The 57,212-nt window shown below is 64.6% G+C and carries 51 protein-coding genes and 1 tRNA gene (2 of these 52 cut by a window edge); 17 read left to right on the top strand and 35 right to left on the bottom strand.

Going from position 1 to position 57,212, the window contains the following annotated elements:
* The 6 genes from U0034_RS12110 to U0034_RS12135 form a co-directional block, all read right to left on the bottom strand.
* On the bottom strand, window positions 1-487 hold the 5' portion of the coding sequence (locus tag U0034_RS12110; RefSeq protein WP_085228102.1) for a 50S ribosomal protein L25/general stress protein Ctc. Its footprint begins 125 nt before the window's first position; 487 of the gene's 612 nt are visible here — the first part of the coding sequence; its start codon is at window positions 485-487; its stop codon lies off the left edge, out of view.
* A gap of 167 nt (window positions 488-654) precedes the next feature.
* Window positions 655-1,611, bottom strand: coding sequence for a ribose-phosphate pyrophosphokinase (locus tag U0034_RS12115; RefSeq protein ID WP_085228103.1), 957 nt, complete (start codon window positions 1,609-1,611; stop codon window positions 655-657).
* Between the two features lie 38 nt (window positions 1,612-1,649).
* Window positions 1,650-1,726 (bottom strand) — tRNA-Gln (locus U0034_RS12120).
* A gap of 54 nt (window positions 1,727-1,780) precedes the next feature.
* The gene (gene ispE / locus U0034_RS12125; RefSeq protein ID WP_085227850.1) at window positions 1,781-2,671 is read right to left on the bottom strand and encodes a 4-(cytidine 5'-diphospho)-2-C-methyl-D-erythritol kinase; all 891 of its coding nucleotides are present in this window, start codon (window positions 2,669-2,671) and stop codon (window positions 1,781-1,783) included.
* 33 nt (window positions 2,672-2,704) lie between these two features.
* Window positions 2,705-3,331 (bottom strand): lipoprotein insertase outer membrane protein LolB, encoded by a 627-nt coding sequence (gene lolB / locus U0034_RS12130; RefSeq protein WP_085227851.1) that lies wholly within the window; start codon window positions 3,329-3,331, stop codon window positions 2,705-2,707.
* Window positions 3,331-5,160 (bottom strand): tetratricopeptide repeat protein, encoded by a 1,830-nt coding sequence (locus U0034_RS12135; RefSeq protein ID WP_085227852.1) that lies wholly within the window; start codon window positions 5,158-5,160, stop codon window positions 3,331-3,333. The genes lolB and U0034_RS12135 overlap by 1 nt, the downstream gene beginning before the upstream one ends.
* 129 nt (window positions 5,161-5,289) lie before the next feature.
* Here U0034_RS12135 and mutM point away from each other — a divergent pair, with 129 nt between their 5' ends.
* Both mutM and mutY read left to right on the top strand, forming a co-directional pair.
* Entirely contained in the window at window positions 5,290-6,117 is an 828-nt protein-coding gene (gene mutM / locus U0034_RS12140; protein WP_085227853.1) for a bifunctional DNA-formamidopyrimidine glycosylase/DNA-(apurinic or apyrimidinic site) lyase, read from the top strand.
* 12 nt (window positions 6,118-6,129) lie between these two features.
* Window positions 6,130-7,278: an A/G-specific adenine glycosylase gene (mutY, locus tag U0034_RS12145; protein ID WP_085227854.1), complete on the top strand. Its 1,149-nt coding sequence runs from the start codon at window positions 6,130-6,132 to the stop codon at window positions 7,276-7,278.
* 28 nt (window positions 7,279-7,306) lie between these two features.
* Here mutY and U0034_RS12150 read toward each other — a convergent pair whose 3' ends face one another.
* From U0034_RS12150 to kdsD, 11 genes are all read right to left on the bottom strand, one after another.
* Window positions 7,307-7,942 carry an LON peptidase substrate-binding domain-containing protein gene (locus U0034_RS12150; protein ID WP_085227855.1) on the bottom strand — a complete coding sequence of 212 codons (636 nt, stop codon included), beginning with the start codon at window positions 7,940-7,942 and terminating at the stop codon, window positions 7,307-7,309.
* 54 nt (window positions 7,943-7,996) lie between these two features.
* Window positions 7,997-8,965 (bottom strand): RNase adapter RapZ, encoded by a 969-nt coding sequence (rapZ, locus tag U0034_RS12155; RefSeq protein WP_085227856.1) that lies wholly within the window; start codon window positions 8,963-8,965, stop codon window positions 7,997-7,999.
* 145 nt (window positions 8,966-9,110) lie between these two features.
* On the bottom strand, window positions 9,111-10,079 hold the full coding sequence (gene hprK, locus U0034_RS12160; RefSeq protein WP_085227857.1) for an HPr(Ser) kinase/phosphatase: 969 nt from the start codon (window positions 10,077-10,079) through the stop codon (window positions 9,111-9,113).
* Between the two features lie 151 nt (window positions 10,080-10,230).
* Entirely contained in the window at window positions 10,231-10,686 is a 456-nt protein-coding gene (ptsN, locus tag U0034_RS12165) for a PTS IIA-like nitrogen regulatory protein PtsN (RefSeq protein ID WP_085227858.1), read from the bottom strand.
* Window positions 10,687-10,976: 290 nt separating this feature from the next.
* Window positions 10,977-11,333, bottom strand: a complete 357-nt coding sequence (gene hpf / locus U0034_RS12170) for a ribosome hibernation-promoting factor, HPF/YfiA family (protein WP_085227859.1) — start codon at window positions 11,331-11,333, stop codon at window positions 10,977-10,979.
* Between the two features lie 172 nt (window positions 11,334-11,505).
* Window positions 11,506-13,008 carry an RNA polymerase factor sigma-54 gene (locus tag U0034_RS12175; protein WP_085227860.1) on the bottom strand — a complete coding sequence of 501 codons (1,503 nt, stop codon included), beginning with the start codon at window positions 13,006-13,008 and terminating at the stop codon, window positions 11,506-11,508.
* Window positions 13,009-13,149: 141 nt separating this feature from the next.
* Complete coding sequence (lptB, locus tag U0034_RS12180) at window positions 13,150-13,866, bottom strand: LPS export ABC transporter ATP-binding protein (RefSeq protein ID WP_085228104.1); 717 nt, start codon at window positions 13,864-13,866, stop codon at window positions 13,150-13,152.
* Between the two features lie 86 nt (window positions 13,867-13,952).
* Window positions 13,953-14,600, bottom strand: coding sequence for a lipopolysaccharide transport periplasmic protein LptA (gene lptA / locus U0034_RS12185; protein WP_085227861.1), 648 nt, complete (start codon window positions 14,598-14,600; stop codon window positions 13,953-13,955).
* 34 nt (window positions 14,601-14,634) lie between these two features.
* Window positions 14,635-15,234: an LPS export ABC transporter periplasmic protein LptC gene (lptC, locus tag U0034_RS12190; RefSeq protein ID WP_085227862.1), complete on the bottom strand. Its 600-nt coding sequence runs from the start codon at window positions 15,232-15,234 to the stop codon at window positions 14,635-14,637.
* A complete protein-coding gene (locus tag U0034_RS12195; protein WP_085227863.1) occupies window positions 15,231-15,779 on the bottom strand; it encodes a KdsC family phosphatase in 549 nt (182 codons plus the stop codon). Before U0034_RS12195 ends, lptC begins: the two co-directional genes overlap by 4 nt.
* Window positions 15,779-16,762 carry an arabinose 5-phosphate isomerase KdsD gene (gene kdsD / locus U0034_RS12200; RefSeq protein ID WP_085227864.1) on the bottom strand — a complete coding sequence of 328 codons (984 nt, stop codon included), beginning with the start codon at window positions 16,760-16,762 and terminating at the stop codon, window positions 15,779-15,781. The genes U0034_RS12195 and kdsD overlap by 1 nt, the downstream gene beginning before the upstream one ends.
* Before the next feature lie 161 nt (window positions 16,763-16,923).
* Between kdsD and U0034_RS12205 the strand changes: the two genes are divergently transcribed.
* The 5 genes from U0034_RS12205 (at window position 16,924) to purU (ending at window position 22,020) form a co-directional block, all read left to right on the top strand.
* Complete coding sequence (locus U0034_RS12205; protein ID WP_085228105.1) at window positions 16,924-18,927, top strand: monovalent cation:proton antiporter family protein; 2,004 nt, start codon at window positions 16,924-16,926, stop codon at window positions 18,925-18,927.
* 78 nt (window positions 18,928-19,005) lie between these two features.
* The gene (locus U0034_RS12210; protein ID WP_085227865.1) at window positions 19,006-19,572 is read left to right on the top strand and encodes an adenine phosphoribosyltransferase; all 567 of its coding nucleotides are present in this window, start codon (window positions 19,006-19,008) and stop codon (window positions 19,570-19,572) included.
* Window positions 19,573-19,598: 26 nt separating this feature from the next.
* Window positions 19,599-20,216, top strand: a complete 618-nt coding sequence (locus U0034_RS12215; protein ID WP_085227866.1) for a LysE family translocator — start codon at window positions 19,599-19,601, stop codon at window positions 20,214-20,216.
* A gap of 40 nt (window positions 20,217-20,256) precedes the next feature.
* A complete protein-coding gene (locus U0034_RS12220; protein WP_085227867.1) occupies window positions 20,257-21,129 on the top strand; it encodes an NUDIX hydrolase in 873 nt (290 codons plus the stop codon).
* Between the two features lie 21 nt (window positions 21,130-21,150).
* Entirely contained in the window at window positions 21,151-22,020 is an 870-nt protein-coding gene (gene purU, locus U0034_RS12225; RefSeq protein WP_085227868.1) for a formyltetrahydrofolate deformylase, read from the top strand.
* Between the two features lie 52 nt (window positions 22,021-22,072).
* Here the strand turns inward: purU and U0034_RS12230 are convergent, their stop codons facing one another.
* Together U0034_RS12230 and uvrA are read right to left on the bottom strand one after the other, a co-directional pair.
* Entirely contained in the window at window positions 22,073-23,158 is a 1,086-nt protein-coding gene (locus tag U0034_RS12230) for an AI-2E family transporter (RefSeq protein ID WP_085227869.1), read from the bottom strand.
* 70 nt (window positions 23,159-23,228) lie between these two features.
* Entirely contained in the window at window positions 23,229-26,090 is a 2,862-nt protein-coding gene (uvrA, locus tag U0034_RS12235; RefSeq protein ID WP_085227870.1) for an excinuclease ABC subunit UvrA, read from the bottom strand.
* Between the two features lie 145 nt (window positions 26,091-26,235).
* Between uvrA and U0034_RS12240 the strand changes: the two genes are divergently transcribed.
* Together U0034_RS12240 and U0034_RS12245 are read left to right on the top strand one after the other, a co-directional pair.
* Entirely contained in the window at window positions 26,236-27,420 is a 1,185-nt protein-coding gene (locus U0034_RS12240; RefSeq protein ID WP_102622979.1) for an MFS transporter, read from the top strand.
* Window positions 27,421-27,491: 71 nt separating this feature from the next.
* Complete coding sequence (locus U0034_RS12245) at window positions 27,492-28,019, top strand: single-stranded DNA-binding protein (protein WP_085227872.1); 528 nt, start codon at window positions 27,492-27,494, stop codon at window positions 28,017-28,019.
* Window positions 28,020-28,262: 243 nt separating this feature from the next.
* Here the strand turns inward: U0034_RS12245 and U0034_RS12250 are convergent, their stop codons facing one another.
* The 11 genes from U0034_RS12250 to U0034_RS12300 all read right to left on the bottom strand — a co-directional run bounded on the left by U0034_RS12250 (window position 28,263) and on the right by U0034_RS12300 (window position 42,199).
* On the bottom strand, window positions 28,263-30,341 hold the full coding sequence (locus U0034_RS12250; RefSeq protein WP_102622980.1) for a copper-transporting P-type ATPase: 2,079 nt from the start codon (window positions 30,339-30,341) through the stop codon (window positions 28,263-28,265).
* Between the two features lie 181 nt (window positions 30,342-30,522).
* Complete coding sequence (locus U0034_RS12255) at window positions 30,523-33,789, bottom strand: efflux RND transporter permease subunit (protein ID WP_085227874.1); 3,267 nt, start codon at window positions 33,787-33,789, stop codon at window positions 30,523-30,525.
* Complete coding sequence (locus U0034_RS12260; RefSeq protein WP_085228106.1) at window positions 33,786-35,324, bottom strand: efflux RND transporter periplasmic adaptor subunit; 1,539 nt, start codon at window positions 35,322-35,324, stop codon at window positions 33,786-33,788. The genes U0034_RS12255 and U0034_RS12260 overlap by 4 nt, the downstream gene beginning before the upstream one ends.
* Before the next feature lie 11 nt (window positions 35,325-35,335).
* The gene (locus U0034_RS12265) at window positions 35,336-36,628 is read right to left on the bottom strand and encodes a TolC family protein (protein WP_085227875.1); all 1,293 of its coding nucleotides are present in this window, start codon (window positions 36,626-36,628) and stop codon (window positions 35,336-35,338) included.
* A gap of 91 nt (window positions 36,629-36,719) precedes the next feature.
* Entirely contained in the window at window positions 36,720-37,094 is a 375-nt protein-coding gene (locus U0034_RS12270) for a hypothetical protein (protein ID WP_085228107.1), read from the bottom strand.
* A gap of 192 nt (window positions 37,095-37,286) precedes the next feature.
* Window positions 37,287-38,228 (bottom strand): copper resistance D family protein, encoded by a 942-nt coding sequence (locus U0034_RS12275; RefSeq protein ID WP_085227876.1) that lies wholly within the window; start codon window positions 38,226-38,228, stop codon window positions 37,287-37,289.
* Complete coding sequence (gene copC / locus U0034_RS12280; RefSeq protein ID WP_085227877.1) at window positions 38,229-38,603, bottom strand: copper homeostasis periplasmic binding protein CopC; 375 nt, start codon at window positions 38,601-38,603, stop codon at window positions 38,229-38,231. It abuts the gene before it with no gap.
* Window positions 38,604-38,662: 59 nt separating this feature from the next.
* Window positions 38,663-39,043, bottom strand: a complete 381-nt coding sequence (locus tag U0034_RS12285; protein WP_085227878.1) for a copper-binding protein — start codon at window positions 39,041-39,043, stop codon at window positions 38,663-38,665.
* 66 nt (window positions 39,044-39,109) lie between these two features.
* Entirely contained in the window at window positions 39,110-40,405 is a 1,296-nt protein-coding gene (locus U0034_RS12290) for a copper oxidase (RefSeq protein ID WP_085227879.1), read from the bottom strand.
* 1 nt (window position 40,406) lies between these two features.
* On the bottom strand, window positions 40,407-41,903 hold the full coding sequence (locus tag U0034_RS12295; RefSeq protein WP_085227880.1) for a TolC family protein: 1,497 nt from the start codon (window positions 41,901-41,903) through the stop codon (window positions 40,407-40,409).
* Window positions 41,900-42,199 carry a hypothetical protein gene (locus U0034_RS12300; RefSeq protein WP_085227881.1) on the bottom strand — a complete coding sequence of 100 codons (300 nt, stop codon included), beginning with the start codon at window positions 42,197-42,199 and terminating at the stop codon, window positions 41,900-41,902. The genes U0034_RS12295 and U0034_RS12300 overlap by 4 nt, the downstream gene beginning before the upstream one ends.
* 753 nt (window positions 42,200-42,952) lie before the next feature.
* On the opposite strand from U0034_RS12300, the gene U0034_RS12305 reads away from it, so the two are divergent.
* Both U0034_RS12305 and U0034_RS12310 read left to right on the top strand, forming a co-directional pair.
* Window positions 42,953-43,624, top strand: coding sequence for a heavy metal response regulator transcription factor (locus U0034_RS12305; protein ID WP_085227883.1), 672 nt, complete (start codon window positions 42,953-42,955; stop codon window positions 43,622-43,624).
* Window positions 43,621-45,021 (top strand): heavy metal sensor histidine kinase, encoded by a 1,401-nt coding sequence (locus U0034_RS12310; protein ID WP_085227884.1) that lies wholly within the window; start codon window positions 43,621-43,623, stop codon window positions 45,019-45,021. The genes U0034_RS12305 and U0034_RS12310 overlap by 4 nt, the downstream gene beginning before the upstream one ends.
* Before the next feature lie 8 nt (window positions 45,022-45,029).
* On the opposite strand, the gene U0034_RS12315 is transcribed toward U0034_RS12310, so the two are convergent.
* The 3 genes from U0034_RS12315 to U0034_RS12325 form a co-directional block, all read right to left on the bottom strand.
* A complete protein-coding gene (locus U0034_RS12315; protein ID WP_139831161.1) occupies window positions 45,030-47,162 on the bottom strand; it encodes a hypothetical protein in 2,133 nt (710 codons plus the stop codon).
* A gap of 127 nt (window positions 47,163-47,289) precedes the next feature.
* Complete coding sequence (locus tag U0034_RS12320; RefSeq protein WP_085227886.1) at window positions 47,290-47,544, bottom strand: GlsB/YeaQ/YmgE family stress response membrane protein; 255 nt, start codon at window positions 47,542-47,544, stop codon at window positions 47,290-47,292.
* A gap of 278 nt (window positions 47,545-47,822) precedes the next feature.
* On the bottom strand, window positions 47,823-48,794 hold the full coding sequence (locus U0034_RS12325; RefSeq protein ID WP_085227887.1) for a LysR family transcriptional regulator: 972 nt from the start codon (window positions 48,792-48,794) through the stop codon (window positions 47,823-47,825).
* A 99-nt stretch (window positions 48,795-48,893) separates the two neighbouring features.
* On the opposite strand from U0034_RS12325, the gene U0034_RS12330 reads away from it, so the two are divergent.
* From U0034_RS12330 to U0034_RS12355, 6 genes are all read left to right on the top strand, one after another.
* Window positions 48,894-49,970: an ABC transporter ATP-binding protein gene (locus tag U0034_RS12330; RefSeq protein WP_085227888.1), complete on the top strand. Its 1,077-nt coding sequence runs from the start codon at window positions 48,894-48,896 to the stop codon at window positions 49,968-49,970.
* A gap of 68 nt (window positions 49,971-50,038) precedes the next feature.
* Window positions 50,039-50,749, top strand: coding sequence for an HAD-IA family hydrolase (locus tag U0034_RS12335; protein ID WP_085228108.1), 711 nt, complete (start codon window positions 50,039-50,041; stop codon window positions 50,747-50,749).
* A 2-nt stretch (window positions 50,750-50,751) separates the two neighbouring features.
* Window positions 50,752-52,086, top strand: a complete 1,335-nt coding sequence (locus tag U0034_RS12340; RefSeq protein WP_085227889.1) for an NAD(P)/FAD-dependent oxidoreductase — start codon at window positions 50,752-50,754, stop codon at window positions 52,084-52,086.
* 38 nt (window positions 52,087-52,124) lie between these two features.
* Window positions 52,125-52,994 carry an ABC transporter permease gene (locus U0034_RS12345; protein ID WP_176072601.1) on the top strand — a complete coding sequence of 290 codons (870 nt, stop codon included), beginning with the start codon at window positions 52,125-52,127 and terminating at the stop codon, window positions 52,992-52,994.
* Complete coding sequence (locus U0034_RS12350) at window positions 52,991-53,797, top strand: ABC transporter permease (protein ID WP_085227891.1); 807 nt, start codon at window positions 52,991-52,993, stop codon at window positions 53,795-53,797. Before U0034_RS12345 ends, U0034_RS12350 begins: the two co-directional genes overlap by 4 nt.
* Entirely contained in the window at window positions 53,794-55,221 is a 1,428-nt protein-coding gene (locus tag U0034_RS12355; protein ID WP_085227892.1) for an aldehyde dehydrogenase family protein, read from the top strand. The genes U0034_RS12350 and U0034_RS12355 overlap by 4 nt, the downstream gene beginning before the upstream one ends.
* Window positions 55,222-55,289: 68 nt before the next feature.
* Here U0034_RS12355 and U0034_RS12360 read toward each other — a convergent pair whose 3' ends face one another.
* Together U0034_RS12360 and U0034_RS12365 are read right to left on the bottom strand one after the other, a co-directional pair.
* Window positions 55,290-56,975: a GMC family oxidoreductase gene (locus tag U0034_RS12360; RefSeq protein WP_085227893.1), complete on the bottom strand. Its 1,686-nt coding sequence runs from the start codon at window positions 56,973-56,975 to the stop codon at window positions 55,290-55,292.
* 95 nt (window positions 56,976-57,070) lie between these two features.
* Window positions 57,071-57,212: the 3' end of an ABC transporter substrate-binding protein gene (locus U0034_RS12365; protein ID WP_085227894.1), read on the bottom strand. Its footprint extends 893 nt past the window's final position; the window shows 142 of its 1,035 coding nt (coding positions 894-1,035); its start codon lies beyond the right edge, outside the window; it ends in the stop codon at window positions 57,071-57,073.

Genomic DNA, 57,212 nt, shown 5'->3' on the forward strand with positions numbered 1-57,212 from the left:
GCGCCAGGTCCTTCGCATGCAGCGACTGGCCGGCTTCGATCTTGGCGAGGTCGAGCTCGATGAACTCGGGTAGGTCGCCCGGCAGGCATTCGATTTCGACTTCGGTCACGACGTGCGAGATCACGGCACCGCCGAGCTTCACGGCCGGGTTCGTTTCCTGGTTCATGAAGTGCACGGGCACCTTCGTGTGCAGCTTCTTGTTCGGATCGACGCGCTGGAAGTCCACGTGCAGCACGATCTGACGGAACGGATGGTATTGCACGTCACGCAGCAGCACGGGCTGCGACTTGCCGGCCACTTCGAGATCGAGGATCGACGAGTGGAAGACTTCCTTCTTCAGGGCGTGCCAGAGGGCATTGTGATCGAGTTCGATCAATTGCGGCTCGACGTTGGCGCCATACACGATTCCGGGCGTCTTGCCGGAGTTGCGCAGGCGGCGGCTCGCACCCGTACCTTGCTTGTTGCGCTCGAAGGCGACGACTTTCATATTCATTCTCCATGGGCTGCCCGCGACCAGGCAGCGAAGCTGGGGGCCTGCCGCGCATGCTGCGCTTTCGGCCCCCTGAAAAACGACGCGCCTGCAGTGAAGCGCGCCCATTAAGCCGAAGGCGCCACATGCTGCGGCGCCTTCGGTGAAACTCTTTTTACTGCGGCTCAGCCTTCGGCGAAGAGCGACATCACGGAATCGCCGCGGCGGATGCGCGAGAAGGTCTCGGCAAGCAGGCCTGCGCACGACAGCGAGCGGATTGCCTTGCAGGCCCGCGCTTCCTCGCTGAGCGAGATCGTATCGGTGACGACGAGCTCGTCGAGCGCCGAGTTGGCAACGCGCTCACCGGCGCCGCCCGACAGCACCGGGTGCGTGGCGTACGCCACGACCTGCTTCGCACCGCGCTCTTTCAGTACTTGAGCCGCCTTGCAGAGCGTGCCGGCCGTATCGACCATGTCGTCCATGATCACGCAGGTACGGCCTTCGACTTCACCGATGATGTTCATCACCTCGGCGACGTTCGCCTTCGGACGACGCTTGTCGATGATCGCCAGATCGCAGTTGAGCTGCTTGGCCAGTGCGCGGGCGCGGACCACGCCGCCGACGTCGGGCGACACCACCAGCAGATTCTCGTAGTTCTGCTTGCGCAGATCGCCGAGCAGCACCGGTGTCGCATAGATGTTGTCGACGGGAATGTCGAAGAAGCCCTGGATCTGATCGGCGTGGAGATCCATCGTGATGATCCGCTCGACGCCGGCGATCTCCAGCATGTTTGCCACGACCTTGGCCGAAATCGCGACCCGCGCCGAGCGCGGGCGCCGATCCTGGCGGGCGTAGCCGAAGTAGGGGATGGCGGCGGTGATGCGGCCGGCCGAGGCGCGCTTGAGCGCGTCGACCATGATCATCAGCTCCATCAGATTGTCGTTCGTCGGCGCGCAGGTCGATTGGAGGACGAAGACGTCCTTGCCGCGCACATTTTCCTGAATCTCGACTTGGATCTCGCCGTCGGAAAAGCGGCTCACCATTGCTTTGCCGAGAGGAATGCCGAGGATTCTGACGACTTCCTGCGCAAGCGCCGGATTAGCGTTGCCAGTAAAAACCATCAGGCCGTCATGGCTGCTCATCATGCACCTGCTGCTGGAGGCGGGGACTGCGGGAATTTTGGCAGGGGAGGAAGGACTCGAACCCTCGCATGCCGGAATCAAAATCCGGTGCCTTGACCAACTTGGCGACTCCCCTACACTAACTTTGAGCTTCACAGGGTGTGCGGGACATACCCTGCGATGCGAAACCTCATGACGCGAAGCCGAAGAGAGGATGTGTATCCAGACTCGGTGCCACAGCGCTCGCCCAACCCTTACCCAGAACAGCGAGTTCGGATTGTGCCGCTTTCGCTTCGGCGACGCTGGAGAAGGCAGCAAATACGCTTGAACCCGACCCAGTCATCCGCGCCGGCGCGACATTTTCAAACCACTTCAGCACCTGCGCGACTTCCGCGTATTTTCCCACGACAACAGGCTGCATGTCATTCCGGCCGTAACTATCTGGCCATCTTGCGCTGCAACTTTGTTGTGCAAGAAAGTCCGTAATTGTGATGACTTTCGAGTCACGTGTCAACAGTTCGTCCGAAAAAATCTCGGCGGTCGGCACGTGCGCGTTCGGACACACCACGAGGAACGCCCGCGAAGGCAGCGCTACGGGCTGCAGCGCTTCGCCAACCCCCTCGGCGAACGCATTCTTGCCGAAAATGAAGAACGGCACATCGGCACCCAGCTGAAGCCCGAGCGCCTGTAGCTGCGCACGTGGCAGATCCAGCTTCCAGAGGCGATTGAGCGCGAGCAGCGTCGTGGCCGCATCCGAGCTGCCGCCGCCCAGGCCCGCGCCCATCGGCAGGCGCTTGTCGATCTCGATGTCGACGCCGAGCGTCGTGCCCGTATGCGCCTTGAGCAGGCACGCGGCCCGCACGACGAGGTCGGCCCGCTCGGGCACGCCCTGCACGTCGGTCTTGCGGTGCACCGCGCCGTCGTGGCGCACCGTGAAATGCAGCGTATCGCCCCAGTCGACGAGCTGGAACACCGTCTGCAGCATGTGATAGCCGTCGCTCCGGCGGCCGGTGATGTGCAGGAACAGGTTGAGTTTGGCTGGAGCGGGGCAATCCCGCAGCGTTTCGTTCGTTTCGGTCATGCTGGTGCGCCGCGCAGGCGGCTTGCCATCGGGTTATCGGTCGAGGACGAGCTTGATGTCGAGCGGCGGGTCGTAACGGGAGAGATCGACACGCTTCACCCCCGTTTGCGGGGCATCGGCATAGCTCTGGTACTGAATCTTCCAGCCATCCTGATCGATCTCCTTCAAGCGAGTTTCGATCTGCGGGTCGGGGATCGTCTTCGCGTGAGAGGTCGGCGCCGGCGAAGGTTGCAGCCAATAGCGCAGGCCTTCCACCGGCAGCGAAAAGCCGAGCGTGTTCTGCATCAGCGAGCCCACATCTCCGGCCGTGACAGGCTGGCGGTTGGGCAGCTCGAGCGAGGCTGCGGCGGGCGAGGACGTCACGATCGCAAGCGTCTGGCCCAGCGGGTCGAGCAGTTGCAGCGTGACCGTGTCACCCTGCTCCCGCCAGTCGAAATTGCCGTAGGCGTTGCGCGGCTGGCCTCGCACGTCCAGATACCGCACCGAGAAGCGCCCGTGATAGGCGCGCACCGTTTGCGTCGACAGCGCGGTGGCCGCGTTGGACGTGGATGGCCCGCGAGTGGGCGTGACCGAGCAGCCGGCGAGCGCGGCTGCGAGCGAAGCGGCAAGCGCCAGGCGGCCAAGCGCCAGGCGCGGCGTGAAAAATTGCGAAACTTGCATCAGAGATCGTTGGTGTTGACCTGGAAGCGCTTGAGCGTTTTCACGAGCGTTTCGTTATCGGGCTCGAGCTTGCGTGCGTCGCGCCACGCCGCGATCGCCTTGACCTGATCGCCGCTTTTCCAGAGCACTTCGCCCAGGTGCGCGCCGATCTCCGCGTTCGGTTGCAGGTCGTATGCCTTGCGCAGGACACGGGCCGCGTCGTTCGTGTCGCCGCGCCGGTACTTGACCCAGCCGAGGCTGTCCATGATGAAGGCGTCGTTCGGCGCGAGCGCGGATGCCTTTTCGATCAGTTTTTCGGCCTCGTCGAGGTGCTGGTTCCGGTCGGCCAGCGAGTAGCCGAGTGCGTTGTAGGCCTGCGGGTTGTCGGGCTGGTCCTTGATCAACTGGCGCAGTTTCGACTCCATCAGATCGAAATGGCCGTTCTTTTCGGCCGCCATCGCGTAATCGTAGAGAATCTCCGGATTGTCGGGATAGGCGTCATTGGCCGCGGAAAGCCGCGCTTCGGCCTCCGGGTAGCGCTTCGCGTCGAAGAGGATCGCGGCATCGGTGCGGGCGATCAGCGCGCCGGCGTGCGGGTCTGCGCTCTGCAGGCCGGCGAGCATCTTGCGCGCTTCGTCGAGCTTGCCGTTCTTCGCGAGCAACTGCGCCCGCGTCACGCGCGCGGCGACGTAGCGAGGGCTGTCGGGCGGTACCTTGTCGAGCCACTTGGCAGCCTGCCCTTCGTCCTTTTGCTCCAGGGCGAGCTGGGCGAGGAAGATGTACGCCTGGCCGGCGTCCGCGCCGGGGGTCCTCTCGGTCAGATCGGCATACTGTTTCAGATACTTCTGCGCCGCGTCGTACTGCTTTTGCTGGATCTTGATGAGACCGAGCGCCATGAGCGGCGTCGGATCGCGCGAATCGAGGCCGCGCAGCGCCTCGAACTGCTTTTGCGCGTCGTCGATGCGCTCGCTCGCGAGGTAAAGCTGTGCGAGCGCGAGCCGTGCATCGTGCGATTTCGGGTTTTGCTTCACATACGACTCGAACGATGCAATGGCGTCGTTGCGAGCGTCGGGCCCCATTTGGGCGAGTGCGAGCGCGGCCGGCAGGTAGTCGGGCTTGAGTTTGAGGGCCCGGTCGAACGATGCGCGCGCACCCGGTTGATCGTCGGCGAGCAGTTGCTGGCGGCCGATCGCGACCTGCGCTTCGGGCCGGTCCATGTCGTTCTTGAGCAGGTCCTGCAACACGTGCAACCCGCCGACCCGGTTGGGCCCGCGCGAGAGCAGCACTTGCAGCGCGAGGATCGAGTTGCCCCGCTCGTCGGCCGGCACCTTGGCGAGCTCGGCGGCGAGAAGCGGCGCCGCGTCCTCGGGTTTGCCCGAGAGCACGAGCAACGACGCATCGAGCTGCGCCGCGCGCTCGGAGCCGGGCGCGTACTGGCGCCAGAGCTGGGCCGCCGTGAGCGCGTCGGCCGGGCTTTGCGCCGCGATCGCGATTTCGGCGGCGCGCTGCGCCATGCGTGGATCGTGCGTATCGCGCGCAAGCGCGAGATAGGTCTGGTAAGCCGGCGCCGGCTGATTGCGCTGCAGCGCGATTTCGGCCGCGAGAACCTGGAAGACGATCTGGCTCGTCAACGCGATGTTGGGCAGGCCTTTCGTCTCCTCGGGAAGCGACGACGAGAAGGTATCGGCGGCCGAGGCATCGTCCGCCGATGCGGGATCCTGAGCCCACGCGGGGTTTGCCGCGAGCGTGAAGACGCAAAGGGCGGCGCCGACGAGCCGGCCCACGGGCGCGTGGCGGGCACGGGGCACGCCGGCCGCGCGCGTCAAAAGCTGCTTCAGGGACAAAATCATGGAAATCCGTTCAGGGGTTTCGGTCGATTGTAACGCGCTCGCTACAATACACGCAGTTTGCACCATGCAACTTACACACCCATTCGCCGCATGTAGCGGCGAAACGCGGGTCTTCGTCCGCCATTTGACATGCCTGAACTGCCAGAAGTTGAAGTTACGCGACGCGGTATCGAGCCGTACGTCCGCGGCCGCCGGGTCGAGCGCGTCGACGTGCGCACCGGCGCGCTGCGCTGGCCCGTTCCGCCCGAGCTGCCGCAAACCCTTGCACTCCAGAAAGTGCACGAGGTGGGCCGGCGCGGCAAGTATCTGCTGTTCGAGACGGACGCGGGCTGGTTCATCGTCCATCTCGGGATGACGGGCACGCTGCGGGTTCTGCCGCAGGAAAGCGCGCCGGCACCCGCCAAGCACGATCACATCGACTGGATCTTCGACGATTTCCTGCTGCGCTTTCGCGACCCGCGCCGTTTCGGCGCCGTACTCTGGCACCCGCGCGCGGCCGGCGAGCCGGAGGCTCATCCGCTGCTGGCGAAGCTCGGTGTCGAACCGTTTTCTCCGCCCTTCACGGGCGAGCTCATCCATCGACGCACGCGGGGCAGAACGGCTTCGATCAAACAGGCACTGCTCGCAGGCGATATCGTCGTTGGCGTGGGCAACATTTATGCGTCCGAAAGCCTTTTTCGTGCCGGCATTCGACCGACGACCGCGGCCGGACGGCTGTCGCCCGCGCGCTGCGAGCGGCTGGCCGATGCCGTGCGCGCGACGCTTGCGGCCGCGATCGAGCGCGGCGGCAGCACGTTGCGCGATTTCGTCGGCAGCAACGGCGAGTCCGGGTACTTTCAACTCGACTGCTTCGTGTACGATCGCGCCGGCCTGCCTTGCCGCGTTTGCGGCACACCCGTCCGCCAGCTCGTCCAGGGCCAGCGGTCCACCTATTTCTGCCCGCACTGCCAGCGCTGAGCGCCTGATTTCATGCCCGAGACCGACGTCGAGCCCGTTGCCGAGTTCATCCCGCCCCCGAACGAATCGGTGCCTGCCGCCTCGCCCGCATCCTCTGCGTCGTTCTTCGCGCCGAGGCTGATCGACTGGCAGCGCCGCCACGGGCGCCACGACCTGCCCTGGCAGAACACGCGCGATCCGTATCGGATCTGGCTTTCCGAGATCATGCTGCAGCAGACGCAAGTCTCGACGGTGATCCCCTACTACGCCCGGTTTCTCGAGCGCTTCCCCGATGTGGGCGCGCTCGCCGCGGCCCCGATCGACGAGGTGATGGCGCTTTGGGCAGGCCTTGGCTACTACTCGCGCGCGCGCAATCTGCATCGCTGCGCGCAGGCGGTCGTCGAATTGCATGGCGGCGTGTTCCCGGCCTCGCCGGAGGCCCTGGCCGACCTGCCCGGCATCGGCCGCTCGACAGCGGCCGCGATCGCGTCGTTCGCGTTCGGCGCGCGTGCGACCATCCTCGACGGCAACGTGAAGCGGGTGCTCGCACGCGTATTCGGCATCGAGGGTTTTCCGGGTGAAAAGCGCGTGGAGAATGCGATGTGGGCACTGGCGGAGTCGTTGCTGCCGAGCGGCGCAAACGATGACGACGTGAGTGCTTACACGCAAGGCCTCATGGACCTTGGTGCCACGCTTTGCGTGCGCAGCCGGCCCGAATGCCCGCGCTGCCCGTTCGCGGCCGACTGCGTGGCCAATGCAACGGGCCGCCAGCGCGAATTGCCGGGCGCCCGCCCCAGGAAAACCGTCCCCACGCGCCGCACGTGGATGCTCGTGCTGCGTAACGCGGATGCCGTGCTGCTCGAGCGGCGGCCGCCAGCGGGCATCTGGGGCGGATTATGGAGCTTGCCGGAGGCGGCCGACGAAGATGCGCTCGCCGCCTGCGCGAACGCATTGGGGGCGGCCGGCGTGCCCAGCCGCCTCGCACCGCTCACGCATACGTTCACGCACTTTCGGCTCGACATCGAACCCCGGCTCGCCGAATTCGGCGGCGCGCCGCCGAGCCCGGCCGGCGAACTGCGCGACGAGGCGAGCGCCTGGGTGCCGCTCGCGCAAATCGAGGCTTACGGCGTGCCTGCGCCCGTACGCAAACTGCTCGACGCGCTCAAGGGCTCGCTGCTGTAACGCCTGCGCAGCTGACGGGCACCGCCGATCAAAGCAACTGATGCTGCTGCATGTAGTGGTGAACGCAGTCGATCCGCGCGCCGGCATCGTCGAGTGCCATGAGTTGCTGCCTCGCGCGCAGCGGGATCTGCAGGATTTCGGAGAGCCGATTCGATACCCAGCTCGGATCGTCGAAGCGCAACGGCTCGGCGAACGGCACGCTCTCCGGGTCGCGCTCACGGATGGTTTCGATGATGCGCTCGAGCACTTCGGCGCAGGCTCCGAACTTCGCGAGTGCCTCGGAGCCTTCCAGCGGGATGTCTTCCGGCAGCGGCTCGGCCTCTCCGACGAGCAGCCCGCTCTGCTCGACGCGGTGCGTGCGCAGCTTGAAACGGCTCGTGCCTCGCGCCTTGACGAGCAGCATGCCGTATTGATCGACATCGCACTGCTCGATGACCGCGAGGCAACCGATCGATTCGGGCACTGCCGGCTCGTCGGGCTGAGCCACTTCGGCCCCGCTTTTGAGCATGCACACACCGAACGGCGTGTTTTCGCGCAGGCAGTTGCGCGCCATGTCGAGATAGCGCGCTTCGAAGATCTTCAGCGGGAGCAGGCCGTCGGGAAACAGGACGGCATGCAGGGGAAAGAGCGGCAAATCGGCGTAGACGACAGGATGAGAGGACATGGCGCAACGTTTCCGATATGCCGCGCACTTTCGCGCGGCGTAAATGAGCTGAGGCTAAGCCACGAGTCTCGACGAATCGCCGGGGGCGACCGGCGCGTCGCGATGTCGCACGATGACGGTGGCTTCGCGGGCAAGCCGTGAAGCGAGCGTTTCGGCGATGAAAACCGAGCGATGCTGCCCGCCGGTGCATCCGATCGCGACGGTCAGATAGCTGCGATTGTCGTCGCGAAAACGCGGCAGCCACTTCATGACGAAAGAATAGATGTCATCGATCATTTCGTGAACGATCGGCAAGGCATCGAGGTAATCGATCACGGGCTGATCGCGCCCCGTGAGCGGGCGCAGGCGGTGATCGTAGTGCGGGTTCGGCAGCGCGCGCACGTCGAAGACGAAGTCGGCATCGAGCGGCAGCCCACGCTTGAAGCCGAACGATTCGAACATCAGCATGAGCCCTTCGCGCTGCTCCTCGATGAAGCGCGTGACCCAGGCGCGCAGCACGTTTGCGCGCAGATTGCTGGTGTCGATCTGGTGGCCGAACTCAGCCAGCGGTGCGACGAGTTCGCGCTCGCGCTCGATGGCCTCCTCGAGCGAGACGAGCAGGCCGACGTCGGCATCGTGGGCGGGCGAGCCCGAAAGCGGATGCCGCCGGCGTGTTTCGGAAAAGCGCTGAATCAGGGACTGGGTGCTCGCGTTGAGAAAGAGCACGCGCACGTCGTGCCCGCTCGACAGATCGCGAATGATGCCGGGCATCTCGTCGAGCGAAGCGCTGGAGCGCGCGTCGATCGCGACTGCGAGGCGATCGCGGCCCGGCCGGTCACAGCCTGGCTCTCGGCCGGGCTCGGTGGTGCCGGGCGGAAAGGCTTGCCGCTCGTCACCCGCGTCGCCCGATGCGAGGTATTGGGCGAGTGCGGGCAAAAAGCGCGGCGGCAGGTTGTCGACGCAGTAATAGCCCGCATCGGCGAGCGCGTTCAACGCGACCGATTTGCCGGAGCCGGATATGCCGGTGATCAGAACAATGCGCATGAAAGGAAGCCCGTTCGTTTCATCATAGCACCTCGTTTTTCTTCGTCTCCACGTGCCAGCGGGGACCGGTGTTGGCGCTTCGGCGCCGCGCTCCGATCCGTGCCGCGTGGCAACGAGCGGGCGCCGATCGCGCCGCGGCACCGCGTCACATGAGCTTGCCGGGCAGTTGGCTGTCAGGGTCCTGCATCGCGAGACGCTGGCGGTCCATGAAGTCACGCAGCGTGTCGATGCCGCGCAGCTGAAGAATCGTGTTGCGCACGGCGGCTTCCACGAGCACGGCGAGGTTGCGGCCCGCGGCCACCTGGATCGTGACCTTGCTGATCGGCAGGCCGAGCACGTCGACGGTCTGGCTTTCGAGCGGCAGGCGCTGGAATTCGCCGTCGGGCCGGCGCACGAGCTGCACGATGAGCTTGAGCTTCATCTTCCGTCGCACGGCCGTCTCACCGAAGATCGTTTTGATGTCGAGCAGGCCGAGGCCGCGCACCTCGAGCAGGTTCTGCAGCAGTGGCGGGCAGCGTCCTTCCACGAAATCGGGGCCCAGCCGGACGAAGTCGACCGCATCATCCGCGACGAGCCCATGCCCCCGGCTGATCAGCTCGAGGCCGAGTTCGCTCTTGCCGAGGCCCGAGTCGCCCGTGAGCAGTACCCCCATGCCGAGAATGTCGAGGAACACGCCGTGCAGCGTCGCGCGCGGAGCGAGGATGCGCGACATGTACAGCCGCAGATTGTCGATGACGGCGGCAGCCGATATCGGTGTGGTGAAGAGCGGCGTCGACGAGCGCGTGCAGCGCAGCACGAGTTCGGGCGGCGCCGCGAGCCCGCCGGCGACAACGAGAAACGGTGGCTCGAGGGCGATCAGCTCGGCCATGTGGCGCGAGCGGTCCTCTTCGGTCTGCCGCTGGTAGTAGTTGATTTCGGCTTCGCCGAGCACCTGGATCCGGTTCGGGTGGATCAGGTTCAAGTGGCCGACGAGATCCGCGCTCGACGTTGCATTGGCGACCGTCTCGGCCGAAAAACCGCGTTCCCAGCCCTCATGCCCCGTCAGCCAGCTCAATTTGAGCGCGGCGGCGTTGTCGTCGAAGATGCTCTGGGCGTTGATGCTGGACGTATCCATGAATCCGTGGCTCCAAGTTGCCCGCGGACCGCAGGCGGGCAGGGCCCGAGCCGTCGGGCTCAGGCGCAGTCGATCGCGCGCCGCCCGCCATGAGCGTGCGTGCCGCATCGTGGTGCATGGCCCTCGCGCAAACGGCGCGGCCACGACAGTATCAAGGGTGCCACTGTGTGAGCAGGCGATGCAACTCCTCGCGGCTTTGCTCCGTGTGAAGCCGTTCGCGCGTTTCGCGATCGGACAGGAGCTGCGCGATCTCGGAGAGGATTTCGAGATGCTGCTGCGTGGCCTGCTCGGGCACGAGCAGGAAGATGAGCAGGGAAACGGGCTGCCCGTCGGGCGCCTCGAACGGGATCGGCTGCTCGAGCCGCACGAAAGCCGCGAGCGGCTGCTTGAGCCCCTTGATGCGGCCGTGCGGGATCGCCACGCCCTCGCCGAGCCCGGTCGAGCCAAGGCGCTCGCGGGCGAAGAGATTGTCGGTGACCGCGCTGCGGCCGATGCCGTTCTGGTTTTCGAAAATGAGTCCGGCTTGCTCGAATACGCGCTTCTTGCTGGTAACGGAAAGTCCGATGACGACGTTTTCGAGCGGAAGGAATTTGGCTAAACGATTCATGTTGGCAGGCTAACGCGTCGCCTGGGCGCTCCTCGCGGCAACTTGAGTGATTGTCCCATCTTCGGCCCTGCCGGTCGGACTCGGAGTTCGAGCCTAAGCGGCGACTCGGCCGGCTGCCCTTTATGTAACTGACACATTATAGATCAGGCGCAACCGGTGTTGCACCGCGCAAAAAGCGCGTGGGCGCGGTTGCGTTCGGGCCGGTCGCCGGGTTTTCGCGGCACGAAAAAAACCGCCCCTGGCGGGCGGTCTCGCGGGGTGGGCGCGCGGCGCGCGAGCCGCGCAGCCGCTCAGGGCTGCGGCTGCTCGCCAGCTGCAACTTCCTGATGCTTGATGGCCTCGTGCTGATGTTCCTGGATGCGTCCCTTGTGGCGAACGACCTGTCGATCGAGCCGGTCGACCATGAGGTCGATCGCTGCGTAGAGGTCGCCGTTGGCGCTTTCGATGAAGATGTCCTTGCCCTTCAGATGCAGATTGATTTCCACCTTTTGCCGCTTGTCCTTTTCTTTCTGATTGTCGACCGAGAGGACCACGTTGCCGTCGATCACCTGATCGAAGTGTCGTAGCACTTTGTCGAGCTTGGTGATCACGTATTCTCGCAAGGCTGGCGTGACTTCGAGATGGCGTCCACTGATCTTCAGATTCATAGTGCTCTCCAAACGAATGGCCGCCGAACACCGATTGGTGCGGCTACGCCGGTCGGAAAGCGGCCCGCTCGAATCATCACCCCGCGTGACTGACGAGCGGCGGGTCGTATCGGCCGGCCAATCCGCCAAGGGCATCGCGGCCGGTAAATGCTCCCCGCAAAGGTGCGGCGAGCTATAGAGACTTGCGCAGATTCACTGCCGGGATCCTGAGAGCTTCGCGGTATTTGGCAACCGTGCGGCGCGCCACCACGAACCCTTGTTCCGCCAGCAGTTCGGCTATGCGGCTGTCCGAAAGCGGTGTTTTAGAGTCTTCTGCTCCTATCAGTTGCTTGATGAGCGCGCGAATGGCGGTCGACGAGGCCGCTCCCCCCGTGTCGGTGGAAACGTGCGAACCGAAAAAGTACTTGAACTCGAGCGTCCCGAATGGGGTGAGCATGTACTTACCGGTGGTCACGCGAGAGACCGTCGACTCGTGCAAGCCCAGCGTATCAGCTATTTCCCGCAAAACCAAGGGGCGCATGGCGATTTCGCCGTGCACGAAAAAGTTCTTCTGCCGCTCGACGATCGCCTGCGCCACGCGCAGGATCGTCTCGAAACGCTGCTGGATGTTCTTGATGAGCCAACGGGCTTCCTGCAGTTGCTGGCGCAGCGAGCCGCTGCCCGGGTCACCGCGGTTGTTGCGCAGGATGTTCGCGTAGAGATGGTTGATCCGCAGCCGCGGCACCACCTCCGGATTCAGCTCCGCCAGCCAGCCCTGGGCAGTCTTCCTGACCATGATGTCAGGCACGACGTAGTCCGCTTCGGCCTTGCCGTAGGCCGCGCCCGGAAACGGCTCGAGCGAGCGGATCAGCGCATGCGCTTCGCGCAGCGCATCGTCGGTGGTCTTCAGCTGTTTTTTCAGCCGCGTGAAATCGCGCGCGGCCAAAAGCTCGAGATGGTTGGCGACGATGTCGAGCGCGAGCTTGCGCGTGGGGGAGTTGTCGAGCCGCAGCAACTGCAGCTTCAGGCATTCGGATGCCGAGCGGGCGCCGACACCGGCCGGATCGAAGCTGTGCAGCAGCGCGAGCGCCGCATTGAGTTCGTCGAGATCGACTTCGAGCTCGTCGGGCAGGTCGGCCAGCACTTCGTCGAGCGTGGCCGTGAGGTAGCCGTCATCGTCGAGCGATTCGATCAGAAACGTTACGAGCGCGCGGTCGCGCGGGCTCGCCTGCGTCACGCGCAACTGGGCCATCAGGTGGTCGCGCAGCGTCGTCGTGGATTCGTGGATCTGCAGGGGCGGGAGGTCGTCGTCATCGGACGGCGCGGCGCTTCGGCCGTAGTCGTCGAGGTTCCATTGCGTCGAATCCGAATTGTCGGACGACGACAGACCGTTGTATTCGTCGACGCCGGCCGGCTCCGCCCCTTCGGCGCGCGAGCCTTCCGCGGGCGCGGCCCCGCTCATCGGCTCGGGGGCGGACGACGTGGGCGCCTGGGCGATCACGGAGCCGTCGCCGGCCACGCGCAGCGGGCTTGCGATCCATTCGTCCTCGCTTTCGAGCAGCGGATTTTGCGCGACAGCCATCGCGACTTCCTGCTGAAGTTCGAGCGTGGACAGCTGCAGCAGCCGGATCGACTGCTGAAGCTGCGGTGTCAGCGCAAGATGCTGCGATAGGCGGAGTTGGAGGCTGGCTTTCATGGCAAGTTGGCATTCATTGTAGAGACTTTGCCACGTGCGCGAAACCCGCTTAGGACGGAGGCAGCGGGCGCCAGCTTGCACAAAGGACGAACGTCGTAAAAATTGCTGATCGGCGGCAGCCCGATCGCGCGCTAGTCGGCGCTACATGCGGAAGTGCTCGCCGAGGTACACGCGGCGGACGCTTTCGTTTTCGATGATGTCGCTCGGGGCGCCGGCGGCGAGCACCGTTCCGTCGCTGATGATGTAGGCGTGATCGCAGATGCCGAGCGTCTCGCGGACATTGTGGTCGGTAATGAGCACGCCGATGTTGCGCTGCTTGAGGAATTTCACGATCTTCTGAATTTCCAGCACCGCGATCGGATCGACGCCCGCAAACGGTTCGTCGAGCAGGATGAAGCTTGGGCTCGTCGCCAGCGCCCGAGCAATTTCGACGCGCCGTCGCTCGCCGCCCGACAACGACAGTGCAGGGTTTTCACGCAGATGAGCGATTTGCAACTCGTCGAGCAGCGCTTCCGTGCGCGCGTCGATAGCGGACTTGGCAAGCCGCTTGCCGTTTTCGCCCGTTTGCAGCTCGAGCACCGCGCGGATGTTCTGTTCGACCGACAGTTTGCGGAAGACGGACGCTTCCTGAGGCAGATACGAGAGGCCGAGCGCGGCGCGCTTGTGGATCGGCAGCAGGCTGATCGAGCTGCCGTCGAGCACGATTTCCCCCGCGTCGAGCGGCACGAGGCCTACGATCATGTAGAACGAAGTCGTCTTGCCTGCGCCGTTCGGGCCCAGCAGGCCCACCACTTCGCCGCTCTTGACGTCGAGCGAGACGTCCTTGACGACGGTGCGCGAGCCGTAGCGTTTGCGCAGGTTACGTACGACGAGCGAGCTGTCCGCGCGCGTCGCGGCGCGGTCGTCGGCGCCGCTGGGCGCGGCCGCATGGCTGGAAAGCGGGTTCACTGCTGTGGCGTTCCTTGAATTCCGGTGGCCGGTGCGAGCGTGGCCGGTGCGCCGTCGAGCGGCGCAGGCGCGCCATTGCGCGGCGCGAGCGTGGCGCGCACGCGCCCGCCGGGGTTGCCCGGCCCGGCCACATCCTTGCCGGCCCTGGCCGTGTAGAAATCTTTCTGACCGTCGTAGGTGATGACGCTGCCGTGGACCTGGTCCATCACCGTCGAGAGGCCCTGCAGGCGGCGCACGGTCGCATTCGTCGTCAGCGTCGTCAAGTCCTGCTTGCCGTCGTAGTCGATGCGCTCAGCCGTGCCGTCGATGTACTCGTCCACGCCGTCGCGCTTCTGCCGGAAATAGGCAAGGCCGTGCCCGGTCATCGTGCCCGTGGCGTATTGGTAGCCTTGCGGATCCTGCCTGACTTCGACGCGGTCGGCCTTGATGATGATGGTGCCTTTCGTGGCGACGACGTGCCCCGTGAAGATGTTGATCTGCTTCAGGTCGTCGTACGTCATGGTGTCCGCTTCGAGGTTGAGCGGCTTGTCGCGATCGGCGCGTTCCGCGTGCGCCGGCCCGCCGATGCATGTCAGCGCGGCAAGCAGGGCCACGGCCAATGCGCGTATACGCCGATGCCCGGAAAGGAAGAGCAATTCGTTCATGCAGTCACGCTACGTTGAATCACCAGGGGGCTGCTCATTTCGACCCGCCGCCCGACATCTCGGACGCGGCGATCGCGCCGCGCACGTTGCCGAAGAGCTGCATCACCCGGGTGACGTTGTTGTAATTCATCGCGCTGGCCGTCATGACCGACTGGCCGCGCCGCAGTTTAACCGGCTTTTCCGTCTCGATCACATCGTCGTTCACAAGCACGCGAAAGTGCGACGAGTCGGCCTGCATCTCGGGGTCTCCCGCGCCGGCCGCGCGCAAGATGCGTGCATTGTCGTAGAGATCGACGATCGAGACATCCGCGTTGACCTTGCCGCGATCGCCTGTGGCCGTGACCACGGGCTTGCCCGGCTGGAAAGCTCGGATGGCGGGGCGCGTGAGGTCGCTTTGCTCGTCGTCCTCGTAATGCACCATCTTCACGGCCGTCAGGCGGTACTGCGTCGTGCCGGATTGATCAAGTTCCGACACCGAAAAATTGTCGGCGAAGTAATCGGGCGTGTGCGTCTTGGTCGATTCGGTGCCGTTCGACACAGGGGGGCGCGTGGCTTGCAGCAGCCAGTACGTGCCGCCCGCGAGGGCCGCCATCGCGACGAGCGAGAGCAGCGAGGTGAAGCGGGAGACGTTCATGCGTCCGGCACTCCGCAGGCCGCCGCCAGCATGGCGTCATAGTGCTGCTGCGCGCGCAGGATCGCGTCGCAGACCTCGCGCACCGCGCCGTGTCCGCCGCGCGCTTTCGCCACCCAGTGCGCGCGTGCGATTACCTCCGGGTGGGCATTGGCCGGTGCCGCAGCGAAGCCGCAGCGGGTCATGACGGGCAGATCGGGCCAATCGTCGCCCATGTAGCCGCACGCCTCGGCGCTCACGCACGTCTCGCGCAACAGTTGCGAGAATACGGCTGTTTTGTCCTCCGCGCCTTGATGCAGATGCGTGATGCGCATCTCCTCGGCACGCCGCGCGACGATTTCCGAGCGCCGCCCGGTGATGATCGCCGTTACGATGCCTGCTTCGCGCAAGAGCTTCACCCCGTGACCGTCGAGCGAATTGAACGACTTCATGCGGTCGCCCTCCGCCGTGAAGAGCAGGCTGCCGTCGGTCAGCACGCCGTCGACGTCGAAAATCATCAGTCGCACGCGGCGCGCGCGTTCGCCAGCCGTCATGGGCGCTGCAACCATCAAATCACCTTCTTCGAGAACAGGTCATGCATATTGAGTGCGCCGATCAGCGTGCCCGCGTCGTCCACGACCAGCATCTGATTGATCCGGTGCCGCTCCATCAGTTCGACCGCTTCCACGGCCAGGTGGTCCGCGCCGATCGTGCGCGGCGCGCGCGTCATCACCTCGGCGATCGGCAGATCGCGAAAGTCGCCCGTGCGCTCCAGCACGCGCCGCAAGTCGCCGTCGGTGAAAATGCCCGCGACGCGGTTGCTGTCGTCGACGATCGCCGTCATCCCCATGCGCTTGGCCGTCAGTTGGAAGAGTGCATCGCGCACCGTGGCCGTCGTCGCCACCTTCGGCATCTGCTCGCCCGTGCGCATGACGTCGCGCACATAGGTGAGCAGGCGACGGCCGAGGGCGCCGCCCGGGTGCGAGCGCGCGAAATCGTCCGCGCCGAACCCGCGCGCGTCGAGCACCGCCACGGCCAGTGCGTCGCCGAGCGCGAGCGCGGCCGTTGTGCTGGCCGTCGGGGCGAGGTTGAGCGGGCAGGCCTCCTTCTCGACGCCGGCATCGAGGTGCACGTCCGAGAGTTTGGCGAGACTCGATTCGGGCCGGCCCGTCATCGCGATCAGCTTGGCGCCGATCCGTTTGACGAGCGGCAGGATCGCCACGAGTTCTTCCGATTCGCCCGAATTCGACAACGCGATGAAGACGTCGTCCGCGGCCACCATGCCGAGATCGCCATGGCTCGCTTCCGCCGGATGCACGAAGAACGCCGGGGTACCGGTGCTCGCGAGCGTGGCGGCGAGCTTGCGCGCGACATGGCCCGATTTTCCGATGCCAGAGACGACCACGCGGCCGCGGCAGCCGAGCAGCAGATCCACCGCTGCGACGAAGCTCGCGTCGATGCGCTCGCGAAGGGCGCGCACGGCGTCGGCTTCGATGTCGAGCACATCCCGGGCGAGCGCCAGCGCCCGGTCGCCATTGATTTTCGCTATCATTCGCTGAGTATAACAAAGGCGTTCGCGCGAGCCTGTGCCCGCCACCCTCGGTGCGACGGCCGGCGAGCCGCCGGGCGGGCGGCCCGGCCGATGCCTCCGGCGCCTTTCTCGCAACCCCGACGCGCGGCGCTTACCCGCAGATCAACGAGGACGCTTCGCACGTGATATCCCCCCTCGAGATGACGCTCCTGCTGCTGCTCGCATCGGTGGCGGGTGTCGTGCTCTTTCGTTACCTGAACTTGCCGCCGATGCTCGGCTACCTGTCGGTCGGCATCCTCGTCGGGCCGCATGCGCTCGGCATCGCCCCCAGTTCGGAGCGCGCGCAGAACTTGGCCGAGTTCGGCGTCGTGTTTCTGATGTTCTCGATCGGGCTCGAGTTCTCGCTCGCCAAGCTGCGCGCCATGAAGCGGCTCGTCTTCGGGCTCGGACTGCTGCAGGTGATCGGCACCATCGCCGTGGCGCTGCTGCTCGGCCTCGCGTTCGAGCGCTGGATGCACGTGCCGTGGCAAGGCTGCATCGCGCTCGGCGGCGCGCTCGCGATGTCGTCGACGGCCATCGTCAGCAAGATGCTCGCCGAGCGGCTCGAGATAGAAACCGAGCATGGACGCAACATTTTCGGCGTGCTGCTGTTCCAGGATCTGGCCGTCGTGCCGCTGCTGATCGTGATCGCGGCGTTCGGCGGCGATTCGCGCGATCTGGCGGCCACGCTCGGCATGGCGGCACTGAAAATCGTCGTCGCGCTGGCGGTGCTGCTCATCGTCGGGCAGCGGCTCATGACGCGCTGGTTCAATGTGGTCGCGCGCCGCCGCTCGCAGGAGCTCTTCGTCCTGAACCTTCTGCTCGTTACGCTTGGCGCGGCCTACATCACGGAAAAGTTCGGCCTGTCGCTTGCGCTCGGGGCTTTCATCGCGGGCATGCTGATCGCCGAAACGCCGTACCGCCATCAGGTCGAGGAGGACATCAAGCCCTTTCGCGACGTGTTGCTCGGGCTTTTCTTCGTGACCACGGGCATGCTGCTCGATCCGCGCGTGCTCATCGAGCATCCGCTGATGGTGCTCGCGTTCCTGCTCGGCCCCGTCCTCTTCAAGGCCATCACGATCACGGGCTTGACCAGGGCATTCGGCGCGACGCCCGGCGTGGCGATGCGCACGGGGCTGGGCCTCGCTCAGGCGGGCGAGTTCGGCTTCGTGTTGCTCAATCTGATCGGAGACAAGCACCTCGTCGATCCGACCCTGCTCCAGGCGATTCTCGCGTCGATGCTGCTCTCCATGCTGGCCGCGCCGCTCATCATCCAGAATGCGGATCGCATCGTGCTGCGGCTGTCGTCCACGGAATGGATGCAGCAGGCGCTGCAGATGACGCGGATCGCGACGCAAAGCCTGCGCCAGCAGGCGCACGTCATCATCTGCGGCTACGGCCGCTCGGGCCAGAACCTCGCGCGCATGCTCGAGCATGAGGGCCTGTCGTATGTCGCGCTCGATCTCGATCCCGACCGCGTCAGCGCGGCGGCCTCGGCCGGCGAATCGGTCGTGTTCGGCGACGCCGCGCGACGCGAGTCGCTCGTCGCGGCCGGCATCCACCGCGCGGCGGCGCTCGCCATCACCTATGCGAACACGCCGTCGGCACTGCGCGTGTTGCACAATGTGCACGAATTGGAACCCGCGCTGCCCGTGATCGTGCGCACCGTCGACGATGCCGACCTCGAAAAGCTGCTTGCGGCCGGCGCGACCGAGGTGATCCCCGAGATCGTCGAGGGCAGCCTGATGCTCGCGTCGCACACGCTCGTGCTGATGGGTGTGCCGATGCGGCGGGTCGTGCGGCGTGTGGAGGAGTTGCGCGATGCGCGCTACAGCCTGCTGCGCGGCTATTTCCACGGCGCCGACGATCTGGGCGACGACGACGGCCACGACCAGGTCCGGCTACAATCGGTGCCGGTCGACGGCAACGCCGAGGCCGTCGGCCGCACGATCGAGGAGCTGGGCCTCGCCGAGCTCGGCGTGGAAGTGACGGCGATCCGCCGGCATGGAATCCGCGGCGTGCAGCCGGGGCCGGAAACCAAGCTGCGCGCCGCCGACATCGTCGTGCTGCGCGGCTTGCCCGAGGCGCTCGCGCTTGCCGAGGAGCGCCTCGCCAGGAGCCGCCGGGCCGGGGCCGCCACGGCTTAGCCGCGGCATATCGGCCCGCCGCCCGACGTTATTGATCGACAGGCTCGCCGCGCGCGGGCCCCCTTCGGAGAAGCCCCCATGTCTTTCGAGCCCGCGGATGTGCCGCACGACGCGGCCGCGTTCATCAAGAGCCAGGTCCGCACCGTTCCCGACTGGCCGGTGCCGGGCGTTCAGTTTCGCGACATTACGCCGCTGCTGCAGCGGCCGAAGACGCTGCGCGTGCTGATCGACCTCTTCATCGAGCGCTACGTGGAAGCAAAGCTCGATTACATCGCGGGCCTCGACGCGCGCGGGTTCATCATCGCGCCGATCGTCGCCTACGAACTGAATCTGGGCTTCATTCCGATCCGCAAGATCGGCAAGCTCCCATACCGGACGGTGTCCGAATCGTATTCGCTCGAGTACGGCACCGCGACCGTCGAGATCCATGAAGACGCGTGCCGTGCGGGCGAGCGTGTCGTCATCGTCGACGATCTGATCGCCACGGGCGGCACGATGATGGCTGGCAAGAAGCTGCTCGAGCGGCTCGGCGCCGAGGTCGTGGAAGGCGCGGCCATCATCGACCTGCCCGATCTCGGCGGCTCGACACTGTTGCGCGGGAACGGTCTGCCGCTCTATACGATCGCCGAATTCGGCGGCCATTGACGCCCGAAGGTGACGGAATCCCGAACATGACGAACCACGCTGTGCTCTTCTTGCTGGCTTCGGCCGCGATCACGATCGCGCCCGGGCCCGACAATCTTCAGGTGATCGCGCGCGGCATCTCGCAGGGGCGGGCGGCGGGGCTCGTCGCCGCGCTCGGCTTCGCGGCCGGGGTGCTGTTCCATACCACGCTCGCGGCGCTCGGCGTGGCCGCGCTCCTGCGCGCCTCGCCGCTGGCGTTTCAGGTCGTCAAGGTCGCGGGCGGGGCCTACCTGATCTGGATCGGCGTGAAAGCGCTGCGAAGCCGTGGTTTGAGCGCCGCGCACGAGCGCCCGCCGCAGCCGCTCGTGACCGTGTTCCGGCAAAGCGTGGTGGGCAACATGCTCAATCCCAAGGTCACGCTTTTTTTCATCGTCTTCCTGCCCCAGTTCGTGGATGTGTCGTCGAAGACGAGCGTCGCGCTGCAGATGGTCGGCTTCGGCCTCCTGTTCATGCTGCAGACCGTGGCCATTTTTTCGGCATTCGGCCTTTGCGCGGGCGCGATCGGCTCGTGGCTGCGGCGGCGGCCTCGCATCGGCGTATGGCTCGACAGGCTCGCCGGCGCGACGTTCATCGCGCTCGGCCTGCGCGTCGCGCTGCGCGACTGATGCCGGCCGGCCGCACGATCGACGAACCGGAGACACCCAGATGAGTCTGCCCTGCATTACCGCCGCGCGCCGCTTCGACGAGCGCGCACATCGTCCGTTCTGGCTCGCGCGGCAAGCAGTCGGCTGGATCCGCGAGCGCGACCTTGCGCAGCTCGCGCGCTGGCCGGACGTATTCGTCATCGAGGCCGAACGCGTCGTGCTGGCGGAGCGCTTCGACGGCAACGTCGATACCCGCTCGGCGGCGCTCGCCGCCGTCGTCGGCGCGCTGGCGGCCGACGGCCTCATCCACGGCTGGCGCGACGAGATCTATGCGGTGCGCAACGCCTTCGACGATGCACCGCTTGCCTATATCGAGCGCGCGGCCGCCCGCTTCTTCGGCACGATGACTTACGCGGTGCACCTGAACGGCATCGTAAAATACGCGGATCGCGCACCGCAGCTCTGGATCGCCCGGCGCAGCGAAACGAAGGCGACGGACCCGGGCATGCTCGATAACGTCGTGGCCGGCGGCATCGCCTGGGGTTTCGGCATCGAGGCAACGCTCGTGAAGGAGTGCTGGGAAGAGGCGGGCATCGAGGCCGGTCTGGCGTCGCAGGCGCGGGCCGGGCGCCCTTTCCACGTGCTGCAATCGCTTCCCGAAGGTACGCAGGCCGAGCAGATATTCGTCTACGATCTGATGCTTCCGGAAGATTTCACGCCGCATAACCAGGACGGCGAAGTCGGCGAGCACCGGCTCGCGCGCATCGACGAGGTGGCGCGCTGGATCGAAGAAGGCGCGATGACCGTCGATGCGAGCCTCGCTACGCTCGAAACCATGCTCCGCCGTCGTTGGATCGACGAAGCGTCCTGCACGGGGATCGACGCGCTTTGGCAGCCGGCGGTGCCGGCACCGGTTTCGCGCGCTACCGAATAAAACGAAAGGAGTTTTCTGGTCATGTCGACCGAACACAGCTTTATCCTCAAACTGTCGTGCCCTGACCGGCCCGGTATCGTGCACGCGGTCTCCGGCTTTCTTTTCGAGCGCGGCAGCAACATCCTCGATTCCGCACAGTTCGGTGACAGTCACACGGGCGAGTTCTTCATGCGCGTGCATTTCCAGCAAGTCGGCGGCGATCCGGGCCTCGATGCGCTGCGTGACGTGTTCGCGCCGCTCGCCGAGCAGTTTTCGATGCGCTGGGAGATGCACGACGCGTCGGTGAAGCCGCGTGTCGTCATCATGGTCTCGAAGATCGGCCACTGCCTGAACGATCTGCTTTTCCGCTACCGTACGGGCCAATTGCCGATCGAGATTCCCGCGATCATCTCGAACCACAAGGATTTTTATCAGCTGGCGGCCGGCTACGACATTCCGTTCCACCACTTCGCGCTGACCGAGTCGAGTGCGGCGGCCAAGGCGGCGCAGGAGGCGCGCGTACTCGAGATCATCGAGCAAAGCGGTGCCGACCTCGTCGTGCTCGCGCGCTATATGCAGATTCTCTCGCCGGCGCTTTGTGCCAAGCTTCAAGGGCGCGCGATCAACATTCACCACTCGTTCTTGCCGAGCTTCAAGGGCGCAAAGCCGTATTACCAGGCGTTCGACCGCGGCGTGAAGCTCATCGGCGCGACTGCGCACTACGTGACGACCGATCTCGACGAAGGTCCGATCATCGAGCAGGAAGTCGAGCGCGTGGATCACAGCATGACGCCCGATCAGCTCACGGCAATCGGGCGCGACGTCGAATGCGTGACGCTCGCGCGTGCCGTGAAGTGGCACGTCGAGCACCGCATCGTGCTCAACGGCACGAAAACGGTGGTGTTCCGCTAGCGCCCGCGCGAGGCACGAGGCACGGGCCTGCGGGAGGCCCGAGGCGCAGGCCTCAGATCAACCGGAGGTAGATGAGTTCGCGCTTGATGTAGGCGTAGAAGATCGGGGCGGCAACGAGCCCCGGTATGCCGAACGCGGCTTCCATGACGAGCATGGCGAGCAGCAGTTCCCAGGCGCGGGCCTCGATCTGTCCGCCCACGATGCGCGCGTTCAGGAAGTATTCGAGCTTGTGGATCGCAATGAGAAAGACGAGCGAGGCCACGGCCGTCGGCAAGCTCACCGAGAGCGACACGGCGACGATCAGCGTGTTCGAGATCAGGTTGCCGATCACGGGCAGCAGGCCCGCGATGAACGTGATCATCACGAGCGTTTTCGAGAGCGGCAGGCGCTGGTGAAAGATCGGTAGCGCGATGAGCAGGTAAAGCGCCGTGAACACCGCGTTGATCGCCGAGATCTTGATCTGGGCGAACACGATGCGCCTGAATGCATCGGCAAAACGCGTGACGCGCATCGCGAACGCGCGGGCGAGCGGCAGGCGCTGAACGTGCCGCTCGGTCGTGATCGCGATCATGGCGCCGATGATCATGCCGAAAAGCACGTGACCGAAGCCGCGGGCGACGTTCTTGCCGCCCTGCTGCAACTGGTCCATGTGCGAATGCACGAGCATGCCGGCTTTTTCCTTCATTTGCGCCGCATCGACGGGCAGCATCGCCGAAATCCATTCGGGCGTGCGATTGCGCGCCTGCTCGACGATTTGCATGACCTGCCCGAGCAGGTTCTGGATGTTCGGCACGGCGTGCTGGAAGTGCTCGATGAGCCTGATCGCGAGGCTCGCGAGGCCGCCTACGACCACGCAGGCAAGCAGGACGACGGCCACCCAGCGGGCACGCTGGCTCGACATGTGGCGCTCGATTGCGGGCGCGATCATGTGCACGAGCTGAAAGACGAGCATGCCCGCGAGCAGTGCGCCGAGCAGCTTCAGATGCAGCACGGCCCACATGCCGGCGAGCGCGGCCGCATAGCTGCAGATCTCGACGGCGGAAAAGCGCGGCAGGCTCATGTCGCTCGTCAGCCGCACGGGCCTTGGCGGCTGCCCCCGGACGGGTGGTTCTTGCTGTGCTTCGGTACGCTTGACCATGACGCCTATTGTCTCCAGCCGGTTGCTCGGCGGAGCTCCATTCTTGTGCTATGCAGCACGAACCGCCGCTTCAGCGGCGCTCGAGCAGCGGCGCAAGGTATTTCCCCGTGAAGCTCGCCTTTGCCTTTGCAATCTGTTCGGGCGTGCCTTGCGCGATGATCTGGCCGCCGCCCGCGCCGCCTTCCGGACCGAGGTCGATCACCCAGTCGGCGGTTTTGATTACATCGAGATTATGCTCGATGATCACGACCGTATTGCCATGATCGCGTAACCGGTGGATGACTTCGAGCAACAGTGCGATGTCATGAAAGTGCAATCCGGTGGTCGGCTCGTCCAGTATATAGAGCGTTCTGCCGGTGTCGCGTTTCGACAGTTCGAGCGAAAGCTTGACGCGCTGGGCCTCGCCGCCCGAAAGCGTCGTGGCCGACTGGCCGAGCCGGATGTAGCCGAGGCCCACATCGAGCAGCGTCTTGAGCTTGCGGGATATGACAGGTACGGCGTTGAAAAATTCATGCGCCTGCTCGACGGTCATGTCGAGCACCTCGCTGATGTTCTTGCCCTTGTATTGGATGTCGAGCGTTTCGCGGTTGTAGCGTTTTCCGTGGCAGACGTCGCAAGGCACGTAGACATCGGGCAGGAAATGCATTTCGACTTTGAGCACGCCGTCGCCCTGGCAGGACTCGCAGCGGCCGCCCTTCACGTTGAACGAGAAGCGGCCGGGGTCGTAGCCGCGCTCCTTCGCCGCCGGCACGCCCGCGAAGAGTTCGCGGATCGGCGTGAAGAGCCCCGTATAGGTGGCCGGGTTCGAGCGCGGCGTGCGGCCGATCGGCGATTGATCGACGTTGATGACCTTGTCGAAGTGTTCGAGGCCCTCGATCGACTCGTAGGGGGCCGGCTCCGCCGACGAGCCGTAAAGGTGCTGCGCCACGGCGTTGTAGAGCGTGTCGTTGATGAGCGTGGACTTGCCCGAGCCCGAGACGCCCGTCACGCAGGTGAGCAGGCCGACCGGCAGGTCCAGCGTGACGCGCTTCAGATTGTTGCCGTGCGCCTCGACAATGCGCAGCCGCCGGTCTTCCGGATCCTTGCGCTCGTCGGGGAACTGGATGCGCAGCGCACCGGCGAGGTAGCGGCCCGTGAGCGACGCCGGATCCGCTTCGACCTGGGGCGGCGTGCCCTGGGCGATGATCATGCCGCCGTGCTCGCCGGCACCGGGGCCCATGTCGACGATGTAGTCCGCCATGCGGATCATGTCCTCGTCGTGTTCGACGACGATGACGGAGTTGCCGAGATCGCGCAGGTGCTTGAGCGTGGCGATGAGGCGGTCGTTGTCGCGCTGATGCAGGCCGATCGAGGGCTCGTCGAGCACGTACATGACGCCCGTGAGCCCCGAGCCGATCTGCGAGGCGAGCCGGATGCGCTGGGCCTCGCCGCCCGAGAGGGTATCCGCGCTGCGCTCGAGCGAGAGGTAGTCGAGCCCGACGTTGTTGAGGAACATGAGCCGGGCGACGATTTCCTTCACGACCTTCTCGCCGATCTCGCGCTTGGCGCCTTCGAGGATCAGCGTCTGAAAGTAGCCGAGTGCGTCGCGCAGGGGCCATGCGCTGACCTCGAAGATCGCGCGCGCGTTCTCGCCCGCGCCGAGCCGCACGAAACGCGCTTCGCGGCGCAGCCGCGAGCCGTCGCACGAGGGGCAGGGCTGATTGTTCTGATATTTGGCGAGCTCTTCGCGCACCGCGGCCGAATCGGTTTCGCGATAGCGTCGCTCGAGATTGGGAATGATGCCTTCGAACACGTGCTCGCGCACGGTGGTGCGGCCGCGCTCGTTGATGTAGGAGAACGGGATCGTTTCCTTGCCCGAGCCGAGCAGGATCAGCTTCTTGATCTTCTCCGGCAGGTCCTCGAACGGCGTATCGATGTCGAAGTCGTAATAGGCCGCCAGGCTTTGCAGCATCTGGAAGTAGAACTGATTGCGGCGGTCCCAGCCCTTGACGGCGCCGGCGGCGAGCGAGATCGACGGGTGCGCGACGACGCGCTTCGGATCGAAGAACGTGATCTGGCCGAGCCCGTCGCAATCGGGGCAGGCGCCCATCGGGTTGTTGAACGAGAAGAGGCGTGGCTCGAGCTCGGACAGCGAATAGGAGCACACGGGGCACGCGAATTTCGAGCTGAAGAGGTGCTCGTGCCCGGTGTCCATCTCGAGTGCGACGGCGCGGCCGTCGGCCAGACGCAGCGCGGTTTCGAACGATTCGGCCAGACGCTGCTTCACGTCGGGGCGCACCTTCAGGCGGTCGACCACCACGTCGATCGAATGCTTGTCGTTCTTCTTGAGCTTGGGCAGCGACTCGACATCGCAGATCTGCGCCGTGCCTTCGTTGGCGGCGCCGCCGCCCGAGCGGATCCGAAAGCGGATGAAGCCCTGGGCCTGCATCTGCTCGAAGAGTTCCGCATGTTCCCCCTTGCGGTTCGCGACCACGGGCGCGAGGATCATGAGCTTCGTGTCCTCGGGCAGCGCGAGCACCGTGTCGACCATCTGCGAGACGCTTTGCGCTTCGAGCGCGATGTCGTGATCGGGGCAGTAGGGCGTGCCCACGCGCGCGTAGAGCAGGCGCAGGTAGTCGTGAATCTCGGTGACGGTGCCGACGGTCGAGCGCGGATTGTGCGAGGTGGCCTTTTGCTCGATCGAGATCGCGGGCGAGAGGCCTTCGATCAGATCGACGTCGGGCTTCTCCATCAACTGCAGGAACTGGCGCGCGTAGGCCGACAGGCTCTCGACGTAGCGGCGCTGCCCTTCGGCGTAAAGCGTGTCGAACGCGAGCGACGATTTGCCGGAGCCCGACAACCCCGTGATGACGATGAGCTGGTGGCGCGGCAGGTCGAGATTGACGTTTTTCAGGTTGTGGGTGCGAGCCCCACGAATGCGAATCTGTTCCATGAACCTGACGGGAGAAGAGGGGGCCAGGGGTGCCAAACCTGCTACTATAACGACTTTTCCAGACCGCCGTTACGGCGACCTTACAGCGCGCGGCAGGCGTGAACGGCGTCGCTACGGTCCAATCTGAGACCCTGGCCTCCCCGCGATGTCGAACCCCTCCGTCACTTCTTCCCGCATGAGCGCGCCGGAAATGCGCGCAACCGTCTCGCTCGCGAGCATATTCGCGCTGCGCATGCTCGGTCTGTTCATGATCATGCCGGTCTTCTCCGTGTACGCGAAGACGATCCCGGGCGGCGACAACGTACTGCTCGTCGGTATTGCGCTCGGCGCGTACGGCGTGACGCAGTCGATGCTTTATATCTTCTACGGGTGGGCCTCCGACAAGCTCGGGCGCAAGCCGGTGATCGCGACAGGACTTGCCATTTTCGCGCTCGGCAGCTTCGTGGCGGCTGCCGGCCATTCGATGACGTGGATCATCGCCGGGCGCGTGATTCAGGGCATGGGCGCCGTTTCGTCGGCCGTCATCGCTTTCATTGCCGATCTGACTACCGACGAGCACCGGACCAAAGCGATGGCGATGGTGGGGGGCAGTATCGGGGTGTCGTTCGCGGTGGCGATCGTGGGCGCGCCGATCGTCTTCCATTGGGTGGGCATGAACGGGCTTTTTGCGCTCGTCGGCGCGCTGTCGATCGCGGCGATCGGCATCGTGCTCTGGGTGGTGCCGGATGCGCCGAAGCCCGTGCACGTGCGGGCCCCGTTTGCGGAGGTGTTGCACAACGTCGAGCTGTTGCGGCTCAATTTCGGCGTGCTCGTGCTGCATGCCACGCAAACGGCCCTCTTTCTCGTCGTGCCGCGCATTCTCGAGGCGGCCGGGTTGCCGGTGGCGTCGCACTGGAAGGTTTATCTGCCCGTGATGGGCTTGTCGTTCGTGATGATGGTGCCGGCGATCATCGCGGCGGAGAAGCGCGGGAAAATGAAGCCCGTATTGCTTGGCGCGATCGCGGCTATCCTGATCGGCCAGTTGTTGTTGGGCGCGGCGCCACATACCATTCTGACGGTGGCGGCGATTCTCTTCGTGTACTTCCTCGGCTTCAACATTCTCGAGGCGTCGCAGCCGTCGCTCGTGTCGAAGCTGGCTCCCGGAACGCGCAAGGGCGCGGCCGCGGGCGTGTACAACACCACGCAATCGATCGGGCTCGCACTCGGCGGCGTGGCCGGCGGCTGGCTCGTGAAGCTGGCGGGCCAGAATGCCGTGTTCTTTGCGTGTTCCGGCCTCGTTTTGGCCTGGCTTATAATCGCCGCCAATATGAAGCCGCCGCGCAAGGCTTGAGCGCATACGCATCGCAGCCGGGGCGCTCGCCCGCGTGAGGTTCCGGCCGACTGTATTTATTGGAGAAACACATGGCATCCGTGAACAAGGTCATTCTCGTCGGCAACCTCGGCGCCGATCCCGAAGTGCGCTACCTGCCGAGCGGAGACGCAATAGCGAACATCCGCCTCGCGACGACTGACCGGTACAAGGACAAGACGTCTGGCGAATTCAAGGAAGCGACCGAATGGCACCGCGTGGTGTTCTTTGGCCGGCTCGCCGAAATCGTCAACGAGTATCTGAAGAAAGGCTCGTCGGTTTATGTCGAAGGCCGCCTGCGCACGCGCAAGTGGCAGGGGCAGGATGGGCAGGATCGGTACTCCACCGAGATCGTGGCCGATCAGATGCAGATGCTCGGCGGCCGCGGCGGTTCGGGCGGCGGCGGCGGTATGGGCGATGACGGTGGGTATAGCCGTGGCGAGCCGATGGAACGCGGTGGTGGTGGCGGTGGCCGCGCGGCGGGCGGTGGCGCGCGGAGTGGCGGCGGCGGTGGTTCGAGCCGTCCGAGTGCGCCGGCCGGCGGTGGGCTCGATGAGATGGATGACGATATTCCGTTCTAAAACAGAAAAAGAGTATTTTTTGTTGATAAGCGCCCGCTTTCCCTCGTGAAGGCGGGCTTTTTCTTTACCCACATGTGTTCTCCAACGCCGTCTGATGGTGGCCCGGCTTTGACGACACTCGAACCGACTGGCTCGCAAGGACTGCCCATGCGCAGAAAAACACCGAGTCGATCGTACAACCTCGGTTGTTTTTTATACAACGCAGCGAAGGGCCGTATTCACCGGTCCTTCCGTCATTGACTTCTAAATCCTGGCATTGCGCAGCCGCAGCGCGTTCGAGATGACCGAAGCGGAACTCAGGCTCATCGCCAGCGCCGCGATCATCGGCGAAAGCAGCAGACCGGTGACGGGGTAAAGCACTCCAGCCGCGAGCGGCACGCCGAGCGCGTTATAGACAAACGCAAAACCCAGGTTCTGCTTCATATTCGCGACGGTCGCTTCCGACAGCTCGCGAGCACGTGCGATACCCCGCAAGTCCCCCTTCACGAGCGTGATTTGCGCGCTGCTCATGGCGACGTCCGTGCCCGTGCCCATGGCAACCCCCACGTCCGCCTTCGCAAGCGCGGGTGCATCGTTGATACCGTCGCCCGCCATGGCCACGACATGCCGCGCTTCCTGGAGCTTCGTCACCAAGTCGAGTTTGTCGGCCGGCTTGACCTCGCCATGAAATTCGTCAACGCCGAGTTTCTCGGCGACAGCCTTGGCCGTCACCACACCGTCGCCCGTTGCCATCACCACACGAATGCCGTTTTCCTTCAACGTTGCAAGCGCTTCGGGCGTGGTGCCTTTGATCGGATCCGCGACAGCCAGCAGTCCGGCCAGGTGCCCTTCCACCGCCAGGTACATGACGCTCGCGCCCTGTGCCCGCATGCCATCCGCTTCCTGGGCGAGCGACTCCACCGATACGGAATCTGCCTGCATCAACGCCGTGTTGCCCAATGCCAATCGGCGGCCGGCAATAGTCCCTCGCACTCCGATGCCGGTCGCGGATTCAAAGTTCTCGGTACGATCCAGCGGCAGATTCTTCTTTTTGGCCGCCGCGACAATGGCTGCAGCAAGCGGATGCTCGCTGCCCTGGTCCAGCGTGGCCGCGAGGCGGAGCACTTCGTCCGCCGTATAACCGTTGGCGCCCACCGCGCGCTCGAAGGCCGGGTGGCCTTCGGTCAACGTTCCCGTCTTGTCGACGATCAATACGTCGACCTTGCGCAGATTTTCGATGGCTGCGGCATCGCGAAAGAGCACGCCGTTCGATGCACCCTTCCCACTGGCGACCATGATGGACATCGGTGTCGCAAGGCCGAGCGCGCAAGGGCACGCGATAATGAGCACGGCCACGGCATTGATGAGGCCGAACACCCAACTCGGCTCGGGCCCGAACGTCCCCCACACCGCGAAGGTCAGTAGCGCGATGCCGACGACGACAACGACGAACACGCCCGCCACTTTGTCGGCCATACGCTGCATCGGCGCTCTGGAGCGCTGTGCCTGCGCAACCATCTGAACGATCTGCGCCAGCACGGTCTGCGATCCAACTCTTTCCGACCGGATGATCAAACTGCCGGTCGCATTCATCGTCGCGCCGATGACATGGTCGCCAACGCGTTTCGTCACGGGAATGGGCTCCCCGGTAATCATGGACTCGTCGAGCGAACTGGAGCCATCGGTCACGACGCCATCCACGGGGACTTTCTCGCCGGGCCGGACTCGAAGCAGCTCGCCCTCGTGCACATGAGACAGCGGAACATCCTCCTCGGAACCATCCGGATTGATCCGTCGCGCGGTTTTCGGCGCGAGCCCCAATAGCGCTTTGATCGCAGCGGAAGTTTCCGAACGCGCCTTCAGTTCGAGCAGTTGCCCAAGCAACGTCAGCGAAATGATGACAGCCGCCGCTTCGAAATAGACGCTCACCCGACCGTGCGCGCTGTACGTCTGCGGAAACGCGCCCGGGTAGACCGTGGCAACGACGCTATACAGGTAGGCGGCACCCGTGCCGAGCCCGATCAGCGTCCACATGTTCGGGCTGCGGTTCAGAAAAGAGCGTACGCACCGCTCGAAAAACGGAAACCCCGCCCAGAGGACCACGGGTGTCGAGAGGGCTAACTCGATCCAACTCTCCGTCGATGCCGGCATCAGTTCGATGCGATGACTGAACATTGCCAGTACGAACACAATGGCTGTGAGCGGCAGCGTCCACCAGAACCGGCGCCGAAAATCGACGAGCTCCGGGTTCTCGCCTTCATCGACGCTGGGCAGCATCGGCTCCAGGGTCATCCCGCACTTGGGGCATTGACCGGGGTGGTCCTGCCGTATCTCCGGGTGCATCGGGCACGTATAAATGGTTCCGGCCGGCCCGGGAGGCGCCGAATCGCGAGACCGGTGGTCATGCCCCTCGTGCTCCCCGTGCTCCCCGTGCCCTCCGTGCGGGCCCGCGCCATGTGCATGGGACGCGCTCGACGGCGAATGCCCGCGCGCCCGCTCGTGATGCGCCCCGCCTTTGCTGTCTTCATCGCTCATTTTGACGCTCCTTGGCAATCACGGCTGGCCCGTTCCGAGTATCGCAGGGCTCGTCGCTCGAGGGTTGATTCCGCAGCGGCACTTTCGTACCGGACCGAACCGCGTTGGACATGACGGCATCGCAAGCCTGTTTCGCGCGGCGGCGCTGCAGCACGAACCAGGCGGCGGGAATGACGAACATGGAGAGCAGTGGCGCGGTCACCATGCCGCCGACCATGGGCGCCGCGATACGCTGCATGACTTCCGAGCCGGCGCCGTGCCCGATCATGATAGGAATCAGGCCGGCCAGGACCACGGCGACCGTCATTGCCTTGGGCCGTACGCGCTGCACGGCGCCTTCACGGATCGCGTCGAGCAGCAATGCCTCGGTGAACGGCTCTCCTGCCTCCAGCCGCTTGTTCAGCGCACCCTTCAGGTAAAGCAGCATGACGACGCCGAATTCGGCGGCCACGCCGGCAAGCGCAATGAACCCCACCGATGTCGCGACAGACACTGCGTGCCCCAGCGCCCAAATGAGCCAGAATCCGCCAACGAGCGCAAACGGCACGGTCGACATCAGCAGCAACGCGTCCGCTGCGGAGTTGAACGTCAGGAAGAGCAGCACGAAGATGACGGCGAGCGTCACCGGAATGACCGTTCGAAGCTTCGCCGCCGCTCGCTCGAGATATTCGAATTGTCCGGACCACGCGATCGAATAGCCAGGAGGGAGCTTGACCTGCTGCGCTACGGCTTTTTGCATCGCCTGTACGGCGGAGCTCAGGTCCGTGTTCCGGATATCGACGTACACATAGCCGGAGAGCCGCGCGCTTTCGCTGCGAATCATCGGTGGGCCGTCGGCAATCGCGATGCGTGCAACGTCGCCGAGCAGGATTTGCGCGCCACGGTCCGTGACGACGGGCAGTTGCCGAAGCCGCTCGAGCGAGTCCCTTGTTTCGCGCGGATAGCGGATGCTGATAGGAAAGCGCTCCCGCCCGGCAATCACCTCGCCGACGTTCTCTCCGCCGATAGCCGACGATACGACCGACTGCACGTCCGCAACCGAAAGGCCATACCGCGCGGCGGCGAGCCGGTCGATGTCGACGTCGATATATCGGCCCCCATTCAGTCGCTCGGCCAGTGCGGACGTCACGCCAGGCACGCCCTTCACCACGGCTTCCACCTGGGTCGCGATGCCGTCGATCTGCTTGATGTCCGGGCCCGAAATCTTGACCCCGACCGGTGTCTTGATGCCGGTGGAGAGCATGTCGAGGCGATTCCGGATAGGTGGCACCCAGACGTTCGACAGCCCCGGCACCTTGACGGTCCGGTCCAGTTCGTCCACGAGTTTCTCCGGTGTCATGCCGGGTCGCCACTGGCTGCGCGGCTTGAACTGTATCGTCGTCTCGAACATCTCGAGCGGTGCGGGATCGGTTGCGGTATCGGCGCGACCGGACTTGCCGAATACGGTCGCCACCTCGGGCACGGTCTTGATGAGCCGGTCGGTCTGCTGCAGCAATTCGGATGCCTTTTCCGCGGAAATACCGGGCAGGGCGGTGGGCATATACAGCAGGTCGCCCTCGTCGAGCGGCGGCAGGAACTCACCTCCGAGCCGGGAGATCGGAAGCGCGGTGACCACCAAGACCACGCCGGCCAGGGCGATGGCGAGCCATGGGCGCCGCAGCGTGAGCTCGAGAAGCGGCTTGTACAGGCGGATCAGCACGCGGTTGATGGGATTGGCGTTTTCGGGCGGAATGCGCCCACGGATGAGATAGCCCATCAGCACCGGTACGAGCGTCACGGAAAGGCCGGCGGCCGCGGCGATCGTATAGGTCTTCGTAAAGGCGAGCGGCGAAAAGAGCTTGCCTTCCTGTCCTTCGAGCGAGAAGACGGGAATGAACGAGAGCGTGATGATGAGCAGCGAGAAGAACAGCGCCGGGCCGACTTCCGCGGCAGAGGTTGCGACAAGCGTCCAACGGCGCGCCGTCGACATCGGCGTATCCGGATGCTCATGCTCATAGGCCTCCAGATGCTTGTGCGTGTTTTCGATCATGACAATCGCCGCGTCGACCATCGCGCCGATCGCGATCGCGATGCCGCCAAGCGACATGAGATTCGCGTTCACCCCTTGATAACGCATGACGATGAACGCAGCCAGCACACCGATCGGCAGTGACAGGATGGCGACGAACGCGCTGCGCAGATGGAACAGGAACACGGCGCAGACGAGCCCGACGATGATGAACTCTTCGATGAGTTTGTCTTTGAGGTTGTCGACTGCGCGTTCGATCAGTTGCGAGCGGTCGTAGGTCGTGACGATCTCGACACCAGCCGGCAGTGACCGCTTCAATTCCGCGAGCTTCGCCTTCACCGCACCGATGGTGGTCAGCGCATTCTTGCCCGAGCGCATGACGATGACGCCACCGGCCACCTCGCCTTCGCCATTCAATTCCGCGATGCCGCGGCGCATATCGGGGCCGATCTGGATGCGCGCGAGGTCGCCCAGCAGCACCGGCGTGCCTGCGTCGTTCGTTCGGATGACGACATGACGGAAGTCGTCGAGCGAGCGCAGGTAGCCGGACGAGCGAACCATGTACTCCGATTCGGCCAGTTCGACGACCGAACCGCCGGACTCCTGATTCGCCTTGCCGAGCGCATCGGCCACCATCGATCGGGTGATGCCATAGGCGCGCAGCCTGTCCGGGTCGAGCACGACCTGATATTGACGCACCATCCCGCCGATGCTGGCGACTTCGGCGACATCGGGCACCGACTTCAGCTCGAACTTGAGGAACCAGTCGTTGAGCGCACGCAACTGCCCGAGGTCGTGCTTGCCGCTCCTGTCGACCAACGCATACTCGTACACCCAGCCGACGCCCGTCGCATCGGGGCCGAGTGAAACCGTTGCGCCCTGCGGCAGGCGGCTTTGCACCTGATTCAGGTACTCCAGCACGCGCGAGCGCGCCCAGTACTGATCGGTTTTGTCGTCGAACAGCACGTAGACGAATGCATCGCCGAACGACGAGTATGCGCGAATGGTCTTCGCGCCCGGCACGCCGAGCAGTGTCGTGGTCAGCGGATATGTGACCTGATCCTCGATGACCTGCGGTGCCTTGCCCGGGTACGACGCCTTGATGATGACCTGCGTATCGGACAGATCCGGCAAGGCATCGAGCGGCGTTTGCTCGAGCGAGTACGCACCCCATGCGGTGACGAGCACCGTCGCGAGCAGCACGAGCAACCGGTTGTGGATGGACCAGCGTATGAGACGCGCGATCATTGGGCGCCTCCGAGCGGTTCGACCTTCGTCAACTGGTAGCCGTCGTCCGCTTGCTCGAAGACGAAGTGCGCGGTCTGTCCGACCTTCACCCCGGGGAACGCGCTCGCGGCGGGCTTGTTGAATGTCATCGTCATCGCGCCCCATCCGAGCGCCGGCACAGGCTGATGCGAGAATGTGATGTCCGTTGCGGTTACATTCTCGACCTTGCCGGTGGTCTCATACGATTGTGCGGTGGTGGCGGCCACCGCTGTGCCGGATGCCGGCGTCGCCGCGTTCGCGCCGGCGTTTGCTTCCAACCGGGGCAGCACCGACTTCAGGCTCGCTTCCGAATCGATGAGGAACTGGCCCGAGGCGACGACCGTATCGCCTTCGTTCAGTCCGCTCAGCACTTCGGTGTCGTTGCCGACATCGAGGCCAACGGTGACCGAAGCCGGCTGCAGGCGGCCGTCGCGGTTTTTCACGATGACGACCGAGCGTTTGCCGGTGGTGATGACCGCTTCGGCGGGCACGAGCAGGCGCGGCGCGTTCTTCTGGCCGGCGACCCGTACTCGCATCAACATGCCCGGGGTCAGTCTCAGCGACGTATTGTCGATTTCGAGGCGTGCCTGAAGCGTGCGGCTGCTTGTGCTGATGCCCGGCAGAATTTCGCGGATGTGCCCGGTGAAGCGCTGGGTGGGGTCGCCCGCGAATGTCGCCTCGACGGCCACGCCGGGCTGCACGTTCAGCGCGAGTGCCTCCGGAATCTCGACGATCAGCCAGAGTGTCGAGAGCCCGGCGATCTTCGCGAGCGTTTGCCCCGGCGTCACCATCGCGCCGTCGCGAACGTTGAGCTCGCTGACGACGCCCGTTTCCGGCGACGACAAGACGACGTGGGTTTGCGCTTTCCCGCTTCTATCGAGGCTTGCGATGATGCCCTCCGGAATCGACAGCGCCCGCATGCGGGCGCGCGACGCGTCGAGCAGGCTGCGGCTCATTGCGTCGCGCTTGAGCGCCAGATATTCTTCCTGCGGGGCCAGCCAGTCCGGGACGAACAGCGACGCGATCGGCGCGCCCTTGGCAATGCGCTGCATCGGCGCACTGGCATACAGACGCTCGATATAGCCCGTGACGCGCGACTGAACGACGTCCGAGCGCGATTCGTCGAACTGCGTGGTGCCCACGGCGTCGAATCCGCCCGCCGTGTCCTGCCGGCGAACCGTGGCATAACGAATGCCGAGATTTTGCTGCAGGCCCGCGTCGATCCTGATACCGGACGAACCGCCGCCTTCATCAGCATAGACGGGTTCGAGCGGCATGTTCATGAACGGCGACTTGCCGGGCTTGTCGAAGTGCTGGCCCGGCATCATCGGGTCGTGCCAGTACAGTACCTTCCGGCCCGTCTTCGGGTCGATCCGGTTGCCCGGAGCGGTGCTGGCGGCCGGAGCCGCGGCGGTAGCGGCGGGCATGTGGCGCATGCCGGCAATATAGCCCGCCGCGAGCAGCGCCGCGCCGGCGAACACAGCCAGAATGGCGCGCGCGAGTGGTTTCTTCGTCATATTGTTCTCCTTCACAGCGCTGCCGCCATCGTGGGCGGCACGACCTGATATTCGAGCTGCGCCCAGGTTTGGGACACCTCGCGCTTCAGGTCGAGCACCTGGATCTGTGCCTCGATCTGTGCGCGTCGGGTGGAAAATGTGTCCGCGAGCGAGCCGGTCCCGGCTCGGTATGCCGCATCGGCGAGCTGCACGCGCTGGTCGGCAGCGGGCAGAAAAGACTGGCTCAGGTTGGCGATGCGCGCCCGGCCGCTCGCCAGCGTGGCGGACTCGGCGCGGATTTCGGCCTGGACCTGCCGCAGCGTGTCCTCGTACATCAGCCGGGCCTTCGCTGCGAGTTCGGCTTTCTCGGCGACGTCACGGTCCTGACGATTCTTTCGATTCAACGGCAGCGGGATGGTGACACCCACCGACACCATGTTCGAATACGCACCGCCGCGCTGCTGGTAGGCGAGCTCCCACGTCCAGTTGGGGCGCCGTTCGCTGCTCGCCACCGCCGTATCGGCTTCGGCAACCGCTATTTCGTCGGCAGCGGCCACGAGCGTCGGCTGCGAAATACGCAATTCGTCCGGCGGCAGGGACGACACGAACGATTCCGGCGCGGGCGGCTCGCCCGTTACGTCGGACACCGGCACCGCCGTCCACCGTGACAGACCGATGAGTGCGGTCTGATAGGTCTGCTGCGCCTTGAGAACCTGGTCTTCCGTCTGCGCCAGCATTGCTTGCGCCTGCACCACGTCGGCCGCGCTCGTCTTCGCCCCGCGGTACGACGCTTTCGTTACCGCCAGTTCGTGGCGCATGTGATCGAGCAATGCCTGCCGAAGTCCGAGCGCCTGCTTCGCGTAGGTGGCCTCGAGCCAGGCTGTCGCGGTCTGCTGGCGGACATTGGCGAGCTGCACCAGATAGCCGGCGCGCTCGCGCCTGACGACTTCGCTCGCCAGCGCGGAGCGAAGCTGCCGCTTTTCGCCGGAGACCCACTCCTGCGCGATGCCGATGCGCCGCATCGTCATGAAGTCCTGGCCCACGGTGAAGCGCTGCGGCCCGTTCACCGGCAGGTTGTCGATGCCGGCTTTCAGCATCGGGTCCGGCAGTTGTCCGGCCCTGACGGCCGCTTCCGAGCTGGCCCGTACCGAGGCCTGCGCGGCCAGCATCGACGCCGAGTGGTCACTGGCCGACTGCAAAGCGGCGTCGAGCGTGAACGGCGCTTGCTGCGCGTGCACGACGCCCGCGGCAAGCAGCGCGGCAACGATCATGTGCACGCGCGGAGGAACACGCCGACGCGGCGGCGTGCGAAAAAAGAGTTGCATGTTCTAACCCCAACGGCGAAATCCATAGGGATTTCACGTCCTGGCATAGGACGAACCTCACCGCATTCGCGGTGAACCTGTCAGCGTGGGATCAGATGAGGCGCGGAGGTCGCCACAACCCGTTCGGGTCGCGGATCGGCAGATATTCGGCGTAGTGGAAGACGACCGGATGGGCGAGCGATGCGGGGCGGCTGACGGCGGTGCCGGCCGTTGGATGGTAGAGGCTGCCGAACTCGCATTGAGTGGTGACCTTGCAGTACACACCCTTTGCCTTTGCTTTTGCCTTGGCTGCCGACGACGGTTTCATCGAGTCGCAGCCCGGCATGCCCGCCGACGTGCCCGAATCCGCATCCAGGGACATCGATTGTTGCATCGGGCACTCGCCAGCCAGCCCGCTCGCCGCCAGCCCTGTGATGGGCAGCGCTGCGCAAAGCAGTAGCAGGATGACGGTCCGGAGCAGCTTCATGGTCCGCATTATAGTCTTCCGACGGGCTTGGCCGGCTTGTGGCGTTATTGCCGCGATCGATGGCCGCATCGCGCCAGGCCGTAAAAAAGAGCCCGGCTATCCAAGCCGGGCCGACAAAGCGATGGTCCGCTCGCTGACCACTTGCACATCAATGAGACAGACCATCCGCGTGGATACACTGCATCGAACGAATCACGTCGCGCCCGGCAACGGGCTGGAAACGAGCACCGCGGCGACCATCAAAACGCCAAGCAAGATCAGCGATTCGACGTGGAGTACGGCGCCGAAGCGCCGAAGCGGCACGATAGGCACTGCTTTCGCAGGGTTCTTCAGCGCGGACAACAGCGCCGGCATTTCGAAGAAACGGTTGTGCCCGCCGAGCGCCGCGGCGACGAGCACGAGCGCGAGCTTCAGCAGCAGGATCTGTCCGTATGTCGACTCCCACAGGTTCAACGGCGTGTTGACGCCTCGCCAGCCGTTGTATGCCCCGGTGCTGAAGAGGATGACCAGGGCGTACGTCGACGCGTCGGAGAGCGATTGCACGAACGACGCGCTGGTCTGGCGTTCGTTCCCGGGCGCATCGACGAGGCGCGGCATGACGATGTAAGTCGTCACCAGAACGAGTCCCACCCACGCGCTGATGGCGAGCAGATGCAACCAGTCCACCCATACGGGCAGGCTGAACAGGCCGCTATCGACGGGATGGCCGCCGTTGCTGCGCGCCAGCGCCACGCCGGCGAGCGCCATCCAGATCCCATAAGGGAAGCGGGTTGCGCTGCCCGAGCGCAGGCATGCCAACACGACGATGCAAAGCGTGAAAAACGCACCGACCAGCCAGGCGTGTCCGAAGCCGGTTCCGGCAAGCATCGACGATACGGCTGGCCAGGCCTCGAGCAACGTCGAATCGCTCATCAACGCGCAATGTGCCCAGAACGACAACGCACTCGCCAGCAGCGAAAGAGCGGATGCCGTCCGAAGTACGACAACGAGCTTTCGGCCAACCTGGTCTTGCCAGGCGGATTGGCCGCGCGCGAGCCACTGGCTGCCGAGGAGCGTGCCGACGATCACGGCGAAGCCCACGTTCTGGATTGCCACGGAGATCAGGCGCAGGATGCCCAGGAACCCCTCGTTCATTCACTTCACCTTGAACGTGTACGTACCCTTGGTCTTATGCGCGTCTGCCGTCATGACGGCCCACTGAACCGTATACGCGCCGGACGCGAGCTTCGGCAGGGGCAGCGCCATGACGCGCGGATTGCTCGCGTCGATCTTTGCCTTTTCCCGGGTCACCGGCGCCCCCGCGGCATCCGCGATTTTCACCGAGCTGAAAGTCGGCTCGAGATCTTCGTTGAAGGTGAGTCGCACGGCATCGGGCGCGACGTCCATCGTGGCGCCCGACGCGGGCGCCGCGCTTTCGAGTTTGCCGTGCGCAAGCGCCGCGATGGGCGCGCATGCCGTGGCGGCGGCGAGCGCCAGCCCGGCGAAGTGTCTGAGAGTCAAAGTCTTCATGGTTTCGTTCGTCCCGGGAGAGGGTGGGGACCCAGGGCCTGCGTCCCCATCGGATGCCGTCACTGCTTTTGCAGCTCGACGACGGTCAACGCGCCGTTCACTTCTTCGGCGACGAAGTCGATCTTGTCGCCGACCTTCACCTGCGACAGCATGCCGGGATTCTTCACCTTGAACACCATCGTCATGGCATCCATGCCGAGGTTTTCGAGCGGACCGTGCTTGATGGTCAGCTTGCCGGCGGTGGTGTCGACTTTCCTGATTTCGCCGTGCGACATGCCGTTCTTCGCATCGGCGGTTTGCTTTGCGCTGCCGCTCATGTCCATGTGGCTCATGTTCATATGGCCCATATCGCCCATATCGCCCATATCGCCGGCCGCGTACGCCGCGGCGGACAGCGCGAGCGCGCCGCCCATGGCAATCGAGAACACTGCTTTCTTCATCTGCTTACTCCTGAGTTGACGTGATGAAATCGATGGTCGCGCGGGGAGTCGACCTTGCTGTGTCGGTCAGCGCTCCGGCAGTTCGCCGGTATATTCATAGGCGACGGTGCTCTTGGGATGCCTGAACCAGCCCGGGTCGCGGTAGTCGTTGCGCGCGAGCCCCTGTCGGACCTTGACGACGGTGAACATGCCGCCCATTTCCAGCGGGCCGAAAGGCCCGGTGCCCGTCATCATCGGCAGCGTGTTGTCAGGCAAAGGCATCTCCATCTCGCCCATCGCGCCCCCGGTGCTGCCCATGGCCATGTAGTCCGGTACCAGCTTGCCGATGCGTTTGGCCAGGTCCTTCTGCGGCACGCCGATCATGTTCGGCACGCTGTGCCCCATCGCGTTCATCGTGTGGTGCGACTTGTGGCAATGAAACGCCCAGTCTCCCGGCCGGTCCGCGGTGAACTCGATTGCGCGCATCTGGCCGACGGCGACATCCGTCGTCACCTCGGGCCAGCGAGCGGCCGGCGGAACCCAGCCTCCGTCCGTGCCGGCCACCTCGAAGCTGTACCCGTGCAGATGAATCGGATGGTTCGTCATCGTGAGATTGCCGAACCGGATGCGCACGCGATCGCCCGCCCGCACCGGCAGCGGATCGATACCCGGAAACACGCGGGAGTTGAACGTCCACATGTTGAAGTCCGTCATTTCGTTCACACGCGGCGTGAAGCTGCCAGGATCGATGTCGTAGGCGGCCAGCAGGAATACGAAATCGCGGTCGACCGGCATTACGCCGCGGTCTTTCGGGTGCACGACGAACGCGCCCATCATGCCCATCGCCATCTGCACCATTTCGTCGGCGTGCGGGTGATACATGAACGTGCCGTGCTTTTCGAGCAGGAACTCGTAGACAAACGTCTTGCCGGGCGGGATCTGGGGTTGCGTCAGCCCGCCGACGCCATCCATGCCGTTGGGCAGCAGCATCCCGTGCCAGTGGATCGTCGTGTGCTCGGGCAGCTTGTTCGTCACGAAAATGCGAACCTTGTCGCCTTCGACGGCCTCGATCGTCGGACCCGGCGATTGCCCGTTATAGCCCCACAGATTCGCTTTCATGCCGGGCGCCATTTCGCGCACCACGGGTTCGGCCGTCAGGTGAAACTCCTTCCAGCCATTTTTCATCCGCCATGGCAACGTCCAGCCGTTCAGCGTGGCGACTGGCGTATAGGGGCGGCCGTTGGGCGGCACGAGCGGCGGCTGCATCGCCGCGTTCGTCATGGTCGGGGCTTCGGGCAGCGCAGCGGCGCCGGCCTTGCTGACCATCGCCGCACCGAGGATTGCAGCCCCCGAGCCGCTCAGGAATTGTCGACGAGACACCATGTTATTGATCTTCCGAATGCGTGACGGGTGCCGGCCGTGCCGAAGGGGCAGGCGCCGGCTGCGTTGACTGAGCGGGGCGGGGTTCCGCCGGGCGTGCCGCGCCCGCAGGCGTGGCCGGCGTCGGGCCGGCCTCGGTTTGCGGCAGACGCCCGCCCAACGCTTGCTCGAGATCGGTTTCCGCCAGCCAGTAATCCTTCAGCGAATCGATATAGCTGTTGACCGCGCCCGCCTGCTCGCGCGAATCGGCAAGCAGTTCGAAGACACTGGCCAGCATGCCGTTGTAGCGAAGCAAGGTTTCGTCCGAGATCGTCTTGCGAAGCGGCACGACTTCGTCCCGATAGTGCTTTGCAACGTCGTAACCGGTCACGTACGCCGAATACGATTCGCGTACCTCCGAGCGCGCATCGATCGCCGTCTGGGCGAGCCGGTTGGCCGATTGCATGTAGATGGCCTCGGCGCGCGCGACCTTGGCGCTGCCGAAATCGAAAATCGGGATTTCGACACTGATTTCGTAGCCGTGCTCGTGTCCCTTATCGGTTTCGTAGTTGTTCTGGTAGCCGATATCGAGCGCGTTGACGAAGCGAGTGGCCTTGCTCAGCCCCAACGATGCGGCAACGCTTTGTGTCTGCAGTCTGGCCGCCTCGATATCGAGACGGTTGCTCATCGCGAACCGCTCGAGGTCCTTCAATTCGGGGCGCGCCTTCGGCAGGTCCGGCAGCCGCTCGGGAAGGGTGTACTGCGTATCGGCGCCCCATACGCCCATGGCCCGCGTCAGTTTCTCCCTCGCCGATAAGGCCTCATGGCGGGTCTTGGCCGCTTGGGCGATCGAGTCCGCGTAAAACGCCTGTTCGCGTGCGTAATCGAGCTTGCTGAAGTTTCCGGCCTGCCGCATGCGCGAGGCGAGTTCCGCGCTGGCGTCCGCCGAGTCTTTCACCTGGTCAGCATACCTGGCGGCCTGTGCGGCGGCCACTGCGTCGATGTATGCGCGACGCGCCTGCGCCGCCACGTTCAGCATGGCATCGGCTGTATCGAGCTTCGTTTGTTCGAAGCGCCGACGCTCGATGTTCGCCGCGAGCGGCAGCGTCAGAATGCCGAGCACGCTCGCCGAGAAGGTGCGGTCGATGCTCAGATCGCCATTGCCCGCTCGCGTGCGGCTGAATGTGAAACCCGGGTTCGGGAGCCGTCCGGCCTGCACCAGGTCGGCTTCGGAAAGTCCCAACTGCGCGTACGAGGCCTGCAGGCCCCGGTTGTTGAGCAGGGCGACCTGCACCGCGTCATCCATGGAAAGGGGCTTGGCAAGCAGTTCCTTCGTGCGCTTCGCCACGGCATCGCGGTCGGCATCGGTCTTGACGATCGCTGCCTCCTTGCCGAGCCGTTCCGTGGCCGCTGACGACACCGCACCGAACCCGCCGTCCTTCGAGAACGTGGTGCAGCCGACGAGCAACACCATGACGAGGATGCCGGCAGCTCCGCGCATGCAAACGAATCGCTGCATCATCGGTGAGTTTCTCCGTGCTGCGAATGGTTCGACTTGCCGCCGGCCGTTGGCTTGCTCATGGCGCCGTCATGGGGTGCGCCGCCCTTGAACGGCTTGTCCTGGACCGCTTGATTGAGTTCCTGCCAAGACCGGTTGCCGCTTTCGTCGTAGGGCCGGTAGCCATCGAAGGCCAGCGGAGCTGCGATCGCCGGGACGGGGCCTGTGGCGTCCGCCGGGTCGGGAGTCGTGGTGGTGGCATGCACGAGCGCCGGCCATGAAGCCGCCACGCCGAGCAATGCCGCAGAAATCAGTCGCATAGATGTTCTCGTCGTCGATCATCTGGCGGGTCGAGGCAGGACCGCCAGTACGAATGGCATATCGCGGGTTTAACCGCAGTGGAGCATTAGACGAGCGTGGAGCGGGGAGGCCGCTCGATGCCGCCGGTCAGAAAAGACACGACACCGGCGCAAGGCTGAGCGGACGTCGCGACGTGAGTGGCGTCCGAAGACACGACGATGATGGCGCCCACGGGCAACGCGGTGCCCAGGCAGCACGCCGAACACGCCGAACACGAATGCGCGTGATGACCGTGACAATCCGTTTGGCGAGGGGCGTCGACAGCGAGTGCGGGGTCGTATATGCGAAGATGATGTTCCGACCGATCGTGCTCGACATGCGCGGTTGCCGCCTCGCCGGCGTCAGCTTGCGCGGTAATGCATTTCATCGGGGCAGCCGTCGACGACTGAGCAGGCAAGCTCAGTGCCAACAGCACGACGATGAAGAGTTTGCGCCAATATGACATGGGTGCGGAGTCTGGCCGGGCAAGTCGACAGGATAAGATCGGAGGCGTGTCCGGCTGTAACCACCGGCGGTTTCGCCAGGGGCTAGATTATCGACCGATGCCTGACGGCGAGGTGGTTGGAAAATGACAAATTTTTCATCCACGGGCGCGATGTCGTCGCCTGAGTCCAGCTCCGGGGCTTCGTGAAAAAATTGTCATCCGGCCGTCATTTTTTGGGCGCTTCGGCGCACGTATGCTTACTGAGCCCCGATCGTTCCACTGGACTTTCATGCGGATACTCATAGTCGAAGACGAGCCGAAGATGGCGTCATATCTCCAGAAGGGGCTGACGGAGGCAAGCTATACGGTCGACCTCGCCGCAAACGGCAAGGACGGATTGTTTCTGGCACTGCACGAACACTTCGATCTGATCGTGCTCGATGTCATGCTGCCGCAATTGGACGGATTCGAGGTGCTCAAGCGCCTTCGGGCGGAAAAGCAGACGCCCGTTCTCCTGTTGACCGCGCGCGAGGCGATCGAGGACAAGGTGGCTGGTCTCGAACTCGGTGCCGACGACTATCTGCCGAAGCCGTTCGCCTATGCCGAGTTCCTCGCACGTATCCGGTCTTTGATGCGGCGCGCGCCGAGAAACATCCGGGACCGGCTCGCCATCGCCGATCTGGAGATCGACCTGCTCAAGCGGCGGGTACGCCGTGGCGACGATCGTATCGACTTGACCGCGCAGGAGTTCGCGTTGCTGCAACTCCTGGCCGAGCGCGAAGGCGAGGTTTTGACGCGCACGTTCATTACTTCTCAGATCTGGGACATGAACTTCGACAGCGATACGAACGTCGTCGACGCCGCGATCAAACGCCTGCGTGCCAAGATCGACAATCCGTATGATCGAAAACTGATTCACACCATCCGGGGGATGGGGTACGTCCTCGAGGATCGTTCATGACGGAAAAGGTGGCGCCTTATTCGCTGCTTACGCGCTTGACGCTCGCCTTTGCCCTTGTTGCCGGAACGGCGTTTGCGCTGACCGGTGCTTACCTGTATCGGTCTCTGTCCACCGAACTGCAACGGCGCGACGACATCGAGATCGCGGGCAAACTGAGCCAGTTCCTGCAGTTGGCCCGGGCAAGCGGCTCGACGCAGCGAATTCGCGCAACGCCAGCGGTGTTTCATGAGGTGCTTCTTTCGCATCCCGGCGTGTACCTGGGCATTGACGACGCGCACGACCGGTCGCTCGTCGAACACACGGCCGGGCCGGCCGTGTCGTTCAGCGCGATCTCGCCGCGCGGCCAGCCCGCTCGCGTTCCCTATACCTGCGAGCCGCCGGGAATAGGTCCGTCGCGCTGTATCGTCGCGAGCGACACGCTGCCGTCAGGAGAGGAGATCCGGATCGCGCTCGTGCGGACCGCGACTGACCGACAGTCGCTGCTCAAGAGCTATCGCGTCGACATCTGGTTTGCGGTTGCCGCGGGCGCGACATTGCTCGGCGGCTTGGGTTATGCGATCGCCCGCCGCGGACTGCGCCCGGTGGAAACCCTGGGCCGCCAGACATCGACCATCGAGGCACACAATCTGAGCGAGCGGCTCGACATACGCGGCGGACCGATCGAGCTGCGCGAACTCGCCTCGTCGGTCAACCGGATGTTGGATCGGCTCGAACGTGCATTCGTGCGCCTTTCCCAGTTTTCCTCCGACCTCGCCCACGATATGCGTACGCCGCTCGCGAACGTGATCAGTTCGTCACAGGTCACGTTGTCTCGGCCGCGGACGAGCGAGGAATATGAGGCGTTGATCGACTCGAACATCGAGGAATGCGAGCGCCTGCAGCGCATGATCGAGAACATGCTGTTCCTCGCGCGTACCGATAACGCGCAGCAACACCTGAAGCTGTCGGATCTCGACTCGCGGATCGAGCTGATGCGGTTGGCTTCGTATTTCCAAGCCATTGCCGACGAAAAGAACGTGGACATCGTGGTCCGCGGCGACGCGCGCGTATCCGCGGACGCCACGTTGTTTCGGCGGGCGCTCAGCAATCTCGTGTCGAATGCCATCGACCATGCGACGGCGGGGTCGACTGTCGTGCTGGGTGCTTTTCAGCCGGCCGGCTGCACCGCGATCGAGGTGACGAATAGCGGGCGGCCGATCGCGCCGGAGCACATCGATCGCATTTTTGAGCGCTTCTACCGCGTTGACGCCGCCCGGCATGGCTCATCCAGGAACGCCGGGCTGGGCCTCGCCATCGTCAAATCGATCATGGAACTGCACCGCGGAAGCGTCGATGTGGCGAGCAGCGACGCCGGCACCACTTTCACCCTCCGCTTTCCCGCTTCCGCGGGGACATGAGCCGGCACTCAAGCCGGATTCGCCACCATCAGGCGCATGCTCACCTTGCCGTCCGCGGAGTGGACGAGGCCGTCTTTCCAGCGCAGGCTCCTGGTCAGGTCGATTTCGGTCCACCCCGGACTCAGTTTGGCGTCGAGAAAACCGTTGTTGACGCCTATTGCCTTGCCGTGTCCGGTGGATACCATGGCGTGTTTCAATGTGCCGTCCCTGACGCCGATGAACCCGATGCGCTGCCCCGAAGAGACTTTTGCAAATTCGGTCGGCGTGGCTACCTGGCGCGCGTTTTTCAAAAATTCGCTGAATTGTCCCGCGCGCGTCACGGTATGCAGTGCCTGCGCGCGGCTGGCTGGTATCAACCCGGCTTCCTTCTCGAAATTTATGACTGCATCCCAGCATACGCCGCCACGAGCCAATCTCCTTCCCACCCTCGACTGAGCACTTCTCGTGACGACCCGCGCGAGCTTTCTGACCGTGTTGTGGGCGCGCCCTCCTGTCGCGACGACTGTTTTTACGGTTTTCACCGTTTTTCCAACTTTGATCACGACTCTCGTTATCCTGGACCCTCGGCCTACTGCGCTTCCTACCCCTCCCACCACTGTTGGCAACGCAGAAATCGCTACCATGACCACCTGCTTGGCTGCCTCCGGATCATCGCCGAGATCATGCTGGCGTTTAGCTTCATAGATGCCGTACGGAGGGAACATCATCGTGCGGTGCATGTTGGTATACCCCTCCATTTCGGTTTCTTCATACGCTTCTTTCTTCTTTCCCATTAGCGTCGATCGAAATATGTGATCGGAAATTTTTTTGGCCGCGTCTTCCGCATTCGATTCGGCTACGGTTCCCGACCGCCCGAGAATGTCATCGAGAAGAGAGGTTTCAGGGTAATCAAACGTGACGTAGCTCTTGCCCCACTCGAGATGCCCCAGCTCATCGCCGAAAAACAGATGCTCGTTGAGCTGGATCCATTCGAGCCGCTCTTCTTCGTTTTCGGGAATGGCGATCACGAGATCCGGATGCGTTGGCACTATGGCGACGAATTTGCTTTCGCCCGCATTGTTTTCGATTCTCATTATGGCGCCATCAGTCGAACTCCGGCTGATCCAATCCTCGGAGCGCTTTGCGGATTTGACCTGCGATACGGCAAATTTTTCGCCATCGGTTATGCCACGCTCAGCGATCTTTCGGACAATTTCCTGCGTGCCGTCGCGTATCGAATTTTCGATGTGGGCCTCCACCCGCTTGTCGAACTCCTTGTTCAGGCTGGGCAGGTCGCGGATTATTTTGGGATATTCCCGGACACTTCCGTCGAGAACAGGTATGTTGAGGCCGTACTCCATATAGATATCTTCCGCGGCTACGTCGAGCTCGTCTTTCTCTGAGTGCGGATAGCGGTAAATCACGGTAAATTTCTGCTGTGGATCTATGTTGTTGTCTCGCAGCATGTCCCTGGCGACCTCCCGCCGCCGCGGCATGCTCTCGGTTGCCCTGGTCAGCAACGGTTTGCCGGGGGCGGCGGGGCGGTGGGTATGTTTGACATGGTATTTGCGACGGTGAGCTTTTCTGCGCCGTCGTGTCAGCCTTGGCGGTGCCGGGGCTTGTGCGCCGCCGCTGCCGGGCGGTTCGAACTCGTGACCCGTCGAGTTCAGCGTACGCAAAGACGTATTGAGCGCAGCGAGGGGCGCACTGGCGGCATCTCCAGCGGACGAAGGCTTCTCATTCGGAATGTTTTCTCCTTCGTTCGAGCCGGCATCGGGCCCTTCGTTGCCACGCGCGCCTCCGAAGTCGTCTCGTAGCTCGGCGGCGCCTCCGGGGGCTACCAGTGTCGGCAAGACATACAGCGAGAGCGCGATGAATTGCAGCGCGGTGCGCGCGACCAATCGCGACGGCCGTGGTGCGTACGTAGTCGGCAGTCCAGTGGGTAATGGATTTCCGACCTCCGAGACTACCGCGAGGAAGTCCGCAATCTCCTCTTCCGAGGGCGCACGGGGTAACCGAGCCGCATCGCTCGTGCGATGTCGAAGACTGCGCGTCGGTTGCGCGTCGCTGCCTGCGCGGTTTGCGTCATATTGGCCGACCGCGCGGCGCCAACGGATTACTTCGTCTTGTGGGCTGCCGCGCTGCGTGAGGAACTTGGGCATGTTCCAATGACATAACGAAGACGAGCGAATTGACGATGGATCGTCAACGGCGACGACTCCAGACGCCTGCCCGCCCGAGCGGTGCTCCGACTCGTCGGACCTCGAACAGCGAGATGCGACGACCGGGCTACGCCCGCCGAATCAACCTTAGCAGCAGGATGAGAACGACCGCGCCAACCGTGGCCGTGATGATCGATGCAATGAAACCGCTGCCGACATGAATATGGAGCACGCCCGCCAGCCAGCCTCCCGCAATCGCACCGATGATGCCGACAGCGATATCGCCGAGCAGGCCGAAGCCGCCTCCACCGACTATCAGGCCGGCAAGCCAGCCTGCCACAGCGCCGATGATGAGCCAAGCAATGATCCCGTGTGCCGCCATGGAAGCCACCTCATTTTTGCTGTTGCGAAAACGTCGATGTCGAACGATTATTCAGGCAGGCGGTGCCTCCGTCAACTTCTATAGCAATGGATACATGAGTCGACAGCGTGATTGTGCTGATTGTGCTGATTGTGCGGCGCATTTCTCAAAGAGAGAGCGAATGCGGCATCAAAGCCTTTAATCCGTCGCGTGCGGCCCAGGATCGTTGGCTTCTCCGGGATTGACCCGCGCAGATATTTTGGTCCCGATTGGCATGTCGATCTGTTTCGAGTGTGCCGCTAGGCCCACCTTCTCAGTCCCGCTCCCACTGCCGCAGACAGCCCGAGAGCGGGATAAGCCGCATCGACCGCCTCGATATCCGCACGCATCTCGGCGATCAGCCAATCGCGCACGGCGACCACGATCGGCCGCATGGGCCGGCCCGGCGCCCATGAAAGGCAGCACATGCGGTCCGTAACCCGCACCTCGTTTTCCGCCGGCACGAGCGCGTGCTGCGCAAGCCAGTGCATGACGACGTTCACCCAGCCAAGTGCGATTCCCTGGCCGAGCAGTGCCGCCTGTACGACGATGGCGTAGTCGTTGAAGCTCAATACGCTGGCCGCATGCCGCGTTCCGTTCTTGAAGGCGGCAAACCGCGCGTGCCAGCCACGCTCTTCGTCATCCATCACGATCACGGTGTCGCCGTGAGCGCGCCATTCGTCGGTGTACGCGAGTTCCTGATAGCGCGGATTGCAAACGGGGAGCAGGATCTCCGGCATCACGGGCACACTGTTCTCGCGCATTTCGCCCTCATGCACGAAACGCATCCCGAGATCCACATCGCCGAGCGGGCCGCCGATCCGGCCGGAAATCAATTGGAAGCGCAAGTCGATCGCGGGAAAAGCCTGATTGAGCCGGCTCATACGCGGCATCAGCCAGTGTGTCGTGAATGCGGTCGACACCGACAGCGTGACGGGCTCGATGCCTGTCGCACGCGCTTCGATCTCGCGAATCGCGTCCTCGATGCCGTTCAATCCCTCGGAAATCTTTCGGTACAGGATCCGGCCGTTCTCGGTCAGCTCTATGCCGCCGTGCACGCGCTCGAAGAGGCGCACACCGAGATGGTCCTCCATGCGCGAGAGCATCCGGCTGACGGCCGGCTGGCTGACGTACAACTCCTGCGCCGCGCGCGTGAAGTTGCCGCAACGCGCGGCCGCTTCGAACACGAAAAGCGCGTTGGCGCTGGGTAGCTTTCTGCGTAGGCTGGGCATGACGTCATGTTATGCCCAATCCAACAATTCGGGAATTGCGGCCAAAAAAGTCGGCGCCTATATTTTTCATCAACGAGGCAGCCGAGCGAGAACCCAACGATGGATGCACGAGCCAGAACCGGCGTATCGATTCGATCCGCCGCAAAGCGTTACGGGCCAGTCGTGGCGCTGGACGATGTGTCGCTCGACGTCTCGCAGGGCGAATTCGTCTCGCTGCTCGGACCGTCCGGGTCCGGCAAGACGACGTTGCTCGGCATCCTGGGCGGCTTCGTCCAGCCCAGTGCCGGTAGCGTCTGGGTGGGCGACCGGGACATTACATTCGTGCCGCCGCACAAGCGCAACATCGGCATGGTGTTTCAGAGCTACGCGCTCTTTCCTCATATGACCGTCGGCGAGAATATCGCATTTCCATTGCGCGCCCGCCGCGAGCCTCGGGCTGGCTGGGCCCGCAAAGTGGCGGATGCGCTCGCAATGGTCGAGCTTCGCGGCTACGAACACCGAAGGATCGGCGAATTGTCGGGCGGGCAACGGCAGCGCGTCGCGCTCGCCCGAGCGATGGTGTTCGAGCCGCAACTGATCTTGATGGACGAGCCGCTCTCCGCGCTCGACAAGCAGTTGCGCGAGACGATGCAAATCGAGCTGCGGCGGCTGCATCGCCGGCTCGGGGCGACGATTGTCTATGTCACGCATGACCAGCGCGAAGCGCTGACGATGAGCGACCGGGTCGCCGTGCTGAAAGACGGCAGGCTTGTGCAGGTCGATACGCCCGAGCATTTGTATGACCGGCCCTGCAACGCCTTCGTAGCGAGCTTCATCGGCGAGGCCACATTGCTGCCCGTCACGCGGGCCGGCGTGGATGCCGTGCGCCTCGGCGAGGCCGTGCTGCGCACCGCGTACCCGCTTCCGCCCGCCGACCGTTTGCTGCTCGCGGTGCAGACCGAGAAACTCGTGATCGACGTGGGCGACGCACCGCCCGACGCGAACCGGCTTACCGCGCGTGTGACAGAGGTGTTGTACCAGGGCGAGAGCCTGCGCGTGTTTGCGTCGCTCGCCGACGGCACGACGGTCAGCCTGCGCCAGCCCGGCAATCACGAGGCGCGGCAGCGGGTCCCGCAGCCCGGCGCTTCGGTGCGCGTCGCGCTTTCTCCGCGCGACACGATCGTCGTACCGGCATGACGGAGCAACTGCGCCCGGCACTGCCTTTCCCTTATCAGCCACAACGCAACGCAATCAAGGATGAACTCATGAAGCTCACCGATTTCAAGGTGCTGACATTCGACGTCGTCGGCACGCTCATCGACTTCGAGCAGGGGGTGCTTGCATCGGTGCGCCGCCTCGGCGGCCCCGCCGCTCGGGATCTGAGCGACGAACAGATCTTCGAGCCGTACATGCGCGGTCGCGCCAGGTTTCCGGGGCGATCCAGCCATGAAATGGCGAACGTCTATCTGTCGCTCGCGAAGGAACTGGGCTTGCCCGACGATGCGCAATCGGCCGCCGCGTTTCAGCGCGACGTGCTCGAGTGGCCCGCATTCGCGGATTCGGTCGAAGCCCTCAAACGGCTGCGCAAGCATTTCCGGCTGGTTGCGATGACGAACGCGGACCGCGTTGCGCTTTCCTCTTACGCGCACACGCTCGGCGACCCTTTCGACGACTCCGTTTGCTGCGACGAGACCGGCGTTGCCAAGCCGGACCCTCAGTTCTTCGCGTACAACCGCGGGCGCCAAGCCGCATTCGGCTACAAGTTTCGCGAGATTCTTCATACGGCGCAAAGCCAGTACCACGACATCGGTGTGGCGACGCAACTGGGCTACGCGACTTGCTGGATAGAACGCCGCCAGGGCCAGAAAGGCTTCGGCGCGACGCCGGTGCCCGAACGGATCACGACGCCGACGTTCTGCTTTCCGACGCTCGCCGCGCTCGCGGATGCCGTGGAAGCCGAACTCGCCCTGGCCTGATCATGCTCGCGCCGCTCGTCTCTTCCTCGCCGCAGCCCGATTCGCTTTGGCGCCACCTCGCTGCGCGCACCGGTGAGCTCGATCTGCCGATCGGCGGCGGGCCGCTCGCGCGGGACGTGCAGACCGACGTTGCCGTGATCGGCGCCGGCTATTCGGGCCTTGCGGCCGCGCACGCATTGAGCCGGCGCGGTGTGCCGTGCGTGGTGCTCGACGCCAATCCGGTGGGGTGGGGCGCGAGCGGGCGCAACGGCGGGGTCGTGTCGTCGAAGTTCCGGTTGTCGTTTCCGGCGATCGCGGCGGCGCACGGGCTCGACGTCGCCAAGCGGATGCATCGGCTGGCGCACGATGGGGTGCGAGCCGTCGAATCGTTCGTCGACGAGTTTGCCATCGCGGGGGCGGCGTTCGAGCGCACGGGTAGCCTGCGCTGCGCGCACACCGAACGCGCGCTCGCCGCTTGCGTTGCCGAAGCGGACTGGGTGCGCACCTCGCTCGGCGATCGTTCGATGACGGTGTTGACGCGCGGCGAGATCGAGGCGGAGTCGGGATCGAAAGGGTTTGTCGGTGGGGTGCTGAGCGCGGATGCCGGTACCATCCTGCCGCTCGAATACGTGCGTGGTATTGCGCGCGGTCTTGCCGCGCGCGGCGTGCCGATTCACGAAGCGACGCCCGTGGTGGCGATCGAGCGGGTGCCGGGCAAGCCGGGCGTCAGTGCGCGCACGCCGGCGGCCACGGTGCGCGCGAAGCAACTGATCGTCGCGACGAACGCCTATTGCGGCCTGACGCCGGCAACGGCCGCCTATCGGCGCGAGCTGGTGCCGTTTCGCAGCGCGATGATCGCGACCGAGCGGCTGCCGGCCGAACTGGACGCGAAACTGATGGTCGCCCGGCGCAGCTATACCGAGACGCGTCGGATGATGAAATGGTTTCGCCGTGCCGACGGACGCATGCTGTTCGGTGGGCGCGATGCATTCGGCAAGGAGGGGCAGCGCACCGGCTTCGACGCGCTGCGCCGCGCAATGGTTGCGTTGTTCCCCGATCTCGAGGGCCTGCGCATCGAATTCCAGTGGTCGGGCTATGTCGGCATGACCTTCAACGCGCTGCCTCACGTGGGCCGCAGCGATGAGGCCACGGTGTTCTGCCTCGGCTACAACGGCGCCGGCATTGCCATGGCGAGCCTTGTCGGCCAACACGCCGCCGCGCTGGCGCTCGGAGAAACGCCCGATCTTGCGCTGCTCGCGCAAAAGGGGCTGCGGCCCGTCCCATTTCATTCGCTGCGTGGCCCCGGGGTCCGGCTCGTCGCGGCTTGGTACCAGCTTCTCGATGCCATGGGGGTATGATGGCCACTGCCAGGGGAATCGTTTCCGAGTACGACATGATGCGCTCGAGCGAGACACATGCGGCGAGGCGCCACCAGCGGCGCGAGGATCGCGCGATGTTGTTGCTGATGGCGCCAGCATTGGCGATCGTCGTCGTTCTGCTCGTCGTGCCGCTTGCATGGTTGTCGTGGCAATCGATCCGGCAGGACGGCGGCTTCACGCTCGCGAATTACCGGCGCCTTTTCAGCGGCACCTATCTCGACACTTTTTTGCTCACGTTCAAGCTGAGTGGCATCGTCACCGGCATCACGCTGCTGCTCGGCTACCCGGTGGCTTATCTTGCGGCGTCCGTGCGCCCCAGGGTGAGCGCGTTGATCCTCGGGATGGTGGTCCTGCCGTTCTGGACGAGCGTGCTCGTGCGCACCTATGCATGGCTCGTGCTGCTCCAGCGCACCGGCATCGTCAACAAGGCGCTCGTTGCGTCCGGTCTCGTCGATCAACCGCTGCGGCTCGCCTACAACGAGTTCGGCACCATCATCGCGATGGTCCATATACTCTTGCCGTTCATGGTCCTGCCGCTTTACTCGGCGATGCAAAAGATCCCCGGTAGTTTGTCGCAGGCGGCAGCGAGCCTCGGAGCCTCGCCGGCCCACGCGTTCGTGCGTGTGTTTCTGCCCTTGTCGATGGGCGGTGTCGTGGCCGGCGTCACGCTTGTGTTCGTGCTTTGTCTGGGTTTCTACATCACGCCGGAGCTCATGGGCGGCGGCAAGTCGATCATGGTCTCGATGGTCGTGAGCCGCAATGTGGAAATCTACAACAGCTGGGGGGCGGCGAGTTCGTTGAGCGTCGTGCTGCTGCTGTGCGTGTTCGCGATCTTCTACGCGGCGAGCCGCGTGATCCCTCTCGACAAGACATTGGGGGCGAAATGAAACCCAATCCGCTCGTGCGCGGGCTGCTCGTCGCATCGGTCGCCCTCATCCTTGCGTTTCTGATGATTCCCGTCGTGATCGTCGTGCCGCTCTCGTTCTCCGATACGCGTTTCATGACGTTCCCGCCGCCGGCGCTGTCACTGCGGTGGTACCAGGCGTTCTTCGGCAATCCGGATTGGCTCGCGGCTGCGCGCACGACGCTCATCGTCTCTTCGTGCGCGACTGCCATCGCGACACCCATTGGAATCGCGGCGGCCTATGCGATCGAACATGGCGCACATCCGCTGATCCGCCGACTGCGCACGGTGCTGATGCTGCCGCTGATGGTGCCCATCATCATCGTTGCCGTGGGCGTATTCTTCGTCTATGCGCGAATGGACTACGTGAACACGCTCGGCGGGCTGGTTCTTGCCAATACGATGCTCGGATTGCCGTATGTCGTCATCGCCGTCGGTGCGGACCTGCGCTCCTTCGACCACGCGCAGGAGATGGCTGCGCGCAGCCTGGGAATGAACCGGCTGCGCAGCTTCGTGGCCGTGACGTTGCCGCAGATCCGCTCGAGCGTGATCTCGGGCGCGGTGTTCGTGTTCATTCAGGCGCTGGACGAGACGGTCGTCGCGCTCTTCGTTTCGGGCGGTGGGAACCAGACGCTCACGCGCCGGATGTTCGTTACGCTGCGCGACGAGATCGATCCGACGATTGCGGCGATCAGCACGATGCTCACGGCGCTCACGCTGGCGTTGATACTCATGATGGTCATCAGTCGCCGCGGCGGCGGCATTGCGGAGGCAGCGCGCGCATGAAGAATGCCTTGAAGTTCTACATCGATGGCGCGTGGAGCGCCCCGGCCGGCGATGCACGGCTGCCGGTAATCGATCCGTGCACCGAAGCGCCGTTCGCGGAGGTCGCGCTCGGCGAGGCGCGCGACGTCGATCGGGCCGTGGCTGCCGCGAAGCGGGCGTTCCCGACGTTCGCGCTGACCGATCCTGCCGAGCGCATTGCGCTCGTACGCCGGATTCTCGACGTCTATCTGACCCGCAGCGACGAGATCGCCGACACGATCTCGCGCGAGATCGGCGCGCCGCGTCAGCTTGCGCGGGACTGGCAAGCGGGGCTCGGGCGCCGGCATCTGGAAGAACTGCTGCGTACCTGCGAAACGTTCGCGTGGCGGCGCCAGAAGGGCACGACGCTCGTGTGCTACGAGCCGGTCGGCGTTGCCGCGCTGATCACGCCGTGGAACTGGCCGATCAATCAGATCGTCTGCAAGGTTGCGCCGGCGCTCGTGGCGGGCTGCACAATGGTGCTCAAGCCCAGCGAGGTATCGCCCTTGAACGCCGTGCTCTTCGCCGAAGTGCTCGAGGAGGCGGGTGTGCCGGCCGGTGTTTTCAACCTCGTGCATGGCGATGGCCCAACGGTCGGTGCCAGGTTGTGCGCTCATCCGGACGTGGATATGGTCTCCTTCACCGGTTCGACGCGAGCCGGGGTACAGGTGGCGACGCTCGCCGCGCCGACCGTCAAGCGCGTGCACCAGGAACTGGGTGGCAAGTCCGCGAATCTGCTGCTCGACGATGTCGATTTCGATGCGGCAGTGACGAGGGGCGTCAACAGCTGTTTCAACAACAGCGGGCAATCGTGTAATGCACCGACGCGCATGCTCGTGCCGGCCGCGCGTCACGGTGAGGCTGTCGAGATCGCGCGGCGCGCAGCAACTGCGCATTGCGTCGGCCCCGCCGATGCTCCGGAAACGACGATGGGCCCGGTTGTCAGCCACGTGCAGTTCGAGCGCGTGCAACGGTTGATTGCAGCCGGCATTGACGAAGGTGCGACGCTCGTCGCCGGTGGGCTCGGCCGGCCCGAGGGACTGGAGCGCGGCTACTACGTGCGCCCGACGGTGTTTGCGGACGTACGGCCCGACATGGCGGTTGCGCGCGAAGAGATCTTCGGGCCCGTGTTGTCGATCCTGCCTTATCGCGACGAGGAGGACGCCATCGCAATCGCCAACGACAGCCCCTATGGGCTTGCCGCATACGTGCAGTCGCGCGATCTCGATCGTGCCCGTCGCGTTGCGTTCAGACTGCGTGCGGGGAGCATTCACCTGAACTACCCCGCATGGGACCCTGGTGCGCCGTTCGGTGGTTACAAGCAATCCGGAAACGGACGGGAGTACGGCGAATGGGGGCTCGAATCGTTTCTCGAAGTGAAGGGGGTCATCGGGCACGGAGGCTGATCGCCCGGCGCGGCACACGGTAGATGGCGGACAGGCGCTCGGCGAGTGCGAACGCCGCATGCCTCCCGCTATTGCACTGGCCGTCCGCGCAGCATGTCGGCGATTCGCTCCGCGATCATGATCGTCGGCACGTTCGTGTTCGCGCAGGGTATCGAAGGCATCAACGATGCGTCGCAGACCGTCAGCCCCTCCACGCCGTACACCGTGCCGTCCGGCGCCGTTACCGCGAGCGGATCGTTCGGGGCTCCCATCCGACAAGTGCCCGACGGATGCCACGTTCCACCGACAGACCGAATGACGAACTCGGTCAGCGCCGCGTCATCGGCTAAAAGCGCATCGAGCGAGATGCCTTGCGTAATGACGCGAGCGATCAGCGCGCCTCGTAGTGGCCCGGCAACGTCGAGCAGCGCACTGAGTGCGCCGCGCTGCGTCGCGTTGAGCTTGCCGGGCTCGGCGACCGCGGCGACGCGTGGAGAGTAGCTCGACGGAAAGATCGGCCCGAGCCGCGGCGCGAGCGCCGGGTCGGCGAGCGTATGCGCGCCGAAACGTACGGCGTCTTTGAGCCGTTCGAGGTCGCGCGGGTCGGACAGCATCGAGAACTCGACAGCGGGTTCTCGATCCGCGTGGGCCGAGGCGAGCCGCACGCAGCCGCGCGAGTACGATTTGTTGACCCAGAAGAACATCGTACCAAGGCGATATCCGATCGAGTGCCAGCCGGAGCGAGAGAGGATCGCGCCGTGCATGTCGCCCGCAGGCGTGCCGGGGAGGCCGGACGAGTAGCGGATGACCGCCTGCTCATGATGCTCGTCGGGAAAGGGGGTACGCATTTCACGCGGCAGGAACGCCGATACCGCAATGGAGGGGTGTTCCATCAGGTTGCGGCCAACGCCGTCCCGCGCGGCAACGACGCCGATGCCGTATGCCGCGAGTGCGTCGACGGGGCCGACTCCGCTGCGCATGAGCAGCGCGGGACTATGGATTGCGCCCATGCTGACGATGACCCGTTGCGCGTGCAACGTGCGGCGCTCGCCATCGGCGAGGCGCACGTCGGCGCCGATGGCACGGCGGCCGTCGAATATCACGCGCTCGGCAAGCGCGCCGGTGTGTACCGTCAGATTCGGTCGTGCCCGGGCGTGCTCGTCGAGATAACAGATCGACGTCGGAATGCGTTCGCCTGCTGCACTGACCGCGATGACGCCCACATAGGCGCCGTCTTCCCACTGCCCGTTCTGATCGATCCGCTGTGGATAGCCGCGCCGCTCGAGCGCGCCGAGCACGCCGCGCACGAACGGCGAAAGCCGATCGGCACTCGCACGGCGAACGCACAGCGGCCCGTGCGCGCCGTGAAGCGGCCCATCCAGATCGCGATCGGTTTCGAGCTTGCGAAAGTAGGGCAGGCACTGTGCCCAGTTCCAGCCGGTTGCGCCGAGCGCGTCCCATTCGTCATAGTCGGCAGGCGCACCGCGATTGGCCATCAAGGCATTGATCGCCGAGCCGCCACCGAGCACGCGGGCCTGCTCGTAGCGCCGCGGCGCAGCGGGCGCGCTCATGCGCGCTTGCAAACGCTGCCAGATGTTGCGTGTGTCCAGATAGGCCCGCCCTGGATATCGGCTGCGGATATCGGCCGGCATCGACGCCTGGGTGAGATCGCGTCCCGCTTCTACGAGGCAGACCGTCTTGCCGGCGTCTTCGGTGAGGCGCGCGGCAAGTACGCAGCCCGCCGACCCGCCTCCGAGAATGAGGTAATCGTACACAGTCGCGAGTGATCGATACGGGAATAGACGCGCGCAGATGGCATGCGCGGATGGCATCTGACAAGGCATGCCATCCGCGGCCCTTCATCGATGCATTACTGCTGCATGAACTTGAGCCAGCGTGCCTTCGCCTGGACGCCTGCTTCGGACGCCCACCATTCCTCGGACATCAGAGCCTGCTTGTTTGCATTCTCGGGCGAACTGGGCAACTCGCTCGCGCGCTTCGCCGAGATCTTC

The sequence above is a fragment of the Trinickia caryophylli genome (assembly GCF_034424545.1).
GTDB classification, from domain to species: Bacteria; Pseudomonadota; Gammaproteobacteria; order Burkholderiales; family Burkholderiaceae; genus Trinickia; species Trinickia caryophylli.

Bases quoted from the DNA above. Each gene is read 5' to 3' on its own strand.
- U0034_RS12115 (WP_085228103.1), bottom strand. From the start codon at position 1,611: ATGAGCAGCCATGACGGCCTGATGGTTTTTACTGGCAACGCTAATCCG.
- ispE (WP_085227850.1), bottom strand. From the start codon at position 2,671: ATGACCGAAACGAACGAAACGCTGCGGGATTGCCCCGCTCCAGCCAAA.
- lolB (WP_085227851.1), bottom strand. From the start codon at position 3,331: ATGCAAGTTTCGCAATTTTTCACGCCGCGCCTGGCGCTTGGCCGCCTG.
- U0034_RS12135 (WP_085227852.1), bottom strand. From the start codon at position 5,160: ATGATTTTGTCCCTGAAGCAGCTTTTGACGCGCGCGGCCGGCGTGCCC.
- mutM (WP_085227853.1), top strand. From the start codon at position 5,290: ATGCCTGAACTGCCAGAAGTTGAAGTTACGCGACGCGGTATCGAGCCG.
- mutY (WP_085227854.1), top strand. From the start codon at position 6,130: ATGCCCGAGACCGACGTCGAGCCCGTTGCCGAGTTCATCCCGCCCCCG.
- U0034_RS12150 (WP_085227855.1), bottom strand. From the start codon at position 7,942: ATGTCCTCTCATCCTGTCGTCTACGCCGATTTGCCGCTCTTTCCCCTG.
- rapZ (WP_085227856.1), bottom strand. From the start codon at position 8,965: ATGCGCATTGTTCTGATCACCGGCATATCCGGCTCCGGCAAATCGGTC.
- hprK (WP_085227857.1), bottom strand. From the start codon at position 10,079: ATGGATACGTCCAGCATCAACGCCCAGAGCATCTTCGACGACAACGCC.
- ptsN (WP_085227858.1), bottom strand. From the start codon at position 10,686: ATGAATCGTTTAGCCAAATTCCTTCCGCTCGAAAACGTCGTCATCGGA.
- hpf (WP_085227859.1), bottom strand. From the start codon at position 11,333: ATGAATCTGAAGATCAGTGGACGCCATCTCGAAGTCACGCCAGCCTTG.
- U0034_RS12175 (WP_085227860.1), bottom strand. From the start codon at position 13,008: ATGAAAGCCAGCCTCCAACTCCGCCTATCGCAGCATCTTGCGCTGACA.
- lptA (WP_085227861.1), bottom strand. From the start codon at position 14,600: ATGAACGAATTGCTCTTCCTTTCCGGGCATCGGCGTATACGCGCATTG.
- lptC (WP_085227862.1), bottom strand. From the start codon at position 15,234: ATGAACGTCTCCCGCTTCACCTCGCTGCTCTCGCTCGTCGCGATGGCG.
- U0034_RS12195 (WP_085227863.1), bottom strand. From the start codon at position 15,779: ATGGTTGCAGCGCCCATGACGGCTGGCGAACGCGCGCGCCGCGTGCGA.
- kdsD (WP_085227864.1), bottom strand. From the start codon at position 16,762: ATGATAGCGAAAATCAATGGCGACCGGGCGCTGGCGCTCGCCCGGGAT.
- U0034_RS12210 (WP_085227865.1), top strand. From the start codon at position 19,006: ATGTCTTTCGAGCCCGCGGATGTGCCGCACGACGCGGCCGCGTTCATC.
- U0034_RS12215 (WP_085227866.1), top strand. From the start codon at position 19,599: ATGACGAACCACGCTGTGCTCTTCTTGCTGGCTTCGGCCGCGATCACG.
- U0034_RS12220 (WP_085227867.1), top strand. From the start codon at position 20,257: ATGAGTCTGCCCTGCATTACCGCCGCGCGCCGCTTCGACGAGCGCGCA.
- purU (WP_085227868.1), top strand. From the start codon at position 21,151: ATGTCGACCGAACACAGCTTTATCCTCAAACTGTCGTGCCCTGACCGG.
- U0034_RS12230 (WP_085227869.1), bottom strand. From the start codon at position 23,158: ATGGTCAAGCGTACCGAAGCACAGCAAGAACCACCCGTCCGGGGGCAG.
- uvrA (WP_085227870.1), bottom strand. From the start codon at position 26,090: ATGGAACAGATTCGCATTCGTGGGGCTCGCACCCACAACCTGAAAAAC.
- U0034_RS12240 (WP_102622979.1), top strand. From the start codon at position 26,236: ATGTCGAACCCCTCCGTCACTTCTTCCCGCATGAGCGCGCCGGAAATG.
- U0034_RS12245 (WP_085227872.1), top strand. From the start codon at position 27,492: ATGGCATCCGTGAACAAGGTCATTCTCGTCGGCAACCTCGGCGCCGAT.
- U0034_RS12250 (WP_102622980.1), bottom strand. From the start codon at position 30,341: ATGCACCCGGAGATACGGCAGGACCACCCCGGTCAATGCCCCAAGTGC.
- U0034_RS12255 (WP_085227874.1), bottom strand. From the start codon at position 33,789: ATGATCGCGCGTCTCATACGCTGGTCCATCCACAACCGGTTGCTCGTG.
- U0034_RS12260 (WP_085228106.1), bottom strand. From the start codon at position 35,324: ATGACGAAGAAACCACTCGCGCGCGCCATTCTGGCTGTGTTCGCCGGC.
- U0034_RS12265 (WP_085227875.1), bottom strand. From the start codon at position 36,628: ATGCAACTCTTTTTTCGCACGCCGCCGCGTCGGCGTGTTCCTCCGCGC.
- U0034_RS12270 (WP_085228107.1), bottom strand. From the start codon at position 37,094: ATGAAGCTGCTCCGGACCGTCATCCTGCTACTGCTTTGCGCAGCGCTG.
- U0034_RS12275 (WP_085227876.1), bottom strand. From the start codon at position 38,228: ATGAACGAGGGGTTCCTGGGCATCCTGCGCCTGATCTCCGTGGCAATC.
- copC (WP_085227877.1), bottom strand. From the start codon at position 38,603: ATGAAGACTTTGACTCTCAGACACTTCGCCGGGCTGGCGCTCGCCGCC.
- U0034_RS12285 (WP_085227878.1), bottom strand. From the start codon at position 39,043: ATGAAGAAAGCAGTGTTCTCGATTGCCATGGGCGGCGCGCTCGCGCTG.
- U0034_RS12290 (WP_085227879.1), bottom strand. From the start codon at position 40,405: ATGGTGTCTCGTCGACAATTCCTGAGCGGCTCGGGGGCTGCAATCCTC.
- U0034_RS12295 (WP_085227880.1), bottom strand. From the start codon at position 41,903: ATGATGCAGCGATTCGTTTGCATGCGCGGAGCTGCCGGCATCCTCGTC.
- U0034_RS12300 (WP_085227881.1), bottom strand. From the start codon at position 42,199: ATGCGACTGATTTCTGCGGCATTGCTCGGCGTGGCGGCTTCATGGCCG.
- U0034_RS12305 (WP_085227883.1), top strand. From the start codon at position 42,953: ATGCGGATACTCATAGTCGAAGACGAGCCGAAGATGGCGTCATATCTC.
- U0034_RS12310 (WP_085227884.1), top strand. From the start codon at position 43,621: ATGACGGAAAAGGTGGCGCCTTATTCGCTGCTTACGCGCTTGACGCTC.
- U0034_RS12315 (WP_139831161.1), bottom strand. From the start codon at position 47,162: ATGCCCAAGTTCCTCACGCAGCGCGGCAGCCCACAAGACGAAGTAATC.
- U0034_RS12320 (WP_085227886.1), bottom strand. From the start codon at position 47,544: ATGGCGGCACACGGGATCATTGCTTGGCTCATCATCGGCGCTGTGGCA.
- U0034_RS12325 (WP_085227887.1), bottom strand. From the start codon at position 48,794: ATGCCCAGCCTACGCAGAAAGCTACCCAGCGCCAACGCGCTTTTCGTG.
- U0034_RS12330 (WP_085227888.1), top strand. From the start codon at position 48,894: ATGGATGCACGAGCCAGAACCGGCGTATCGATTCGATCCGCCGCAAAG.
- U0034_RS12335 (WP_085228108.1), top strand. From the start codon at position 50,039: ATGAAGCTCACCGATTTCAAGGTGCTGACATTCGACGTCGTCGGCACG.
- U0034_RS12340 (WP_085227889.1), top strand. From the start codon at position 50,752: ATGCTCGCGCCGCTCGTCTCTTCCTCGCCGCAGCCCGATTCGCTTTGG.
- U0034_RS12345 (WP_176072601.1), top strand. From the start codon at position 52,125: ATGCGCTCGAGCGAGACACATGCGGCGAGGCGCCACCAGCGGCGCGAG.
- U0034_RS12350 (WP_085227891.1), top strand. From the start codon at position 52,991: ATGAAACCCAATCCGCTCGTGCGCGGGCTGCTCGTCGCATCGGTCGCC.
- U0034_RS12355 (WP_085227892.1), top strand. From the start codon at position 53,794: ATGAAGAATGCCTTGAAGTTCTACATCGATGGCGCGTGGAGCGCCCCG.